The following is a 57,671-nucleotide window of genomic DNA, read 5'->3' as shown; positions in this document are numbered from 1 at the left end:
TTTATAAAAAACCACGGAAGTTTCCGTGGTTTTTCTATTTTGCAGTGATGTTATATTTGTTAACATCTTTCACTTTTAAAAGTCATAAATAATTGTAATTTTACGTCTTTGTAAATACATAACTTAAAGTATGGGTAAAATCATTGCGATTGCAAATCAAAAAGGAGGAGTAGGTAAAACTACCACATCGGTAAACTTAGCCGCTGCTCTTGGTGTTCTTGAAAAGAAGGTTTTATTAATTGATGCCGATCCCCAGGCAAATGCAACTTCTGGTTTAGGAATTGATGTAGAAAGTGTTGAATTAGGTACTTACCAAGTATTAGAGCATACTGTAAATACCAGAGACACTATAGTCAAAACTGAATCACCAAATGTTGATTTGATTCCTGCTCATATAGATTTGGTAGCTATTGAAATAGAATTGGTAGACAAGAAAGAAAGAGAATATATGCTTAAAAAAGCATTAAAAGATATTAAAGATGATTATGATTATATTTTAATTGATTGTGCTCCATCTTTAGGATTGATTACTTTAAACTCTCTTGTTGCAGCTGATTCAGTAATCATCCCTATTCAATGTGAATATTTCGCCTTAGAAGGTTTAGGTAAGCTATTAAATACCGTTAAAAGTGTACAAAAAATTCATAATCAAAGCTTAGACATTGAAGGATTGTTACTAACCATGTACGATGCTCGTTTACGTTTGTCTAACCAAGTAGTAGAGGAAGTACGCAAGCATTTTAGCTCTATGGTTTTTGATACTATTGTGCATAGAAACATTCGTTTAAGTGAAGCTCCAAGTTACGGAGAAAGTATCATTTCTTATGATGCAACTAGTAAAGGAGCAGAAAATTACATTCATTTAGCTACAGAGATTATAAACAAAAAATAAAAATGGCAAAAGCAACAAAGAAGCAAGCATTAGGAAGAGGATTATCGGCTTTGTTAAAAGAAACTGCTGAAGTAACATCTGCATCAGATAAGAATGCAGATAAAGTAGTTGGAAATATTATTGAAATAGATTTAAATTTAATTGAAGTAAATCCATTTCAACCACGTACCTATTTTGATGAAGAGGCCTTACAAGAATTAGCTGGTTCTATTAGAGAACTTGGGGTTATTCAACCAATTACTGTACGTAAATTAGCAGAAGACAAGTTTCAATTAGTATCTGGAGAACGTCGTTTTAGAGCCTCAAAATTAATTGGTAACAAAACAGTTCCTGCATACATTAGAATTGCAAACGACCAAGAAATGCTAGAAATGGCCTTGGTTGAAAATATTCAGCGTAAAAACTTAGATCCTATTGAAGTTGCACTTTCTTATCAGCGTTTAATTGATGAAATTCAATTAACTCAAGAAGAATTAAGTACCCGTGTAGGTAAAAAGCGTTCTACAGTAACAAACTATTTACGTTTATTAAAACTAGACCCTATTATTCAAACAGGAATGCGTGATGGGTTTATATCAATGGGTCATGGTAGAGCTTTAATTAACGTTGAAAGTATTAGTGATCAATTAACTATTTATAAAAAGATCTTAAAAGATAAACTTTCGGTTCGTCAAACTGAAGATTTGGTTAGAAATTTAAAAGAAGGAACACCCGAAAAAGTGAATACCTCTAAAAAACCATTACCTTTTATGATCTCTAATAGCATGAGTGGGCTAAATGAGTTTTTTGGTGCTAAAATTGATGTTTCGGTTAACAATAAAGGAAAAGGTAAAATTTCTATTCCTTTTGATTCTATTGAAGATTTTAATCGAATTAAAAAATTATTAAAGTAATTGAAATCAATATACTACATACTTTTTACCTTTTTTTTTAGCATTCATACCTATGCTCAAAAAGACAGTACAGAGGTAAAAGAAGTTAACCAATTACAAATTAAAAAAATAGAATACAACCCATTATCTCCTTCAAAAGCAGCTTTTTATTCTGCTATTTTTCCAGGAGCGGGTCAAATATATAATAACCGATATTGGTGGCAATTGCCTCTAATTTATGGTGGTTTAGGAGTGAGTATTTATTATTATATTGATAATAGCAACGAATACGATAGATATAGAACAGCTTACAAAAGGAGATTAGCCGGTTTACCAGATGAGTTTACAGTTAATGGAGTTCAGCTAATATCTAGTACCGGATTGGAAAGTGCACAAAAACAATTGCGCAAGAACAGAGATCTTTCTTTACTTTCTACTGTGCTTATTTATGTTTTACAAATTGTTGAGGCTAGTGTAACAGCTCATTTAATTCAGTTTGACACAAATGACAACTTAACTATTAGTCCTACTACAATTCCTGATTATCATTTATCTGATGCCCCAAAAGTTGGTGTAACTTTAAAATATTCGTTTTAAAAATGAAAATAGCCTTACTTGGTTATGGAAGAATGGGTAAAGAAATTGAAAAGATTGCTTTACAACGAGGTCATGAAATTGTTATTAAAACTTCCGGAAAGGAAACTTATGATATTACATTAGCAGATGTAGCCATTGACTTTAGTATTCCTACCTCTGCATATAATAATATTTCCAATTGTATAACACATAACATTCCTGTAGTTTCAGGTACAACTGGTTGGTTAGATAAATATCAAGACATTGTAAATCTCTGTAAAAAGAACCAGGGTGCTTTTATCTATGCTTCAAATTTTAGTCTTGGTGTAAATATCTTTTTTGAATTAAATAAGCAACTGGCAAAAATGATGAATTCATTAAAACAATATAATGTTTCTATTGAAGAAATTCATCACACAAAAAAATTAGATGCTCCAAGTGGAACTGCTATCACTTTAGCCGAAGGAATTATTGAAAATTCTGATAAAACCCAATGGGAGCTAGACGGAAAATCATCTAAAGAAATCATTCCTATTACTGCTGTTAGAACTCCAGATGTACCGGGCACACATACAATCACTTACACCTCTGAGGTTGATACAATTGATATAAAACACACAGCTCACAATCGTCAAGGTTTTGCTTTAGGCGCAGTTATTGCTGCAGAATGGTTAAAAGATAAAACTGGGGTGTTTACCATGAAAGATGTGTTAAACATAGGTTAAAACACTAGTAAAAAAGTAACAAACACAAAAAACCAATACTAATTATTGTTACAAACAATAAACAGTAATAAAAAATAAAGATCATGTCATTAACAGGTTGGTTAATTTTATTCTTAATAATTCAAGTAATTCATTTTTTAGGAACTTGGAAACTATACGAAAAAGCAGGAAGAAAAGCATGGGAAGCTGCTATACCAGTATACAATGCCATTGCTTTAATGGATATTATAAAACGACCTAAATGGTGGGTAATTCTATTATTTATTCCTATTGTTAACCTTTTAATGTTCCCTATTATTTGGGTAGAAACTTGCAGAAGTTTTGGCTTTAATAGTACAAAAGACACTTGGTTAGCCATTTTAACTTTAGGATTATACCTTTATTACATCAATTATTTTACGGATGCAAAATATAAAGAAGATAGAAGCTTAAAACCTCAATCAGGAATTGGAGAATGGATCAGTTCAATTGCGTTTGCAGTAATTGCCGCAACTTTAGTCCACACTTATTTTATTCAGCCATACACCATACCAACTTCATCTTTAGAAAAAACGTTATTAATTGGTGATTATTTATTTGTAAGTAAATTTCATTATGGTGCACGTGTACCTATGACTACGGTGTCAGCTCCTATGGTTCATGATACTATTCCGGTTTTAGGCATAAAATCTTATTTATCTGACAGTGATGAAGAAACCTATGAAAATTCTTGGTTAAACAAACTTTCATTACCATACATGCGTTTACCAGGTATTCAAAAAATAAAAAGAAATGATATTGTTGTTTTCAGTTGGCCAGCAGATAGCTTAAAATGGATGTGGAATGACAGATCAGGTAAATACACCTACAAACCAATTGACAAAAGAACCAATTATGTAAAACGTTGTGTGGGTATTCCTGGAGATTCTTTATCTGTAAGAGACGGATATGTATTTATTAACGGAAAACGCACCGTTTTACCAGAAAGCGCACAACCACAATGGATGCATGTTGTGGATACCGAAGGAAAAAACTTTGACAGGGAAACCATACTTAAATACAACATGGCTCAAGAAGGTAGGGTTTTTAAAGATGGTAAATTTTTCTTGAACCTAACAGATGCTGAAGCAGCAGAATTGAGAAAAAACCCTATAGTAAAAAGTGTTGAAAAACAGTTAACTCCGGCAGGATATTATGAAAAAACTATTTTTCCACACAACCCAAAATATGCCTGGTCAATGGATAATTTTGGTCCAATTTATATTCCTAAAAAAGGAGATACTGTAGGTTTAAATGCATCAACAATTCCTTTTTATGAGCAAATCATCCGTAGGTATGAAAATAATGATTTGACTATTTTTAATGATGATATTTATATCAACGGAAAAAAAGCAAATACTTACACTTTTAAGCAAGATTATTACTGGATGATGGGTGACAACCGTCAAAACTCATTAGATGCCAGAGCGTGGGGTTATGTACCTTTTGATCATGTGGTTGGAAAACCTATTATGGTTTGGTTTAGTTGGGATGCTCAAACAGGTTCTATACGTTGGGATAGAATGTTTACCACGGTTTCTAACGGTAAGTCAAAATCATATTTTTGGATTGCTATGGTAGTTATTGCTGCTATTTTGTTCAGTATTTTTAAACCAAAAAAGAAAAAAGCATAATATTTGGCACTTTTTATACCAACATACTTCGCTCCTATTGCTCAATATGCAGCAATATTAAAGACTGATAATGTGACTTTTGAAGTTGAAGATAATTTTCAAAAGCAAACCTATAGAAACAGATGTTATATTTACGGTGCAAATGGTAAGTTATCATTAAACATACCTGTTAAGCATACAGCCATTCAGGGAAGAAAAAAAACAAAAGATACTTTAGTAGAAAATGATTTTCCTTGGCAAAGTCAGCATTTTAAATCCTTACAAACTGCTTATAGAGCTTCACCTTTTTTTGAGTTTTTTGAAGATGACTTATCTTCTATTTTTAATAAAAAGTACAAGTATTTATTAGATGTAAATATTGATGCTCACCTATTTGTAGCAGATGCTTTACAAATTTCACAAAGTTTTGTTAAAACTTTATCCTATGAAATTGAAACTAATAATGACTTTAGAGACTTAGCTATTGCTAAAAAAGGTATAGAAATCCAAATGAATCCGTATGTTCAAATGTTTGATGACAAACACGGTTTTATTTCTAATCTTTCTATTTTAGACCTTCTTTTTATGGAAGGAGGAAATACTACAACGGTATTAGAAGCAATTAAATTGAATTTTTAGCTATATTTAATCTTTAAAACTAAACCGAGGAAAAAACTACTATGGGTGAAATAAAAGATATTGCCATGAGATATCTTACAAGTTATAGTAATGATGTTTCAGAAAAATCAATAAATCAATTTAAATCCCTAATTCATAAAGAAAAATATTCAAAAGGTGATATTATAGTAGATTATGGGAAAACAACGAGGAATTTTTATATAATAAAATCTGGTATAGCTGGTTGTTTTATTAAAAATGAAGAAGGAAATGAGTTTATTAGAACCTTGTATAGAACTAATAAAGCCTTGGGGTCCTTAACTTCATTAATAAAAAAAGAAGTATCTAACGCATCTTATGTTTGTTTAACAGATTGTGAAGTTTATAAAGGCGACTTTTATGAATTTATTAATTTAACCGAACAAAATAGCGAGCTTTTAGGAGTATATTCCAAAATATTAGAACAAGTTTACATTAGATCTGAAAAAAGAATTGATGAACTGTGTTTATTTGATGCTACTAAAAGATATTTATTATTAAAACAAGAAATTCAAGAGATTGAAAACTTACTACCCCAATACCAAATAGCTAATTATTTAAACATAACACCAGTTCAACTTAGTCGTATCAGAAAAAAAATATTTTCTTAAATAAATGTTAAAACAACTAAAACTAAACATATGTTAACTTGTTTTAGTTAAAAAAACTGTTTATTTGACTAAGTGAAATAATCCCCCCCTATATTTCATAAACTTCAAAAAAAGGCTCAACAACTTTGTTGAGCCTTTTTTATTTAATAATTTTTTTAAGCAGCATGTTAACCTGAAAAGATATTTTTAATTTGAAAACTAAAAATAAATATACCAATACTATTATTACACTTTTTAAAATAATATTAAGCAGTGGGTGAAGAGGAAAGCCATTAAAACTAAACTTTGGTAAAGAAAAATTCCAAAAATAAAACCCAACAAATAAAACTATTATTACCGCTATCATTTGCCAACTTTTATCCGTAAAAGGAGTCATGCCAAATTTCTTTTTAACAAACCAAATTTTATAGGTATTAAATATAAAAATGGTAACTAAAGTTGATAAGGCTAAACCATCTGTACTCATTTCTAAATTGAAATAAAATAATCTATTGAGTAAATACACTGATAAAGCCATTCCTACGCCAATTGGTAATGTAATTCTATAAAATTGTGAATTTCCAATTATGGACGTATTATTACCTAAAAACATGGTATAAAGCTTCATGCTAGAAATCATAAGTACAACTAACTCACCACCTGCATAACCCTTTTCAGGCATTATTCTAAATAGTTCACTTATATTACAATTTACCAACAAAAAGAACAAGCCTCCAATTAATAATAAATTTATAGAACTTTTCTTATATAAATTCTCAACCTCAACACTGTTGTTTTCATTAAGTGATTGTGAGGTTAAGGGTTGTAAAATTTGTGCCATTGCTCTACCTGGTGCTTCTATAAAAGATCCTATAAAAACAGCAACGGTGTAATATGCCGCTTTTTCAAACGTTTCTTTATCAGGAATCATAACTTTATCAATATCTAAAATTATAGCACTAGCACTACCTGCTAAAATGATGTATCCTGAATATTTTATTATCTCTTTAAAATTTTTGGGGAGTTTAAAACTAAATTTTGGTAGATATAAATAAAAGGCATATCCCATCATTAATAACGTTCTTAAAATATATGTAGCGGTAAGTATGCAAATAAACTCTGGTTTAGTAATCCAATTCATAAATACTGCTCCAAGTAACATCATTACCATGGCTCTATTCCAAAATTCCTTTAAAATATTACCAAATACTGTATGTAATTGTACTTTTGCCCAAGAATAAAACACTTCAAAATAAGCACAACAAACAGCTACTATATAAATAACAATAGTATAATCTTCCACAATAGCATTTTCTTTATTTAAACTATTGACTATAAAAGTGTGAATATTACTCCATAAAAGACCAATAGGAAGCGCTATTAATAATGGTAAGAAAACAGATGCTGTTAAAAACCTATCCTTTTCCTCTTTATTAATATAGGATGAAAAAAACTTGACAATTGTATACTGAATACCAAATGCTGTAAGTGGCATTATTAGGTTTGAATAAGCTAATAAATATGATGTTAATCCGTAGTAATCAGATTCTAAAATTCTTGGGTATAAAAAAATGGTATTTATACCTCCTACTATAAATCCTAAATAAATTATTAAGGTATTTTTGAACGATTGTTTAAAAATTATGCCCAAGTTGTTATTGAATTAATTGTTTAATAGATGTATATATTTTTTCTCCAACATCTGTTCCGTAAAGATCAACATTAAAGTTTTTTGTTGTATGTATAAATTCTTTAAAAACAGTAATTATTTTACTTTTATTGGCTCCTGTTAATTTTGCAAAACCTTCGTTAACTAATTCTATCCACTCAGTTTCTTCTCTAATAATTACACAATGCTTTTTATTAAAAAAAGCTTCTTTTTGCAAACCACCGCTATCTGTTAAGACCATTTTACAGTTCTTTAATAAATTGATCATATCAAAATATCCAACAGGATCAATCAATTTAATATTTGTACGTATATTAAATTGATCTAACATTTTTTTGGTTCGTGGATGTAATGGTAAAACTACAGTTAGTTTTTCATGAATTTCATCTAAAGCTGCAAAGATTTCTTTTAAGTTATTTTCAAAATCTGTATTTTCTTGTCTGTGGATGGTAGCAAGTACAAACTGGTTTTTAGTTAAAGCTAAATCTTGAATTATGTTTGATTTCTCTTCGGATAGTTTTGAATAAAAATCCATGGCATCTTTCATAATATCACCATGTTTTTCAATTTTTATACTAAAATCATTAAATCCTTCATCTTGTAAATTAGAAACTGCTTTATCAGTTGGACAAACTAACAAATCTGAAATTCTATCCGTTAAAATTCTATTGACTTCTTCAGGCATTTTCATATTAAAAGAACGTAAACCTGCTTCAATATGCACCACTTTTATATGAAGCTTTTTTGCTGCCAACGCTCCGGCAATTGTAGAATTGGTATCACCATACACCACAACAGCATCTGGTTTTTCATCCATTAAAATTTTTTCAATCTTCTCAAGCATTTGCCCAGTCATGGCACCATGATTCAATCCGTTGATTGCCAAATTATATTTTGGCTGAGGAATTTGCATTTCATCAAAAAAAACCTGACTCATATTAGCATCGAAATGCTGACCTGTATGAACAATAACTTCTTCAATTTTGTTGTGTTTTTTTATTACTCTGCTTAAAACAGCTCCTTTTATAAATTGAGGTCGCGCTCCTAATATGGTTACTATTTTTTTCAAGAATTTATGGTTTGCTTAAGTATGGTTGATAATTGTTCTGTTAGATTTTTACGATGATATTGTTCTATATTTTTTGATAAAACGTTTAGTTTTTCATTCTTATAATCTTCATAAAAACGTAACAATACTTGTTTTAGTTTTTCTTTGTTGTTGAAATCAACTATAACACCGGAATTAGTTTTTTGAAGAATATCTGCCAAATCACCATTTTCAGGACCAATAGCCAGAATAGGCCGTTTAGCTTGCAAATATTCAAAAATTTTTCCTGTAATTATTCCTTTAGCGCTTGGCACTTTATTTACTGCCAACAACAAAACTTGCGATTTTTTTTGAAACTCTTGTACTTTTTGATGTGAAACGTAGGGTATTTGAGTTATGTTCTTTATAGCTAACTTATTTATTTGTTCCTGAACTTCTTTAGCAATACTTCCTACCAACTTGATTTCTAAATCTTCTGCAAATTCATTATTTTCTTGAGAAATTTCGGTAATGGCTTGCCATAATACAATCGGATTTCTATCAGCATTCATCAAACCAATATGAGTAATAGAAAATTTATCATCTAAAACAACTTCACTCTCATTGTTATTTTTAGTATCATATCCATTAGTAATTACATGAATGTTTTTTGAAAACGGTTGAAAATTATCTTTCATTGTTTTTCCCACTACTAAAACAGCATCTGCATTATATAAAACTTCTTCTTCTAATTTACAATGCTTCTTTTTTGCCTTTTCAGTTAGAGGTAAATGATGAAAGTAATCAATATCTGTCCACGGATCTCTAAAATCAGCTATCCATTTTAAATTTAGTTCTTTTTTAAGTTTTAATCCTATAAGATGTAAACTATGTGGAGGACCTGTGGTAATAATTGCATCTATTGGATTATTTTTTAAATACTCTTTTAAGAATTTTACAGAAGGTTTGATCCAGAATTTTCGTGCATCTGGAATAAAATAATTGGCTCTGATATATTGAAGAACTTTTCCTACAAAAGACGGATTACTTTCTAAAAAACCTGCGCTTGTTTTGGTTTCTTTCTTTTTAAAAATGGTAAAAAAATCATTAGGTTCAAAAATGGGCGTTTTTAAAACTTTAATATTTTTCGGCACATCATTTTCTAACGAATCATCTAAAATTGGATAATTCGGATTTTTAACCGTATAAATAACTGGTTCAATACCAAAACCTTGTAAGTATTTTACAAACTTTAACCAACGTTGTACTCCTGACCCTCCTGCCGGTGGCCAATAATATGTTAGAATTAAAACTTTCAATGTAGTAAGTTGTTATAAAGATCAATTAACTCTTTAGAAGTTTTATCCCATGTAAACTCATTCTTTACAAACTGTTCTCCATTTTTTCCTAATTCATTTCTTAAACTTATGTCTTTATATAATGTTATAACCTTATTTATAAAATCATCTACATTTTTTTCTTCATGAACTAATCCTGAGTTTATTCTTTCAATTAAATTCTTTTGGGCTGTAGCATTGCTAACCAATAAAGGTTTACCAAAACTCATATATTGAAATAGCTTATTTGCATAAGCTACATCATGCTGAATATTTCTGTACAAAGGAGAAATACAAATAGAACTTGTTAAAATGTAAGACTGGAATAAATCAACATTTTTCCATCCTTCAAAATCAACATAATCATTAAGTTTCAATTCATTTACCTTTTCTTTTAAAATATAATCTGTAGTGTTTTTCCCTACTATTACCAGTTTAATATTTGAAATTACATTTTTAAGCTTATTAATTGATTCAATAGCTGTTAAGAGTCCTCTTCTTAAGTTTGTATCACCTAAATATAAAAGCACAAATTTATCTTTATAATTATCAATAATAGTGCTATTAATTGTATAGTTATTGTAAAAAGATTGATTAATTGTATTGGGAACTAACACCACTTTATCATCATTAACTTTAGTTCTTTTAACAATTTCTTCTTTGAACTCACCAGAAACCGTAATTACCTTGTTAGATTTTTTAATGTAATATTCCTCCTTTTTCTTCCATCTTTTGGGTGATATTATATATTTTCCAGGAAATTTTTTCATATGCGGATAAAATTTCATTATTTCAGGAAAATTATCATGCAAATCTAATATTATAGGTAGGTTTGTATTTTTTTGAGTTTTAAAAGTAGCTTCTGCAATTCTTATATCATGAATATGAATAGAGTTAATTTTATTTTCTTTTAAAAATCTTTTAATTTTTCTTTTCATTAAAAAAGAATACAAAGGAAAATCATAAGCTAAGGCAGATAATTTATATTCAATTAAGTTTGATTTATACCTTACAACATTAATTCCATTTATTACTTCTTTTGACTTTTGGTTATGATAATTTAAGCAAAATAAAAAAACCTCATGTCCGGCATTAATTAATTCTATGGCTTCATTCTCAACTCTTGGATCTGGCGGAAATGTTTTATCTAAAATCATTCCTATTCTCAGAGTATGCTTTTTTTGCATTTATACATTAATTAAGTGTAAATCTTATTGTTTTGTAATTTTTACCAAATGTAAAAAAAGAGCATAAAAAAAGGAAGCTTTTTAAAGCTTCCTTTTTGCTGTCATGCATTTTTTTTCTGCCCTTCATAGAAAAAAAACTTCTTCTTTCACATTGAATTATTGGCAATAGTACGGAGATATCTCTCTTAAAAAAAGTCTTATATTCGTTATTTTATAAAATGTATGATTACTTTTGTAAAAAGTTTATCCCTAATCTTTTCATTATAAAAATGTCAAAAAAAGTATTTTTTATACTCCTTTTTTCTTTAGTAGACGTATATAAAACGACAGCTCAAAAACCAGAAAATAATGATTCTCTTTACATAAAAAAAGCTATTTATTATAGTGAAGTAAATAATGATAGTGTTTTTTATTTTATAAATAAGATAAAAAATTCTAAAAATACTTGCATTAAATTCGAAGCTTTAGGTAGAGCAGCTTATGCATATTACAGAAAGAAAAATTACCAAAAAGCAAAAAAAATTTCATTAGAAAACTTAAAAATAATTGATTCATTACTTTTAACAAAAAGTAATGAAGATTGTTTACTTAATAGAAAAATTGCTTTTTTGAATAGATTATTTTGGATAGAAAAAAACAACGAAAATTATAATAAAGCATATAATTATTTAATTGAGGTAGAAAAAGTTGTTAATATATCCCCTATTAAAGATCAAATTCATCTAAGAAATAAATTAGGTACAATTCTTAACAAAGCAACTATTAAAAATTATTTAGATATGCCTGAAGAGGCTAAAAATATTTCACTTAAAGCTCTATCTGAAATTAAATCTGCTCCTTTAAAAAACATTAAAGATGATCAATTTTTATTGCTCTTTAAAGCTAATATTTTAAATTCTTTAGGTAATTCTTTCTTAATATTAGGTAAAGAGAAAAAAAACTTAGCTCTTATAGATTCTGCTTCGTATTACTATGATAAAGCATTTGCTGTTACAGAACATTTTATTCCTACTCATAAAGACTCAAAAATTCTTTATGATTTTTTAAAAACGGATGTATTAATGGCTAAAAATGATTTTGAAAATGCCATCATTAAAATTAATCATTATAAAAAAACCGCAAACGGTTATGATTATAAACATCATGAATTTTTAAATAAGGCCATTTGTTTTCATAATTTAAACAAAAGTGATTCTGCTCTTTATTTTGCATCTAAACTTTTACGTAACAAAAAAGAAAAATGTAAACGAAGTAATTTAATTACTTTATATGATATTTTATCAAAAGAGTATTTTAAACTACATAAATTAGACAGTGCTTATAAATATTCAAAGCTTGAAATAGCTGAATTTGAAAAAGCAAAAAAGAATAAAGAGAAAACTTTTCAGCTACTTTATAATAATGATTTTAATGAAGCCAAAAAGCTCAATGAATTAATTATTGAGCAAGAAGAAAAGAACAACACCAAATCTAATATTTTTATTTTTTCTATTTCAATATTGATTCTTTCGCTGTTTTATTTCTTGTTTAGCAAGAAAAAAGAAAAGGATTTATTACTTGCTGAAATAGAAACTAAAAACGAAACTCAGCCTAAAGTTGAATACAATATCAATCAAGAGTTTGAAAATGAAATAATTTTAACTATTGATAAGATGGAAAAGAATCTTGAGTTTTTAAGTCCTAATTTTTCTATCAACGCTTTGGCTGATAAACTTAACACCAACTCTACCTATATTTCTTTTGTTTTTAATAAAAATAAAGGTGAAACATTTAAGCAGTATTATACCAAGAAAAAAATTGACTATATCATTGAAAAACTAAAAACAGATAAAAAATACAGAAATTATTCTATTCAGAGTTTAGCTGAAGAAGTAGGTTATAGCAATGCTTCTGCTTTTACTCGTGCTTTTAAAAAGCAAATGGATACAACTCCATCTGCTTTTTTAAAAGATTTAGAAAACTAATTTTTTTGTTCGTTTTTGTTATTAAAAAGAAACCATCCTATTGGTAACAATAAAAGTAATATATAAGAAGTAAGTGAAACTGTTTTTCCTGTTTTAATTACTTTAGGTTCAAATTTAAATTCTATAGTATGGTTTCCTGTAGGAATTTCCATTCCTCTTAACACATAATTTACTCTGTAATGTGGAGTTAGCTTTCCATCAACATACGCATTCCAACCATCCTTGTAATAGATTTCAGAAAAAACAGCAAATTGATCTTTCGTAGACGTACTTTTATAAGTTAGCTGATTAACATTATAGTTTTGAAGCTCAATACTAGCCGTTGAGTCTTTTTCAAACTTTAGTCTGTTGGCAATCAAGCCTTTTTTAATTACAGCTGTTTTCTTGGTATTTAAACTATCAAGTGCTTTTATCTCTTCATCAGCAGAATCCACCACTAATAAATTTTCAACAAACCAGGCATTACCATTCGCTTCGGGATTTACTTGCACTTTATCTTCGCCAACAATTAAATACTTGGTGTTTAGCATATTCAACACACCTATGTTGTTTTTAGCTATTTGATAATCAAATAATTCTTGATAACGTTTCATTTTTGCTGCATGATATCCTCCTATGGATTGATGATAGTAAGAAGTCCTTCCATCTTGCATAGGATCTGTAGTAAAATTGGCTACTCTATAATGTGTTTTATCTTGTAATATCTGTTCATCTGCTTTAGTAGGCGTAAAAGGTTTATCAACTCTTCTTGCAGAAACAAAATCTTCTTTATTCACATATTTAATATCTACAGAAATCAAATCGAATAAAATTAATACCCCTAATATGAATATAACCGTTACCTGTTTTAATTTATCTTTTAAATACAACCATAACGCTCCGGCCGATAAAAACACTAAAATCAAAGTTCTAATACTATCTGAAAATAACATTGATTTTCTATCAGCAATCAATGCTTCCATTAACGAAGGTAGTTGACCATATTGTTCATCTCTAATTCCTTCAAACGCAAACAAACTAGAGCCAAAAAGTATAAAGAAAACGGCTATTCCTCCTACCACATAAAAAGCTTTTTTAATAGATTTTTCTTTTTCTTCGGATGAAATTTTTGATGAAAACAATTCTTTTAAGGCCAATATTCCAAGTAACGGAACACATAATTCTGCAATGACTTGTATAGAAGATACCGCTCTAAACTTATTATATAAAGGAATATAATCTATAAAAAAGTTAGTAATAATTGGAAAATTTTTACCCCAACTTAACAGTATAGAAAAAATTGTTGCAGAAACTAACCAATATTTTAATTTACCTCTCACTAAGAAAATTCCTAAGAAAAATAAGAAAAATAAAACCGCTCCAATATAAGCAGGCGCTTCAACTATAGGCTGTTTTCCCCAATAAGTTAATACTTGACTTGAATAATCTCTAGCTACACTCCTACCTGCTTCTTGTTCTAAAACTTGATAGAATTCAGAATCTTCACCCAACTTTTCAACCGTTCCTCCGCCCATAAAACGAGGAATCATTAAATTAAAAGTTTCCCAAATACCATAACTAAATTGTGTTATGTATTCTTTGCTCAATCCATTAGATGATTCTTTTGGCGTTCCATCTGGGTTGATAGTTAATTCAGATTTTCCTCTTGTACTATAATCTGCATATTCTTTCATAGCCATAAGTCGTGGTGCATTCACTCCAACTCCAATCACCACAGCAACAATAATTATAACTACTTGTTTTGCAAACGATGGCAATTCTTTATTCTTAAAAGCTTCAATAAGTTCAACTATTCCTAAAATAAGCAAACAAAAGCCTAAATAATAAGTCATTTGAGGGTGGTTAGAGTAAACCTCTAAAGCCATGGCTAAAGCTGTTACTGAAAAACCAATCAAATATCGTTTTTGGAAAACGTACAATACTCCCGCTACAACCATTGGAATATAACCAATTGCGTGTGCTTTTGCATTATGACCTGCTCCAAAAATGATAATTAAATAGGTAGAAAAACCAAAGGACAAACTTCCTAATACAGCTAACTTCCAATCAACTTTTAAAGCATTAAGCAGCAAAAAAAAGCCTAAAAAATATAAAAATAAGTAGTCTGCAGGTCTTGGTAAGAATCGGAATACTTTGTCAATATATCTTACAAAATCATTAGGGTAATATGTACTGACTTGATAAGAAGGCATTCCGCTAAAAGCGTTACCTAACCAATATGGTTCCTCATTATTTTCTTTTCTAAAATCAGCAATTTCTTTTGACATGCCAGAAAACTGAACAATATCACTCTGCTTTATTTTTTTTCCGCTTAAAACCGGATTAAAATATACTATAGATGCAATTACAAAAATAAATATTGCAATTGCATACGGTAAATACTTTTTAAAATTCATGATTAATCTATTTCTTCAAAATCAACATATTCTCCTACCGAATCGTTACTTTTGTTTGCTTTAGTCGGTTTTTTATCTATTACTGTTTCTCCTACGTTAACCTGATTTTCTTTTTGTTGATTGCCAAATTGCTCTTCTGCTTTTTGTTGCATTTTGTTAACCATTTTTTTCATCAAATAAGGTGCAAATAAACGTACTAAGAATTTAAATGCGTAGTAAATAAACAGGATTATAAGAATTGTTTTAAGAAAATTTAAAGGTCCTGCTTGGTGTATCTCCATCATAAATAGTATTCTTCAAATAAAATCAATCAAAAATAACAATTTGAAGCAAAATGATGCGTTAATAGTTTGGTAAACTTATATTGACTATTAATATTTTTACTGTATGTTTGTATAATCCCTAAAATTGTGAGTTTTTAAATGATTAAGAAGCTTTTAATTCTTTTTGTTCTCTTATTTTCAATTTGTGTTTCTGCGCAATATACTGAAGTTATCAACTCAAATCGTCCTGGTTTTTCTGAGAGTCCATATAGCGTGGGTACAGGTGTTTATCAATTTGAGTCAAGTTTATTTTATAGAAAAGCAGATGCTATACCTACGTTTAGCAATCCGCAAGCCTATGGTTTAAACTTACATTTTAGAACAGGATTAATCAGTCAAAAATTTGAACTAAACTTAACCACTGCTATCCAACAAGATAAAATGGCTTTTAAGAATGTTTTTGAGTCGTCTTACAATCAATTTGGATTCGGACAATTTACCATAGGCGCAAAATACTTAGCATACCATCCTGATTATAGCAAAAGAGAAAAGGAAATAAGAAGTTGGAGAAAGCGACATTCTTTTGATTTTAGAAGATGGATTCCTCATGTTGCTCCTTATATTGGATTAAATTTTGGAAGTTTTTTAAACGATTATCATCAGCGTGGAGGCATAACACCAAAAGTTGGAGTTTTATTACAAAATGAATTTTCAAATAAGCTTAATGTAATTACCAACATCTATTATAATTACATTGGTGGTTACTTACCTGAATGGTCATATGTTTTAACCGGTACATATAACTTTAATGATAAATGGTCTGGTTTTGCAGAACATCAAGCTTTATTTAATAAAGAAGAAAAGCAAAGTAATTTAGGTTTAGGTGCTGCTTATTTATTTAATAAGAATTTACAAATCAATGGTTCTTTACGTGCTACTTTTCAAGAAGAAACAGCTGGTTTTTACACCAGCATTGGAGTTTCTTACCGAATAGACAATCATGTAGATGATTTTATTGAATTAGATGAATTTGGTAATAAAATTGAACCAGAAGAGACACAAACATATAACAAAGGCTTCTTTGGTAAATTGTTTGATAAGATTGGCAGTATATTTAAAAAGAAAGACAAAATTGATCCTCAAATTGATGAAGAAACAGAGATTTCTGAAGACGAAAAAGTGGAAGATCCAAGAAGAAGATCTCGTCAAAAATCTATTATTGATGATTTAACGAAAAAGGACGAAAAAGAAAAGAAAAAAACTACTAAAGCTGAGAAAAAAGCAGCTAAGAAAAAACAAAAAGAGGAAGAAAAAGCTTTAAGAAAGCTTGAAAAGGAGAAGGAAAAAGAAGAAAAGAAAAAAGAAAAAGAGCGTAAAAAACTAGAAAAAGAAATACAAAAACTAGAAAAAGAACTCAAAGAAGAGGAAGAAAAACAAAAAGAAGAAGAGCTTCAGAAGAAATATGAAGAAGAAAAAAAGAAAAAAGAAAACGAAGCTCCTAAAAAAGATGATTAGAAATTTTATTTTTGCTGTATGATTCAGTTAAGAGAAATAAAAACCAAAAAGGAAATGAAACAATTTGTTACGTTTCCTTTTTCATTATATAAAAACAACCAATACTGGGTACCTCCTATCATTAAAGATGAAATTGATAGTTTTGACCAAGATAAAAACCCTGTTTTTGAACATGCTGACGCCCGTTTTTTTATTGCAGAAAAAAATGGAGAAATTGTTGGTAGAATTGTAGCTATTATCAACAATTATGAAGTAGAAAAACAAGGCATTAAAAAAATGCGTTTTGGGTGGTTTGATGTTGTTGATGACCTTGAAGTTTCTAGAGTTTTAATTGATAAAGTTAAAGAAATAGCCAAATCTAAAAACCTTGAATATATTGAAGGTCCTATAGGTTTTAATAACTTAGACAAAACTGGGGTTTTAGTAGAAGGATTTGATCATATTGGTACCATGATTACCTGGTACAATCATCCATATTATAAAGATCATTTAGAAACTTTAGGCTTTAAAAAAGAAAAAGAATACTTAGAAAATAAGTTCTCTTTTAACAACGTTAACATTGATAAATATATTAAAGCCAGTAAATTAATTCAAAAAAGATATAATTTACAACCTTTAAACTTTACTTCCTCAAAGAACATAATGCCGTATGTAGAAGAAATGTTTGACCTGTTTAGTAAATCATATTCAAAGCTTTCATCATTTGTTCCAATTTCTGATGCTCAAATTGATTTTTTTAAGAAAAAATACATCGGTTTTATCAATCCGGAATATATTAAATTTGTCACCGATAAGAATGGTAAATTAGTAGCTTTTGCCATTATTATGCCTTCATTTGCTAAAGCTTTGCAAAAAGCAAACGGAAAACTCTTCCCTTTTGGAATTTTTCATTTATTAAATGCTAGAAAAAATTCAAAAGATGTAACATTCTATTTAATTGGTGTAGATCCAGAATATCAAAACAAAGGAGTTACTGCTATTATTTTTGAAGAGTTTCATAAAACCTTACTAAAAAAGGGAATTGAAAATTGTATTCGTACTCCAGAGCTAGAAGAAAATGAGGCTATCAGAAAAATTTGGTCAGATTTTAATCCGACAACTCATAAAAGAAGAAGAACTTACAGATTAGACCTATAATGCAACTTTTTTATAATCCAAACATATCATCAGAAACTAATCAAATAATTTTCAATAAAGACGAAAGTCGTCATATTGTTAGGGTTTTACGTAAAAAAGAAGGAGACATCTTGCATATTACCAATGGCAAAGGTTGGTTGTTTACTTCAGAAATTAGTGTAGCTAATGATAAAAAATGTGTGGCTACTATTATTCATTCTGAAGAAAAACAAAAAGACTGGAATTATTATTTACACATAGCCATAGCACCCACTAAAAATAACGACAGGTTAGAATGGTTTTTAGAGAAAGCTACTGAAATAGGCATTGATGAAATTACTCCTATAATTTGTCAAAATTCTGAAAGAACAGTAGTAAAAAAAGAGCGTTTGGAAAAGATTATTCAATCTGCCATGAAACAATCTTTAAAATTTACGCTTCCAAGATTAAATGATGCTATAAAATTCTCAGATTTTATAAATAAACCTTTACAAGGTGATGTTTTTATTGCTCACTGTGAAGAATCAGACAAAAAAACACTTAAAGAAGTTGTAAAACTTAACACAAACATAACAATACTTATAGGTCCAGAAGGTGATTTTTCTTCTTCTGAAATTAAAATAAGCTCTGATAAAAAACTCATTCCCATTACCTTAGGAAAAAGTCGTTTACGTACAGAAACAGCCGCTTTAGTGGTTACTCAAAACATTTCATTTTTGCACCAGTAATTCATTTTTTTTAGTATTTTGGGGACAAATCCCCCATTAAATTGAATACTGCAGAAATTTTTAACCTTTTTCTTATAATAAGTGCTATCCATGGTTTTGTGTTTAGTTTTTTAATGTTTTGTTCAAAAAGAGGACGAGATAAAAGTATGTTATATCTAAATCTTATGATTTTATCTATATCTATTAACAACTTACAATCATGGGCGCTTGAAAGAGAATTAATACAACACAAATTTAAATTAGTATATGCTCAATATTCATGGCATTTTTTATCATTACCCTTTTTTTATACTTTTTTGATACATTATTTAGGTATTGAAAAAAAATCTTTTAACCTTTTAAGAATTGCCTTTCCTATTTTTTTTGCGCTATGTATATTTCAAACAGGGTTTGTACTTTACATAAAGGATATGTATGATAGAACAACTATTGATCATTTGTATGAAAAATATTCATCTTTTGAAGAGTTTTTTAGCTTAATTGTTTCTTTGATTGTATTTACTTATTCTTTTTATATAATATATATAAGAAAAGAGCTTTTTAAAAAAATTCTTTCTTATGATAATTTAAAATGGATTTACGCTTTTTTTATCTTATTACCTATAGGTTATTTACTCTGGTTAGGAGCATTAATCATAAAATTCAAATTAAATTTTTCTGGTTTTATATTTTCATATTATCCTCTACGCATTTATACAACAATTGTTATTTATTGGCTAGGATATCAAGGCATAAAACATTTAAGAATATTAAAAGAACGTAAACAAATTAGACAAGATTTTATTCCTTCAACAATTAGCAATAGCAATACATTTTATTTAGAGGAAACTCCTGCTTTATCAAAAAAGGACAAAGAAAAAGATGCTCAATTTATTTCAATAGAAAAATTTATTACACAAGAAAAAAAGTATTTAGAACCAAAATACTCTTTATTAAACCTATCAAATGATGTAAATTTAAGCACTAGTACATTGTCTGCACTGATAAATACTAATGCAAATAAAAGTTTTAGTGATTTTATAAATGAAATGAGAGTTGAGCATGCTAAAAAACTATTAATTGATCCTCGTTTTTCAAATTACACTATTACCTCTATTGGCTTAGAATCCGGATTTAATTCAAAATCAGCTTTTTATGATGTTTTCAAAAAACAAATAGGCACTACTCCATTGGCTTATAAAAATCAAAATCATCAATAATTTAAATTATCTTTTTATAAAAAAGGCTAATAAAAAGCATATCTTTTGATAATTAAATTTTATTAATTCATTTCAACACATATATTTGCCTTAAAATAAGAAAACAGACAGATAAATCATTTTATCTTTTACAAATAAATAATCCCCTTTTTATTCAACGTCCTAAAACAAGTTCTATCAATGAAGTTTTAGGACATTTTTTTTAATCATAAGTTTTCAATACTCCTTTTTTGATAACCATTTATTATAAAATAGATGTAAAAAAGTCCTAAAACAACCAATTTGGTTGTTTTAGGACAGCTTTATTAAATAAAAAAATACCTTTATTAAGAATTTAAATAACACCATTAAAATAATTGAAGGGCTTTAATGATGTTAACACCAATTCAATGATATTTATGGGGACTAAGCTCCTCATTATGAAAAAGGAAAAAGGCAAAACACTATTGATAATCAATAGTGTTTTTTGTTTTTAAACATAAAAAATTACAATATTTCTAAAATTGGATGTTTTGGGACTCAATAATTTAATCATCTTGTTATATTGTGATGAAGTTTAAAATGTAGTTTCGTAGATAATTTTTTAGGGGATTATTGTTATCTATGAATTCTAAGAAAAGCATCGTTTTTTAACGATGCTTTTTATTGCTGCACATTTAGTATCTTGCTGCCTTATGATTTAAAATAATGAAGAAAGTATTTGTGTGTTTTTTCTTATTAATATGTCAATTTGTTTTCTCACAACAAATGGGTGTTTTGCATTATAACGGTGGAGGTGATTGGTATGCTAACCCAACTGCTTTAAAAAATCTTATTGAGTTCACCAATCAGCATTCAAAAACTAATATAGATCGTACTATTGCAACTGTAAAAACAAATGATGAAGATATTTTTAATTATCCTATTGTTTTTATAACCGGTCATGGAAATATTTTTTTTAATCATGATGATATTGAAAATTTGAGAAATTACTTGATTTCTGGAGGTTTTTTACACATTTCTGATAATTACGGAATGGACAAATACATCCGAAGAGAACTCAAAAAGCTTTTTCCTGACCTAGAGTTAAAAGAAATCCCGATTAATCATCCTATTTATAATCAAACTTTTACTTTTCCTAACGGACTTCCAAAAATACACGAACATGATAGAAAGCCTCCTCAAGGTTTAGGACTTTTCTATGGAAATCGATTAATTATTTTTTATGACTATGAAAGTGATTTAAATGATGGTTGGGAAGATGCAGAGGTGCACAATGACCCTAAAGAAGTTAGAGAAAAAGCCTTAAAAATGGGTGCAAACATTATTGAATATGCTTTTAAACACTAACCAAAACATTCAAATAGACGATATAAAAATAAATTTTGATACCGAAGCTCTATGGATGCTCAACGTGGCTTTAGCAATTATTATGTTTGGAGTAGCGCTGGGAATAAAAGTGGATGATTTTAAACGATTAGTTAAAAATCCGAAGATTTTATTGGTTGGAATGCTTTCACAATTCATCTTATTACCTTTTTTAACTTTTTTAGCCATTTTAATTATAAAACCATATCCAAGTATAGCGTTGGGTATGATGATGGTGGCTGCTTGTCCAGGAGGTAATGTTTCTAACTTCTTTAGTAAAATGGCAAACGGAAATGCAGCTCTTTCTGTTAGCTTGACCGCTTTTGCTACTTTAATTTGTATAGTTATGACTCCCTTTAACTTACACTTTTGGGGTAGCTTATATGAACCCACAAATACAATTTTAAAAACGGTAGAATTAAATCCTTTCGAACTCTTTAAATTAGTTTCTCTTATTCTAGGCATTCCACTAATTTGTGGAATGCTCATCAATCATTATCATTCTGAAATGGCCACTAAAATAAACGCTGTATTGCGTCCGTTTTCCGTTTTTTTCTTTTTAGTATTGATTGTTATTGCATTGTATGATAATGTAAATGTTTTTCAAAATCATATCCATTTGGTTTTATTTTTAGTTATTTTTCACAACATTTTCGCCTTTATTATAGGGTACACTACTAGCTACCTTTTCAAACTCGATAAAAAGGAAAGGAAAACCATATCAATGGAAACCGGAATTCAAAATAGTGGATTGGGCTTATTACTTATATTTGATTTTTTTAATGGCTTAGGAGGAATGGCGCTGTTGGCAGCTTTTTGGGGAGTTTGGGACATATTTTCAGGAATTACATTAGCCACCTACTGGGTAAGAAAAAAAGAACATGAATAGGTTATTATACAACTCTTTTAAAATTATTGTTAAAGTAGGATTGTTTTTTTACAACAAAAAAACAAAGGTTTCAGGTGTTGAAAATATACCCAAAAAGGGAGCTATATTGTTTGTTGGCAATCATCCTAATGGACTAATGGATCCTCTGATTATAGCTAGTAGTTTTTCAAGAAATACTCATTTTTTAGTTAGAGCCGCAGTTTTTAAACATCCAATCGTTGCCAAGTTTTTTAACTGGTTAGGTATGTTGCCTATATATAGAATTAGAGATGGAATTCAAGAATTATCAAAAAATAATGAGATTTTTAATAAGTGTGAAAAAATCTTACGTAAAGGCAAAGCAATTTTAATCTTTCCTGAAGGAAGTCATTTACGAAAAAGAACTATAAGACCATTGAGTAAAGGATTTACTCGAATTGTTTTTGGTATTATAGAAAAATATCCGGAGGTAAAAATTCATATCATTCCCGTAGGAATTACCTATCAAAATCCCTCAAAGTACCCAAGCAAAGTAGCTGTAAATTTTGGAAATCCTATTTTAGCAAATGATTATTATAATAGCAATCATATAAACCAGTCTGCAAACTCAATTAAAGAAAAAGTTACTTCTCAATTAAAAGAATTAACTGTTCATATAAACGATGACGAAAATTACACTGAAATAGAACAACAACTTATTAAGGCTAATGTTGATTTTACAGAAGTAAAAAAAGTGAATCAAATGATTGCTTCTGGCAATATTTCACACAAAGAACAATCCACTCAAAAAGAATTAAAATTTATAAAAATTTTAATTATTGCAAATAGCCTTATCCCTTACTTTCTATGGAAAAAGGCATCAAGAAAGGTTAGTGAAATTGAGTTTGAAGATACTTTTAGATTTAGCTTAAATATTGTTTTTTTTGGGCTTTTTTATTACTTTCAAACTTGGCTAGTAGCTTATCTTTTTGATTGGAAAGTAGGTACTTTATACTTTTTAAGTTCTTTATTATTAGTATTTATTTACACTAAATTATCTCCAACTACTGCAGGATAGCTTCTTGAATTACTTTTTGAATCTTAGTTCTAATATTCTTTCTTACCAAGCCCATATTATTCATATTCGGATACACTCTGTTAGATAAAAAAACGTACACAATACCACTCTGTGGATCTGCCCAAGTATAAGTTCCTGTAAATCCACTATGACCAAAACTTTTGTCAGAAACACATCCACAAGTTGGTTTTTCATTAGGGTTTATTTGCGGCTTATCAAAACCTAAACCTCTGCGGTTTCTAACATCTTCATAATAACGAGTATTAAACTTTCTTACTGTTTCTGGTTTAAAATAATGAACACCACCATAAGTGCCTTCTTGCAAATACATTTGCATAATTTTAGCTACATCATTTGCATTGGCAAATAATCCTGCATGTCCTCCTACTCCGCCTAACATAGCAGCACCCATATCATGTACATAACCATGTACTAACTGATGGCGAAAATAATCATCATACTCGGTTGGCACTATTTCATCTTTATCAAACTTCTCTAAAGGTAAATATGTGGTCCTATTCAATCCTAATGACTTATAAAACTCTTCATCTACTAATTTATTCAGAGGTTTTTTATACTTATACTCTAAAATTTCTTTTAAAATGTAATATCCTAGATCACTGTATTTATATCCTATTCTATCTCGTTGTTCAGATTCTCTGACCAATCGTTGAATAGAATCTTTATACGATTGATTTAAGTACAGGTTTTTAGCAACTTTGATATTGTATTTTTTGGTTTTCTTTGAACTGTAATATTCGCTTAAATTTTCTCCTGTAGTGTCATCTTTTGTACGTTTATAAAATGGTATCCAAGACTGTAAGCGAGCATAATGAGAAAGAATTTCTTTAAGTTCCAAAGTGTCTTTATTACTTTCTTTATAAGAAGGTAAAATATCACGTAAACTAGAGTATAATGATATTTTTTTATCTTCTTCAGCCTTCATTACCATGGGTAAAGATGCTAAAATTTTGGTAAGAGATGCCAAATCATATACATCTGAGTTTTTAACCTCAAATTCCTTTTTATTTGTATGATAACCAAAGCTTTTATTGTAAATAACTTTACCAAATCTAGCAACTAAAATTTGTCCACCTGGAGCCATATGTTCATTTAAAATAGTATCAATATAACGATCTATATCTTCTAATTTATTTGAAGACATCCCCACATCTTCCGGAATTGAATATTGAAATCTATCTAAAGAATTAGTTAATAAACCATGACCTGCTGTAAAATTATCCTTAATTGAAACCGGTAATTTTCCTTGGATAGGAAAGGCTCCAAAAATAGCCTGTGCTGTTAGTTCTTGAGCAAGCTTACTGTTTTGATAAGAAACTACCAATCCTTCTATGTTTTTGAAACTTTTGAACTGCAGTAAACTATACGGACTAGTAAAAACGTTAACTAAAACATTATTATTTCTAGCTATTTCTTGCAACCATACTAAATCTTTATCTGAAAACTTATAGGATTTCCATGGGTTAGTATCTGGCTTATGCAAGCCTACTATAACAATGTTATATTTATTCAATTTTTTTTGTAATCCATCTAAATGCTTGTCTGTAACTACATCTATTTTAGTGTAGTTTTTCATCATATTAACAAAATCATTACCTGAACCATCACCTAAAGAAACATAGGCTATTTTTTTAGTTTCCAAATTTCTGATGGGAATAGTACCAATTTCGTTTTTTAAAGCTGTTATTGAATTCTTAATGAGTTTTCTATGTAAAACCTCATCTTTCGGTGAATTTAAATCTGCTGCTAAATTTTCTTCTGAAATAGGCTTATATGTATTTAAACCTACTAAGTATTTTGCTCGTAAAATTTTTCTAACAGACCTATTAATTCGTTCTTCTGTCAACTCTCCCTTTAAAAGAGCTTCTTTAATTAAAACAATTGTTTTAGGAATATCATCTGGAATTAACAAAACATCATTCCCTGCTTTAATTGCTGCTAAATTGATTTCTGCTGGAGAGGAATAATTAGCTGCACCTTTCATGTTTAATCCATCTGTAAAGACCAATCCTAAAAAACCTAATTTTTGTTGTAATAAATTTGTTACTACGTTTTTTGATAGAGATGATGGAAGTTTTTCGTTACTTTCTAATGAAGGAATACTTAAGTGTGCCGTCATAACACTGGCAACCCCAGAATCAAATTGTTTACGGAACGGATACAACTCTAAAGTATCAATTCTTTCTTCATTAAAATTGATGACTGGTAAAGTATGATGTGAATCGGTTTCGGTATCTCCATGACCTGGAAAGTGTTTTGCATTTGCTAAAACACCTGCTTTTTGCATTCCTTTGGTAAAAGCTATAGATTGTTTTGCTACATTTTCTTTCTTTTCACCAAAAGATCTATTACCAATAATCGGATTGTTTGGGTTGGTGTTAATATCTACTACTGGAGCAAAGTTAATATGAATCCCCACTCGTTTACAATGCTCTCCAATACGTTCTCCTAACTCTTCAATAAGTTTTTCATCTTGAATAGCTCCTAAGGTCATATTCCACGGAAAACGATACGTATTTTTTAAACGCATATCTAACCCCCACTCACCATCAAAACCAATCATTAACGGAACTTTTTTTGCTACTGCTTGATATCTGTTAGTAAGTTGAACTTGTTTTTCAGGTGTACCTTGCATAAAAATTAAGTTTCCTACATGATAATCTCTTATCATTTGTACCACATAATTTTCATGCTTCATATCTTTATTTGAATAAGCCTGCATCATAAACAACTGACCTATTTTTTGGTCAATAGTTAAAGAGTCCATAATACTATTTACCCATACCTCTTGTGCATCTGCATTTTTAGCCCGAAGTGGATCTACACTTTGCGCATTAAGCATTAAACTAAAATTAGTTAGTAGTAGTATTACAAAATATTTTTTGTGCATTCTTCTTCTTTTTATTTTTTTAAAGTAAATCAACTATTAAGCCAAAAAACGATTGTGCCAACTTTGTTTTGCAGGCACTTCCCAATTAGTTTCAAATTCTTCTTTGGTATTTACCATGTTATTAAAAACTATGGTTTCTGAAGTTACTTTTTTTTCTTTTGCAAACTCTTGAAAGTCTGAAAGTTTTACAATATTAATATTGTCTCCATCTTTAAAAGTTACATTCATTTTATCCATTAAATCTACTTTCAATTCATTTTCTAATTCTTTTATAAAACGAACTGAAGCATCTATAGAGCAACCCGAAACATTGTTAAAATTCTCATCTACCGCTAATACCAAAAACTGATTATATTTTATGGTAAATGACCCTTTTAAATCATCGCCATGGCGTGTCCATTGATCAATAAACAACAAGGCTTTAGCACTAATATATTCTATTTCCTCTTGTGTAAACTCTCTATCTGCTTGATAGACCCAAACTCTTGAATTGTTTGGTATTTTTTTATATTCTGTAAACATGTATACAATAATTAATCAAATTTAAATGTATTGTAAAGCTGCACTATTCTTTCTAACTTAACTTTTCTAAGTAAGTTAGAATTGGTAGCTCTAAGCCTTAAATACTCTCTTGCTGTTATTTTGAACTTTTCATTTACTTCTTCAAAATCTAGATTATTATTTGAATTTAACTCTTTAAAATCTGAAGAAGAGAGTTTAAAATACAATAACATTGCTTTTAAATAATCTTTATTTAATTCTTTTCCTGCATCAAAAATTTTTTTTGAATTGATCACTTTTACTCCATTTAGATCAATAGTTATCTTTTTTTTAGAGTTTTTATGTAGTTTAAACGTTCTTTTTTCTTTTGCTTTTTCTGTTGATGAACTGGTTTCTACAAAACCATTGCTTAGTAAAATTTGTGCAAAACTTTCATTTGTTTGGGGATTCAGCATATTATTTATCTTAAATTAAATTTTTGTTGCAACGCTTGTAATTTTTCTTCATCTGTCATATCTGTTTCTTTTGAAGCTGACATTCGTTCTTTAATTTGTCGTAATACTTTTTTGGTGTATAAAGGAAAATCTGCATTTTGTATCCACGAATTGTACCCCGGATTTTCTTTTAACACCTCTTCTACTGTACGTCCTTTGTATTTTCCGAAAGAAAATATTTCTTCTTGATTATCATTAAACAAAATAAATCCTGCAAAATCTGCACGCTCTCTATGTGATGAAAACTCACTCAATGCCTCAACCGAGTTTTCTATATCATCATACATTTTTAATTGTGCTTTTAAAATTTCATACGTTGCTTTGGTATCTGCCTCTGCAGAATGAGCATCGTCTAAATCTTTTCCACAATAAAATTTATAACCTGCACTTAACGTACGTTGCTCTTTTTTATGAAAAATTACCTGAACATCAATTGCTTTTTTATCTTCCATATCAAAATCTATTCCTGCACGTAACAATTCTTCTGCTAAAAGTGGAATATCAAATCGGTTAGAGTTAAAACCAGCCAAATCTGCATCGGCTATCATTTCAAATACTTTAGGAGCTAACTCTTTAAAAGTAGGTTCTGTTACTACTTTTTCGTTGGTTATACCGTGTATTGCTGTTGAAGCCTCAGGAATCTCAACTTCTGGATTTACCAACCACGTCTTACTTTCTTTGTTTCCGTTAGGAAATACTTTTAAAATTGATATTTCTACTATTCTATCGGTTGCAATATTCACTCCTGTGGTTTCCAAATCGAAAAACACAAGAGGTTTACTTAAATTTAATTCCATTTTGTTTAGTTAGCAATTGAATACAGTAGGGAATGTATATTCAATTTAGATTTTTTATTCTTTGTTAAGTTGGTTTACAAATTCGTGTAATTTATCTAACACCTCATCATCTAAAGCAGGCTCTTTAAAGTTATATTTTTCCATTTCATTCAACAACGTTTTTGCTACTATATAACGAGCCGTATCTTTATCATCTGCAGGAACTACATACCATGGCGCATGTGTGGTAGATGTTTTGTTGAGCACATCTTCATAACACTCTTGGTATTTGTCCCACAATTTGCGTTCTTTTAAATCTCCCGGTGAAAATTTCCAGTTCTTCTCCGGAATATGCAAACGACGTAACAATCGATTTTTTTGTTCTCCCTTAGATAAATTTAAAAAGAATTTTAGAATTATAACACCATTATCTGACCAATGTTTCTCAAACTGATTGATTCTTTCCATACGAGAGTGGTAAAAATCATCATCTAAATCCTCTATACCCGTAACAGTAGGAATATTTTCAGAAAAAACATAATCCGGATGCACACGTGTTACCAATACATTTTCATAATGTGTACGGTTAAAAACACCTATTTTACCTTTAGGTGGTAACGCCTCATAATGGCGCCACATAAAATCATGTTTTAACTCTAACTCGGTAGGCACTTTAAAACTGTGTACCACTACTCCACGTGCATTTACATCTTTAAAAACCTCACGTATCAAACTATCTTTTCCAGAGGTATCCATACCTTGTAAACAAACCAAAATACTGTATTTGCCTTCGGCATACATAGTATCTTGTAATTTGCTTATTTTTTTCCGAAGTTTTTTTAGCTTTTTATCGGCATCTTCAACAACTTCTTTAGTAACAGTTTGGTGTAGTTGTATAGGTTGAGAAACTTTGTATTTGTCTATATCCATCTTCACTTTTCAAATTATAGCCTAAATGTATAAAAAATATGTTTTTTACCATTGATTTTAACTTGAGAGTTATCAATTTTAACAATGATTTTTTTGAAATACTTGGTACAGTAATACTCAATTTTACCATCAAAACAAACTCATATGAATACGAAAGTAATTATACAAGCAAGCTCACAAAGCAACCGAAACACCCAAAAAGTAGTAAATTATGTAAACCAAAACAATATGTTTGATGTTATTGATTTAGCTACCAAAAAAATAGGTCATTACAGCTATGAATATGTAAATGCTCATGATGATTTTTTACCTTTAATGGAGGATGTTATAACCAAATACGACACTATTATTTTTGCAACACCTGTGTATTGGTATACCATGAGCGGAACTTTAAAAGTGTTTTTTGACAGACTTTCTGATTTAATACGCATTCACAAAGATTTAGGAAGACAATTACGCGGTAAAAAAATGGCGATGATCAGTAATTCTGCGGAGAATGATAGACGTAACGGATTTGATATGCCTTTTGTAGAAAGCGCCAAGTATTTAGGTATGGAATATTTAGGTGATGTTCATACTTTTTTTTGTGGTGATGAAATTCATGAGGAAGCTAAAAAGAAAATTGATGAGTTTAGAGAAAATATTGTACGCTAATATTTATTTTATTTACGTTATTTTAGCTAACGTATTGCATTTTCATGTTATTCAACATAAAATACTAATGTCCAAAAATTAAAATTTTATAAAAAAATACCTTTTTAAAATGAGAATAAAATATTTTTTAATTTTCAATTTAGTTTTTACTTTAAGTTGTAATAACAATAAAGAAATTAGCTCAATAAATTCAGAAAATTGGTTAAAAAGAACTGTAAATGTAATTAAAAATGATTCTCTTGAATATGGTAAATCTTATTTATCTGTTTATTCACAAATATATAGTTTATCTGAAAAAAAGACTCATAATTTGACATCAATGATTAGTGTAAGAAATACAAGCGATCAGGATTCTATATATATTTTGCGTGCTGAATATTATGATACCCGTGGTAAATCTGTCAGAAATTATTTTACGAAACCAATTTATTTAGCTCCTTTAGAAACCGTTGAGATTGTAATAGATGAAATTGATGTATCTGGAGGAACTGGTTCTAATTTTATTTTTGAATGGAAAACACCTATATATTGTCCAGAACCCTTATTTGAAGCTATTATGAGTTCAACGATAGGAAAACAAGGCTTATCTTTTACGACTCAAGCAAAGAGAATAAAATAATATTTTTTTTATTTATAAGATAGTATGTCCAAAAAAGGAAAAGCAAAAAATACGGTTAATAAAGCCAAACATTCAAGATTGATGCAACAAAAAAAGAACAAATTGCGTCAAGAAAAACTTGAGCATAAAGCTCGTTTAAAAGCTATTATTAAAAAAGCAAATGAGCAAAAAGAGGAAGAAAAATAACTTTTTCTTTAAAAAAAGTTTTATCATTTAATTTATTAATCGTAATATTGCAATAAACAAATATGGGAGTTACTAAATCAGAAATATTTACCAATCAGCAAAACGAAATTGCTCAAATAGCCAAAGTGTTAGGGCATCCTGCACGTGTGGCAATTCTTCAACATATATTAAAAATGCAAGCATGTATTTGTGGTGATTTGGTAGAAGTTATTGGTTTAGCGCAACCAACTATTTCGCAACACTTGAAAGAGTTGAAAAACATAGGCATTATTCAAGGAAATATTGAAGGCACTAGCGTTTGTTACTGTATTAATCAACAACGATGGGAGGAAATTCAACAGATTTTAATGAGTTTATTTTCTACTGATTTTTCAACCGAAACCTGTTGCAATTAAAAAAATTTACACTAATCAATCGTAATATTACGATAAATATGAATACACAACTAACCACAACAATTTTAAATATCAATACAGAACAAATTTCTTCAGAAAGGAAAGAAGTTTTGAATTCTTTTACAGATTATTTACAACGCAAATTGGATAAAAAAGAGCACATAAACATTAATTTTATTTGCACTCATAATTCAAGAAGAAGTCATTTAGGCCAAATTTGGATGCAAACCTTAGCTTCTTATTTTAACATGAATACGATAACTTGTTATTCAGGAGGAACTGAAGCCACAGCCATGGCAAAACCCATTGTAAAAACCTTAGAAAAACAAGGTTTTGAAATCAACTCCATTTCCGAAGGAAATAATCCTGTGTATGCAATAAAGTTTGATGATAATTCACATCCTGTTATATGTTTTTCAAAAGAGTTTTCACATTCATTCAATCCGAAATCAAATTTTATTGCGGTGATGACTTGCTCCCAAGCAGATGAAGGTTGTCCGTTTGTTTCAGGTTGTGAAAAAAGATTTTCTATTATGTATGAAGATCCGAAATTGTTTGACAATTCACCCTTACAAGAAGAAAAATACTTAGAAAGAAGCAATCAAATTGCTACTGAAATATATTATGTTTTGAATCAATTAAAATCTTAAATATGAAATTATCAGAAATCAAAAATCATTTAAAAGACTTACAAACTATTGCTTTTGAATTACCTAACGGAAGTTTGGTTCCGGAACATTTTCATGTAACAGAAGTTGGTAAAGTTTCTAAACACTTTATTGATTGTGGCGGAACGATTAGAAAGGAAGAAGTAATTAATTTTCAACTTTGGGATGCAGATGATTACAATCATCGTTTACATCCTGAAAAATTAATTCATATTATTGAATTATCAGAAAAGACCTTGGACTTAGAAGATTCAGAAATTGAAGTGGAATACCAGGGACAAACTATTGGTAAATATGGTTTAGGTTTTAATGGGAAAAACTTTTTACTAACCACTACTCTAACCGATTGTTTAGCAAAAGATAAATGTGGAATTGAACCTAAACAAAAACCAAAAGTTAAACTTTCAGAATTTCAAAATCAGACTTCTTGCTGTGATCCTGCTAGCGGTTGCTGTTAAAAAACAAACCCAAGCCAATGGCTTGGGTTTGTTTTATTCTACATTAGTATCAAAAGAATATTCGTTTTTGTTTTTATAGGGTCTAATAATTAAACGTGTTTCTCTATCAAAACGGATGTAATTATATACCCAGTTTAAAAATACTACTGCTTTATTTCTAAAACCTATCAAGGAAAAAAGATGCACAAACATCCATACAAACCAAGCAAAAACACCTTGAAATCTCCATTTTGGTAAATCTACAACTGCTTTATTACGTCCAATGGTTGCCATAGAACCTTTGTCGTTATATTTAAATGGTTTTTGTTTTTTTCCTTTTAGTTCAGCTAAAATGTTTTTAGCTAACAATTTCCCTTGTTGAATAGCAGGTTGTGCCATCATTGGGTGACCATGAGGAAATTTTTCTGACTGCATACATGCAACATCTCCTATAGCATACACATTTTTATAGCCTTCTACCCTATTATATCCATCTACTTTATAACGGTTAGCTCTTTCAATAACACATTCATTAGTTAACCCATCTATTTTTTCTCCTTTTACACCTGCTGCCCAAATAACTGTTGAAGCTCTAAAATGATCTTCTCCATTGGTAGTAACCATATCTCCATTATAATCTAACACTCGTAGATTTTTCCAAACATCAACTCCTAACTTAATTAAAAAGTCTTCAGCTTTTTCTGATGCTTTCTTACTCATTCCTTTCAGTAATTCTCCTGAACTTTGGATAAGGTTTATCTTCATTTGACGTATGTCTAAATCCGGATAATCTTTAGGAAGAATCCCCTTTTTCATTTCCGCCAATGCTCCTGCTAATTCAACACCAGTTGGACCACCACCCACAATTACAAAGTTCATGAGTTTTTTTCTATCTTCTAAATTTGAAGTTAATAAAGCTTCTTCAAAATTTTCTAAGATCAAACTTCTTATGTTCAAAGATTGCGGAACAGATTTCATTTCCATTGCATACTTTTGAACATTTGTATTTCCAAAGAAATTAGTATTTGAACCGGTAGCTATAACCAAATAATCATACTCTAAGTTACCAATAGTGCTACTAATTTGTTTTTTTTCAGCATCAATACCTGTAACCTCTGCAAGCCTAAAATAAAAGTTTTCAACATCATTAAAACGTTTGCGTAATGGAAAAGCAATACTATCTGGTTCTAGGCCTCCTGTGGCTACTTGATAAAGTAAAGGTTGAAAGGTATGATAGTTATGTTTGTCTATTAAAACAACTTGTAATTCTTGTTCTTCAAGTCCTCTTGCAACTGCTAATCCTGCAAATCCACCACCAATAATTACAACTCTAGGAAAACAGGTTTGTGGTATGTTCATTATTATTTCTTTTTAAAGTCAGTCAATTAAAGGCTGAATTTTAGAATGGCAAATTTAGTTAAAAGTTTACCCTTTTTTTTATAGCTTTACACAAAAATGTAATTATAATTTCTTAAACTATTTTTATGTTTAACTTTTTAAAGAAAAAGAAGACAAAACATCTTGTTATTAAATGTGATACAGATAATATTACCATAAATAATAAAGAAATTTCTTTTCCAACTAATTATCAAAATTTAGCTACTGTTTTAGGAAAACCAAGTAGACAAATAACCAAAAGTAACACTTATACTTTTTGGGATAAATATGGTATTTTTTGTGGTTATGCAGATGAAAATAATATTTTGTCAATAAACATATATCAAAATAAACTGGACACGAGTGAATACAATACCAAAAATCAATTTAAAGGGAAGTTATTTTTAAATGATGAGGAGATTACTCATAACGATTTTACGAAAATTGGTTTAGGTAAATTAGCAATTTTAAGGCTTGGGAGTGAAAACGAAAATCGTTTTGGTTTTAGTTTAGGAGTTAATAGAGATTTTAATAACTAATTTCCTATAACAGTAACAGCAATCTTTCTTCTTCCTCCTTAATTTCTATGTTCACCTAAATAAATACCTTGCCAAGTTCCCAAATTTAATCTTCCGTTAGTTATCGGAATTTGAACTTGGCATCCTAACATCGAACTTTTTATATGTGCGGGCATATCATCAGCTCCTTCATAGTCGTGTTTGTAATACGGCATATTTTCAGGAATCATTTTATTAATATGCGTTTCAAAATCCATTCTTACAGTAGGATCCGCATTTTCATTAATGGTTAGACTTGCCGATGTATGTTTAATAAAAGCTTGAAACTGTCCTATTTTTATATTTCGAATTTCCGGAATTTCATTTATAACAAGATCGGTTATTAAATGATAACCTCTTGAAAACTCTGGTAATTGTATTTCTTTTTGATAAAAGCGCATAATGCAAAAACTAAAATACTTCTTTTACAATTTTTAAAAACTCTTGCTTTTTTGTTCTTGAAATTGGAATGGATGTTTGGTTTTGTAACAGCAAAAAATCTCCGTCTTTTTTTACAAATTTTTCTAAATAATGAAGATTGATAATGTACGAACGATGACACCTAAAAAACAAATGATTACTTTGTAATTGGGTTTCAAAATAAGATAAAGGTTTACAGATTAATTCTTGCTTTTGATTAGCCAAATGTACTTTTGTATACATACCGTCTGCCTCTAAAAACAAAATATCATCATGTGCTACAAAAACAATTTCTCCTGGTATTTCTAACGCAATTTTATGTGAAGAAAGCGACTTAATGGCTTTTTTGAGTTCTGTAAATTGAAAAGCTACTTTTTTCTCCTGAATATTATTTTTTGCTTTTTGAATTGCCATTTTCAATTCATCAATAGCAATAGGCTTCACCAAATAATCAATAGCTGATAATTTTAAAGCTTCTAATGCATATTGCTGATAAGCTGTTGTAAAAATTAACTGAAAATTGATGGGTTCTGTAATAAAGTCAAGTATTTCTAAACCTGAATATTCTGGCATTTCAATATCTAAAAAAACAATATCTGGCTTAAAATCATTTATAAACTTAACACCTTCTAAAAGGTTTTCTGCTGTTTTAACATGTGTTATCTCTTTAAAAAATTCTGAAAGCATTGTGTGCATTACACTCCTTGCTTTAGCCTCATCATCTATAATTAATGCTTTCATTGTTTATATCTTTTTAATTGTGATAATTACTTTAGTCCCTAATGCTTGTTGATCTTTTGAATATTTATCTTCAAAAGTAACCTCAACATCAAATAGTTTTTCTTTTTTATAAAGAGCAACTCTTTCTTGTGTAGCACTTACAGCAAACGATTGATGTCCTCTTCTTTTTTTATTAATTTCTGAAGATTTTTTTCTACCTATTCCATCATCTTCAACAATAACTTGAATTGAATTTTCATCAAGTTTATTAATGTAAATCCATAAATTTCCTGATTCTTTTTTATGTACCAGACCGTGTTTTATAGCATTTTCTACAAAAGGCTGAATAAATAAAGGCGGAACTATAACATGTTCTTTATCAACTCGATTATCAACACTTAAGTGCACTTCAAATTTATTTTCAAAACGAAGTTGCTCTAAGGCAATATATATTTCTAAAGAATGTAATTCTTCTTTTAAAAGAATTGTATTTAATCTGCTATGATCTAAATACAAACGAATTAAACGAGAAAACTTAACTAGATAATCACTTGCCAAATATTTTTCATTTTTCATTACATAATCTTGAATTGCTCCTAAAGAATTGAAAATGAAATGAGGATTCATTTGTGATCGTAAATTCTCTAGCTTTAATTTGCTAATTCTACTATCTAAAATTACTTTTTCTAACTCTCTTTGCCCTTCTTCTTCTTTATTTTTAATTTTTATACGATAGTATATCACAATAGCTCCAGTTAGTAAGGCAAAGATCAACGCATAAAACCACCAATTGTCCCAAAACGGTTTTTGTACATATATTCTTATTTTTTCGGTAACATTACCTATTTTTCCATCTAAACTCTTTGTTCTCAATAAAAACTCATAACTTCCTGATGGAATACCTATATACCTGACTATATCATCATTAACCTCTGCTGTATGCCAGTTTGTATCGTAACCAATTAATTTATACTGAAAAACATTTTGTTTACTTGCTAAAAAACCATTAGCTCTTAATTTAAAAGTAATATTGTTAACCTTATATGGTAATTCGTATTTTTCCTTTTTATCCTTAAACTCATCTCCTATAGAAACATTAGCTATATATGCTTTTGGAATTAAACTTTGCTTTATTAACTCTTTATTATTTAAATCTAACTTACATAGAAAATTGTTTCCTGGAATCCACAAAGCATTCTTATGAAACACAGGTTGCTTAAATTTTATAGAATTTTTATCTTTAAGTTTAATGGTTTCTATTTCTTTTGAAAGTGTATTATATTTTTGAATTCCTTTTTCTGTGATTATCCATAAGAACTCATTGTTAGACTGGATTCCTTTTATTTGAGAGGATAACAAACCTTTTGCGGTTGTAAGGCTATCAACTATTTTCGCTTTTTTTATTTGGTAAAGCTTATTATTGGCTTGTGCCCAAATTTGATTTGTACTTGTTTGAACAAATGCATTAAAAATTATATTCTTTTTATTTAAAAAAACACTCGTGGTATCTAAGCTTGAATTATAGTTTAAAGTACCATCAATGTAACTAATATAAATTTGCTTGTTTTTTGAATCGTAATGAGAACTAATCGGCCTTTTATCTTCTAACTCTACAAAAGAGGTTAAATCTTTATTTATATTGGTATAAATTCTAGAGTTTCTATAAGATAAATACAATAAAGAATCTTTTCCTATTTGATTAAATCCTTTAGCCGTTGCTAATTGATTTGAATGTGTATTAATTTTATTGTTTTTTAATGAAAACACATATCCTTCTCTTCCATTCGTACTTATATATAATTTTTGTGAATGTTTATCAAAATGTAATCTATTTACTGCTCGATTAGTAGGTAATGTTCTATTTTTTATTCTTCTATTTTGAGTATTATATTCTATTAATTTTCCATTTTGAGTTCCTAAAAAAAGTGTATTCTCATTTACAGGAGTTATAGAAATTATATCATAATCTTCTATTATTTTCTCTTTAGAAATTCCTAAATTAGGTATAACAACAACTCCATTATGAAGGGTTGTTAACCAGTAATTCTGATCATCATCTTTTACTAAATCTGTAAAATGATAGTGTTTTAAATAGTGTTTTTCTAAAACAAAAAAATCTTCTTCTTGTTCTTTTAAAACTATAACTCCTTTTGAAGTAAGTAACCAATATAAATTATCAATCTTTTTTAGATTATATAAATGTAAGTTTAGTCTTTTTATTTCTACGGGTAGTGTAATTTCTTCTAGTTCTTTTTTATTTTCATTTAATTTATACGCTATTTTAGAACTATTTAAAACAAGCATAAAATTATTTTTATAAGGAAGCATTTGAAAATAACCATTATCAAGGTTTTTGCTATTATTTTTATTTACTTCTGAAAAAACAATGGTATCTCCTTTTTCTTCAACTGATGTTAAAATATTTCCTCCACCATAATCCTGATAATAAAAACCTTTTTGAGTCTCTATAGATTTTGATATTTTATGATTTACAATTTTAGTCGCTTTTCGTGTTTGTTTATCAATTTGAAAACATTGCTTTTGTGATAAAAAATAAACGTGATTTCTTTTTATAATTAAATTCGCATATGCTCCTTTTAATTCATTTGATAAATCTTTAAAAAGTATTAGTTGTTTATTGATTACTTTGTAAATATGACCCGATAATGTAGAACACCATAATTGCCCATCGGTATCTTTTTGTAGATTAAAAATTGATTTTGTGCTAATTTTGGTATTATTTATTTTATTAAATGATTTTCCATCATAATAAAACAGTCCTTCATTACTACCAATCCACATCAAATTATTCTTGTCTTTAACTATATTATAGTTTGACAGAGCAGTTAGACCTTCATCAGAAGTAAATTGTTTATAATATACATCTTGACCAAAAAAGTATTTTGATGTTAAAAATAATAGAACAAATATGTGTAATGCTTTTTTCAATTATTTCTTTTAAAAATAAAAGGTGGTTATGCAATATTACGCAAAACACCACCTTTAATTAAAAATAAACTTATATTATTATTCTACAAAAATTTGATGAATTTTAGAATTTATCAATATCAATAATAATTGTTTTTTGTCCATTAAATGCTTTTACTAATTTCACAGACTCTAACCAATAAAGTTTGCCTCGAAAAATAATTGGTAAGAATAAAAACTTATTAACAATATGAGTGTGTCTTTTTTTAAAACTTCGTTTTTTTCTAAGAGACTTCATATTTAATTTTATTTTTTTGGTCTAGCATCACATTTAACATAAGTGCCATAAGGCGCTCTAATACTTCCTCTATTTATTCCATTAAAGAAAACATTACCGTATGTACCTGCTCCTGTATAATCTCTTCTTACAATAAACTGTTGTAACATACATTGCCCATCAGAGTTTTTCTGAACAACTGCTCCAACTGCCCACTGATATAAAGGAACTCCAGTTATTTTATGCTTTACAGTTGACCATCTATCGGAAGTTAAGTATTGATATACGTTTTTCATGCTTGTTTTTCCATAGTACTTATTCAACCCACTTACAGCAGCATTTTTAATATTTGAGTTTGTATCAAAACTTCCTTTTAATGGCATTGCTACCTTATTTAAAGCCTCTTCATTAGAATCTTTACGCAACTCATCAAATTTTGCAAACGTAACTTTTGAAGTTAGTTCAGGATTTTTATAATACTTTTTAATTAGTTCAGGATTTTTAGCAGCAATAACAAACTGTTGTGGTTGCACATTATTCATCCATTTATGGCCTTCATTATCATTTTTATGATATACTTCAGCCCCTATTAACAACACCCCTGGTTCTAATAAAAGCACATTAGCATTGGTCCACTCTGGTCCACCTCCCATTCCAAACTGAAACTGAATGTTTCCTTTGTCTGCAGATTTTCTATATTGCTCTGTAACTACTCCATAACGTTTTTGTTCTGGAGTGAAATAAGCGTTTAATTGATACGTTGTTGGATCATACTCTATTGAAAAACCTTCATAAATATCACCTGGATTACTATCAAAATGACTTGATGGATTTCTTACAAAGTATTGTGACAAATGATAATAACCTGACAATTCCATTTTGTCAGAAAATCCTCCATCATACGCAGGAAGCTTTTTAAATTTTGTTCTATTTAGCACATAAACTTGATTGTCTGTAAACTTATCTGCGTCGTTACTTTCTATTGGTGATGGAATTTCTGTAACAACTTTTCCTTTACTGTTCTCTTTGGCTAATAGTGCCTCTTTTTCTGCAACCTGTTTTTGCTGATATTCTTTATATTTTTTAAAATAATAGTCTTGTTTTTCTTTATCATTAGGATATTTTTTAGCTAACTCTTGCTTAAATTCTTCATCTGAATAACTTGTATTTTTTGATGTTGATTGATTAACTTTTGAAGTTGTTGAACTTTGTTTTTTTGTTATTTTTTCTTCAGCTTTTTTAACCACGCTTTGTTTAGCTTTCTTTAACATTTTCCCAAATTGTGCATTTACAGAGTGGCTGGTTAAAACACCGAAAAAAATAATACTGGCTATTTTTATAAAATTATGCTTCATAGTAAGTGATGTTTACGAATTAAAAAGCTGCTTGCTTTTCAACAAGCAACTTTTGAATAATGAAAAATTGGGGAAAATAGTTATTTATTAAGGGCAAGCTGTTGTACTCCAACTAGCACCAGTAGGTTTAACCCATTGATTTGCTGCGGTATTTGGTGGATTTAAAGGATCAAACCCAGCATCGTGCTGAATACAAGTTAAGTTAGCATTTCCGTCTGCAACCATGTAAAGAAAATTTACATTATTACCATTTGCTACGTTTAAGTTTGATAGATTGTTATTTCTAACATGTAAAGTCTTAACTTTTGAGTTAGCAGAAATATCTATACTTGTTAAATTGTTGTTGTAAACAACCAAAGTTCTTAAATCTGGATACATAGATACATCTAACGAACTAATTTGATTCTGTTCTAAATATAAAGTTCTTAAACCGTTTGCAACAGTAGGTAACACTAGCGTAGAAATATTGTTGCCTCCACATTGAAAGTTCACTAAGCTAGAATGATTTGTTAAATCTATTGTACTAATACCATTTTGCTGAATTAATATTGTTTGTAAAGCTGTATTAGCTGAAAGATCTAATGAAGTTAAGTTATTGTTTTTTAACGACAAATGTGTTATTGCTGTGTTTTGGCTTAAATCTATACTAGTTAAAGCGTTGTTCATTGCATGAAATTGTGAAATATTTTCAAAAACCTCTAAACCAGTAACATCTGAAATACTAAGACCATCTACACGAATAACACCTGTGTAAGCTTGTGCTTCCGACACTTGAATTTCACCATCTCCATTTGTATTTATCGATGAATCCCCTACCAATGCAGTCTTAAAATTAGCATCTGGTATATTAACCACATTACCTGTTACGGCTTGTAACCCATTTCCTTGAACAATAAGAGCATAATTAGGTTTTGTAGGATCATTACTTTCTACAACTATCGTTGCATATTTTTGTCCTTCTGATTGAGGTGTAAATCTAACAGTAACAGTATATGAGCTATTAGATACAATTGTTTGTGGAGCAGACACATTAATTAAGCTAAAATCACTTGCGTTAGCTCCGCTAATTCTAATATTACTTACCTCTAAATTTCCTTGACCATTATTTTGAATATCAAAAGTTAAATCGGTTCCAGAATTTCCTACGGTAACATCTCCAAAATTCAATCCTGTTTCGCTAAAGGCAATTGCTGGTTGCGCTGGCGCTGTTCCTGTTCCATTCATCCCTAAAAACACATCATTATCATTAGAATTATTAATAAGCCTAATAGACCCTGAAGCAAACCCTTCTGAACTTGGAGTAAATTTAACTTCAAAAGTATAGGTATCTCCAGCAGCAATGGTTCTTATTAATGAACTTGTTCCACCTACAACCGAAAAAGATGATGCGGTACTACCTCCTACTATATTTACATTAGTAATATCTAAATCAGCATTTCCTGTGTTACTAATAGTAATATTTTTAGACAATTCTTGACCTACTTCAACATTTCCAAAAGCAATTGGCGATTCACTAAACACCATAATAGGAGCTGCTGGTGCAATAGCTTTTCCTATTAAACTTATAGAAGCATCTGCTACATTAGAATCTATAACTAATACAGATGATTTTTCTCCCTCAGATGACGGTGTAAATCTAATAGTTACTGACAAATCTGTACCAGAGTCAACGGTTACAGGTGTAGTTATATTTTGTACAGAAAAATCTGACGCATCTGTTCCATTAAACACAAAATCATTTATTACTAAATCAGCATTTCCTGTATTAGAAACAACTAACGTTAAATCTTTATCTTCTCCTTGGGTAACATCTCCAAAATCTAATGATGTATTATCTAATGATATTACCGCTATTGGTTCTGGTATTGCATTTCCTAAAACCGATAATGAAACAACGCCTGCGTTAGTTACAATCTCTAAAGTAGCTGATTTATTTCCTTCTGTCTGTGGAGCAAAGGTAATTTCTACTGTCATAGCGTTATTAGATACCAATGTGGTAGGTGTTGCATTGGTACTAAAATCAGCAGCATCTGTTCCTGAAAAAGAAAAACCTGTAATTTCTAAATCTGTATTTCCAGAACTGGTTATAGTAAAAGACAAATCATTAGTTTGCCCTATTTGTACATCTGTAAAATCTAACGCTGTTGCACTTAATGTAGCTCCTGCAATTAACTCTGGTGTTGCTGTACCTGCTATATTTATGGTCTCTTCACCATTGTTAGTAATAATAACTAAATTTACTGATTTTGCTCCTTCAGACTGCGGCTCAAAACTCACTTCAAACGCATAACTTTCTCCAGCAGATAAAGAGGTTTCAGAGGCGTTTAATGAAAAATCTACAGAAGAACTCCCATTTAATGAAAAAGAACTTAACTCTAAGTCTCTACCTCCCGTATTTGTTATGGTAAAAGTTTTTGATGAAGATCCAGTCACCATAACATTCCCAAAATCAAACATAGTTTCATCAATGGAAAATTCAGCGGGTAAAATTTTTTCATCTTTGTCACACCCTGTAAACACTGCAAGAAATATTAAAAACAAACTTGCATACTTGATAATTTTTTTTCTCATTTTTTGTTAATTTTTTCTAAGTATTTTAAACTATAAAACCTATTATTTTCAAACAGGTCTCCCTTACAGCCTTCAAAACTAACAAGTCATTAACCTTAAAAATGACAAAACTTTCTAAGTAACATTATTGCTTTCTAAACAGTTATATTAAAGTTATAAACTGTTTTTTAAGCATAAAAAAACCACCTAAAATTAGGTGGCTTTATATATTTATTGGTATTGACTAAAGATTATTTTACCTCTTCAAAATCAACATCCTCTACATTATCACTTCCAGCATCAGAAGATCCTGTATCAGCAGTTCCTTGTGTTCCTGCTTCTCCATTTGCTCCTGCTTGTTGTTGTGCAGCATACATTTCTTCAGAAGCTGCTTTCCATGCTTCGTTGATCTTTTCCATTGCTGCATCAATTTGAGCTAAATCTTTACTTTCATGAGCTTTCTTTAACTCTTCTAAAGCTGATTCAATTGGTGCTTTCTTATCTGCTGATAATTTATCACCAAACTCTTTTAATTGCTTTTCTGTTTGGAAAATCATTGAATCTGCCCCGTTAATTTTATCAGCAGTTTCTTTTGCTTTTGCATCAGACTCAGCATTAGCCTCCGCATCTGCTTTCATTTTCTGAATTTCTTCATCAGTTAACCCTGAAGAAGCTTCAATACGAATGTTTTGTGACTTTCCTGTAGCTTTATCAGCTGCAGATACATTAATAATTCCGTTTGCATCAATATCAAAAGTTACTTCAATTTGAGGCACTCCTCTTGGTGCTGGTGGAATTCCGTCTAAATGAAAACGACCAATAGTTTTATTATCTGCCGCCATTGCTCTCTCACCTTGTAACACATGAATTTCAACCGATGGTTGGTTATCTGCTGCTGTTGAGAAAACTTGTGATTTCTTAGTTGGAATTGTAGTGTTAGCATCAATTAACTTGGTCATTACATTACCCATAGTTTCAATACCTAACGATAACGGAGTTACGTCTAATAATAAAACATCTTTTACATCTCCTGTTAATACTCCTCCTTGAATAGCTGCTCCTAACGATACAACTTCATCTGGATTTACGCCTTTACTTGGTGCTTTTCCAAAGAACTTTTCTACAGCTTCTTGAATTGCAGGAATACGCGTTGATCCTCCTACTAATATGATTTCATCAATATCTGAAATTGATAAATCAGCATTTTTTAAAGCTGTTTTACAAGGCTCTATAGTTCTCTTAATTAAATCATCAATTAATTGCTCAAATTTAGCTCTGGTTAAGGTACGAACTAAGTGTTTTGGTCCGCTTGCAGTAGCTGTAATATATGGTAAATTAATTTCTGTTGAAGTAGTACTTGATAATTCTATCTTAGCTTTTTCAGCAGCTTCCTTTAAACGTTGTAAAGCCATAGGATCTTTACGTAAATCCATGTCTTCTTCAGTTTTAAATTCTTCTGCTAACCAGTTAATAATTTTTTCATCAACATCATCACCACCTAAGTGAGTATCTCCATCAGTAGCTAATACTTCAAATACACCGTCTCCTAACTCTAAAATAGAAACATCATGTGTACCTCCTCCAAAGTCAAAAACCACAATTTTTTTGTCAGAATCTGCTTTATCTAAACCATAAGCTAAGGCTGCTGCAGTAGGCTCGTTGATAATACGACGAACTTTTAAACCAGCAATTTCACCTGCTTCTTTTGTTGCCTGACGCTGTGCATCGTTAAAATAAGCTGGTACAGTAATTACCGCTTCAGATACATCTTGTCCTAAATAATCTTCAGCAGTTTTTTTCATCTTTTGTAATATCATTGCTGATATTTCTTGTGGAGTATATAAACGATCATCAACTTTTACACGCGGTGTATCGTTATCTCCTTTAACTACTTCGTAAGGAACTCTACCTGCCTCTTTTTGACTTTCTGAAAACTTATTCCCCATGAATCGTTTAATAGAATAAACGGTTTTAGTTGGGTTTGTAACTGCCTGACGTTTTGCAGGGTCTCCTACTTTACGTTCACCTCCTTCTACAAAGGCAACAACAGATGGTGTGGTTCTTTTTCCTTCTGAATTAGGAATTACTACTGGCTCATTTCCTTCCATAACAGAAACACAAGAGTTGGTAGTACCTAAGTCTATTCCTATAATTTTACTCATAACTATATTATCTATTTAAATTTTTAATTCAATTTTACGAGTAGAAAATAGTCAAAGTGTGTGCCAACGGTTTTTTGACTAAATTTTGGCAGAAATAGTGAAGTATTAAAGAAGTTTTATGACAGACTGTCACAAAACTAAAAGTTTATTTAGTTAAATACGCTTTATACACCATTTGTATGTTTGCATAGGTATTTAAAAAAGCTTTTTGTATTTCTTCTTCATTTTTAAAAACTACTTCTGTAATTCCTTCTTCTTCTTGCGGTACTAATTCACCTTGGTAATCAGACTTCATTAAATACCAATAAGTTTCTTTGAGTCGAGTTTCATTATCCATGTAAAATATATGGTATGTTTTTAGTAAAAATCTATCTAAAACCAAATTTGTTATACCACATTCTTCCTCAACTTCTCTCACAGCGGTTTCTTCTATACTCTCTCCTTTTTCAATACGTCCTTTAGGTAAATCCCATTTATTTCCTCTGTAAATAAATAAAATTTCTTTATCTGTATTAAGTACCAAACCACCAGCAGCTGTGATAACTCTAAAATTTTTGCAGAAAACTTCCCAATCATTAAGTAAATTAGTTGAATAAAGATAAATGCCTTGTAGGTCGTCAGATTTTAACCGGTAAAGGATTTCATTAATAGAAGCGTTTTTAAAAATATAAACTGGAAAATTCTCTTCTTTTTGTAAAGAAGATGTTAAAATAATCGGCTTATCATTCACAAAAACTTTATACATTTGCGCTATGAGTTTAAACAAAGATACGGCAAAAAAAACTGCTGAGCTTCTTTTACAAATAAAAGCTATAAAATTAAACCCAAGTACTCCTTTTACATGGGCTTCCGGATGGAAATCTCCTATATATTGTGATAATAGAATTACTTTATCATACCCTCCGGTACGTAATTTTTTAAAAGAACAAATTGCTAAATTAGTAGAAGAAAAACACGGAAAACCAGATGTAATTGCTGGTGTTGCCACAGGTGCTATTGCAATAGGTGTGCTTGTAGCACAAGAATTAGGAGTACCATTTGTATATGTGCGTCCAGAACCCAAAAAACATGGTAGACAAAACCAAATTGAAGGCCATTTAGAAAGTGGTCAAAATGTAGTAGTTATTGAAGATCTTATCAGTACGGGTAAAAGTAGTTTAAATGCTGTTAAAGCCTTAAAAGATGCTAATACTACTGTAAAAGGTATGATTGCTATTTTTTCATATGGTTTTAATGAAGCTACAGAAAATTTCACTAAAAATAATATTGAGCTTACTACCTTAAGCAATTATGAGTTTTTACTTGAACAAGCTTTAGATAGTAAATACATTAATAGTGAAGAATTAAGAACTTTAGAAGATTGGAGAATGAACCCTAGCCAGTGGAAACAATAATGGCAACATTTTTGATTCGGCATTACTAATACAAATTATATTTAAAATGAATATTGAAGGAAATACTATTACAGTAAAAAAATCAGCTAAAGATTTATATGAGTTTTTAACTAATCTTGAAAATTTTGAGCAGTTAATGCCAGAAGAAAAAGAAAAATTTGAAGTAGATGGAGAGTCTTTTATTTTTGGACTGAAAGGAATGCCGGAAATTAGATTAGTAATGAAAGAAAAAACTGAATATAGTAATGTAACTCTTGGTGCTGCAAGTAGTAAATTACCATTTACTTTAGCTGCAAATATTGATGAAGTTGCTGAAAATGAAAGTAAAGTTCAATTAAAATTTGAAAGTAGCTTTAATCCAATGATGGCAATGATGGTTAAAAAACCATTGACCAAGTTTATTGAAACATTGACAGAAAATTTAGAAAAGTTATAAAATTAGGCAAAAGAAACTTCTTTAAGATCAAATTCTTCAACAGTTTCATTTTCCAATTCAATTTGGAGTTTTCCAATTTTACTAACTCCAATAATTTTACCTAAAAACAAAACGTTTTGAGCAGTTTTAAACATACTCGGAACGTTTTTTTTATACAAAACATTTAAATATCTTTTTTCTAATTCAGAAAAAGAATTTTCTTTAACCAAATTAATATTCATTTTTAACCGATCAACTATTAGATAAAGAACTTCTTCTAAATTATAATTCTTATTCATAATCAATTTTAAAGAAGATGCATTCGGAAGCTCTTTTGGGAAATTAGTTTGATTAACATTCAATCCTACCCCTATTACTGCGTTAGCTATCCTTCCTCCTTTTATTGAGCTCTCTATTAAAATACCACATACCTTTTTGTTTGCTGACATTATGTCGTTAGGCCATTTAATAGCCAATTTTGGCAGTTTTAAGGCTTGTAAAGCTTCAAAAACACTTAAACTAACTGCAAAATTCAAATACTTTTGATGTTCAGGGTCTAGAGCTCCAACCTTACAAAACATGCTAAATGTCAAGTTTTTACCGCTTTCTGAAAACCATTTAGCATGCATCTGCCCTCTACCTTTGTTTTGACTTTCTGCAATTACCACTGTAAAGTCATCAATAGTAGTATTTAATGCTATTTTTTTCAAAAAAGAATTGGTAGAATCAATGGCACTAAGTTTGATTATTTTCATGGTGTAATATTGTATGAACTCATTTCAATATTACGTAAATTACTCACAAAAAAGTAATAACTTTGCTAAAATTTAATTTTTTTTAATGACAAAAAAACAAGCTAGTACAGACGATTTAATTGCAGCAATTATTAAAGGAATAGATGATGTAAAGGGTGAAGATATTCAATTGCTTGATTTAAGAGATATTGACAACACCGTTTGTGATTACTTTGTAATATGCTCAGGAAACTCTAATACGCAGGTTAACGCTATTTCTGGCGCTGTACAAAAAGTAGTAAGTAAAGAACTTAAAGACAAGCCTTGGCACATTGAAGGTACTGGAAATTCTGAATGGGTACTTATGGATTATGTAAATGTTGTAGTTCATATTTTTCAAAAAAGTGTCAGAGAGTTTTATGATATAGAAAGTCTTTGGGGAGATGCTATAATAACCGAAATAAATCCTGCTTAACAACCTAATTAATTCGACACATATTTATGAGCGATAAGAAAAAAAACACGCCAAAATTTACATTTAGTTCCTACTGGATTTATATTCCAATCATTCTATTTTTTATTGTTTTACAAGTTTTTAACTCAGGTGACTTAGCTTCTAGAAGTATTTCTAAAAATGAATTCATTAAAGTTTTAAAAGCTAACGATATTAAAAAAATAGTTGTAGAAAACAACAGTGTAGCCCAAATTTTTATAAAAGAAGATGCTATTAAAAAAGAAGAATACAAAGACTTAGTAAACTCACCTTTTTACAGAAAAAGCTCTCCTTTGTACACCTATAATTTTGGGAATCAAGAAAATTTTGAAAAAGAAATTCAGCAAGAAAAAACACAAAATAATTTAGATTTTGATATTACCAATATTGAAAGAACCAGTTTAATGGATACTATCATTAGCTTTTTGCCTTTCATTTTACTAATTGGTATTTGGTTATTCTTTATGCGCAGAATGTCTGGTGCTGGTAGTGCAGGTGGTGCAGGCGGACAGATTTTTAATATTGGAAAATCTCGTGCTAAACTTTTTGATGAAAACACAAAGGTCAAAACTACTTTTAAAAATGTAGCAGGTTTAGAAGGTGCAAAAGAAGAAGTACAAGAAATTGTAGATTTCTTAAAAAATCCTGATAAATATACCAAGTTAGGAGGTAAAATTCCTAAAGGTGCTTTATTAGTAGGTCCTCCAGGAACGGGTAAAACCTTACTAGCAAAAGCTGTTGCTGGTGAAGCTGGTGTACCATTCTTCTCTTTATCTGGTTCTGATTTTGTAGAAATGTTTGTTGGTGTAGGTGCATCGCGTGTTCGTGATTTGTTTAAACAAGCACAACAAAAATCACCTTCAATCATCTTTATTGATGAAATTGATGCCATTGGTAGAGCTCGCGGTAAAAACAGTATGACAGGAGCTAATGACGAAAGAGAAAACACCTTAAACCAATTATTAACTGAAATGGATGGTTTTGGTACTGACACAAATGTAATTGTATTAGCAGCGACAAACCGTGCAGAAGTTTTAGATAAAGCATTAATGCGTGCGGGTAGATTTGATCGTCAGATTTATGTTGATCTACCAGATTTACACGAACGTAAAGAAATATTTGAAGTTCATATTAAATCTTTAAAATTAGCTGATGATGTTAATTTAGATTTCTTAGCACAACAAACCCCAGGTTTTTCTGGTGCTGATATTGCTAACTTGTGTAACGAAGCTGCTTTAATTGCTGCAAGAAATAATAAAAGTGCAATTCACCATCAAGACTTTTTAGATGCTGTAGATAGAATTGTTGGCGGTTTAGAAAAGAAAAATAAAGTAATTACACCAAAAGAGAAGAAAGTAATTGCATTTCATGAAGCTGGTCACGCTACCGTTAGCTGGATGTTAGAACATGCTGCTCCTTTAGTAAAAGTGACTATTGTTCCAAGAGGTCAGTCATTAGGTGCTGCTTGGTATCTTCCGGAAGAAAGAAAAATTGTTCAAACAGAACAAATGTTAGATGAAATGTGTGCTACTATGGGTGGTAGAGCTGCAGAAAAATTAATGTTTGATAAAATTTCTACTGGTGCTTTGAGCGATTTGGAAAAAGTAACAAAACAGGCTCGTGCTATGGTTACTGTATACGGGTTGAACGATCAAGTAGGTAATGTTACTTATTATGATTCTTCAGGAAACGATTCCTTTGTAAAACCTTATAGTGAAGAAACAGCTAAAAAAATTGATGAAGAAATTTCTAAAATTATTGAAAGTCAATATAAAAGAGCCATTGAAATCTTAGATCAAAATAGAGATAAACTTACTGTTTTAGCAGAAAAATTACTGGAAAAAGAAGTTATATTTAAAGATGATTTAATTGAAATTTTTGGTAAAAGACCTTTTGAAAAAGAAGAAGCCCTAAAGGAAAACAGTACAGAAGAAATAGATAATTCAAAAGAATAGTTTAAGTTCCCTTACTTTAATGAATTTTTTTAAAAAGTTATTTAAAAATTATAAAGATTCACAATTAGATAAAGAGATAAAAGCACAACCTGTGCATTTATCTCTTGATGATTCATTTGTACACAACTTTATTAATAAAGGAGGTAAATTTTTGTATTGTACCAAAATTGATGAAGTTGCCAAACATTTAAATCATATTCTTTTAGAGAATGATTGGAAAAATATTGTATGTTCAGATATAGATTTATTAAAAGTCATAGAAAAAACAAATGCTGTCGCTTTAAAAAAATTCAGTAATTCTATTCCTTTTTTTACTACTTGTGAACATTTAATAGCCAGTAATGGAGATATTTTATTTTCTTCTCATCAATTAGGAAGTCGTAAACTATCAGAGTTTTCACAAAACTTCATTGTATACGCAACTACAAGTCAGTTAGTAAAAAATACAGGTGAAGGACTTACAGGAATAAAAACTCATTTTAGTGGTAACATTCCCACAAATATTAGTGCTATTAAAAACTATTCAGCAAAAAAAGATGAAGATAGTTTTTTAGATTACGGAAACAGTAATTCAAAAAATTTATATTTGTTGCTCTTTGAAGATCTATAACAAATGGAAAATTTTATTACAAGAAGTATTTCAGCAATAGTATATGCCGGCATATTTCTTTTTGCCATTCTTTTTTCAGCAGAAACATACATTGGCTTAATCACTTTATTTGCCGGAATTTGTATTTGGGAATTTTCCAAAATAATCAACTACAAAAGCTATATTCCCTATCTATTACTTGGGTTATGCAGTGCATTTGTTTTTGTTGAAAGACCAACTATTAGTAAAACTTGGATTATACTTTTAGTAACTCTTTTTAGTGCAGTTAAATTATTGATTGATTTATTTTCAGAAAAACTCACATCTAAATCAAAATTAACAACTCTTATAGTACAAATAGAATATTTAGTTTTACCCTTTTTCTTTTTAACCTTATTACCTTTTCTTAATAAAGAATATCATCCTAATTTAATTATTTATATCATTTTAATTATTTGGACTAATGATAGTTTTGCTTACATAGTGGGTAAAAACTTTGGAAAAAGGAAACTTTTTGAAAGAATTTCACCAAAAAAAACCATTGAAGGCTTTATAGGAGGCTTAATCTTTTCTATAATTATAGGATTTATCATAGGAAAGTATTCTGCATTATTTACCATTGGAGATTGGATTATAATCGCTACCATTGTCTCTGTGTTTGGTACTATGGGTGATTTGGTTGAAAGTAAATTTAAAAGACAAGCAAATGTTAAAGATAGTGGTACTATAATGCCAGGTCATGGTGGTTTATTAGATAGACTAGATAGTTTGTTTTTCCTTGCGCCCTTTGTATATTTGTATGTGCATTATTTTATGTAACAAATGACGAGTGATTTAGATAAGCAATTTAAAGAAGCTTTTGAAAAAGCATCTGCAACAGAGCAATCTTCTTTTCCCCCAGATATCTTATTGCGCCTATATGCATATTACAAACAGGCTACAAAAGGAGATAATTTTTCTTTTAATGCAATTGAACAGGATTATAGAAGTGCTTTCAAATTTAATGCATGGATACAACTCAAAGGTATGAGTGAAGAAGAAGCAAAAAAAGAGTATATAAAACTAGTTAATTCAATTTTAAAATAAAATCTTAATGAAAAAATTACTGACCTTAGCTACTGTGTTCTGTCTAACATTACAGGTAACATCATGTAAAACGGAAGCAAAAAAAGAAACCGAAACTACTACAGCAAAAAAAGCAGCTTATTCTTTAAAAGAGGCTGAAACTATAGTTGGTTTCACTGCTTATAAAACTACAGAAAAAGTTCCTGTAAAAGGACAATTCAACAAATTAAACATTACCTCTGGAGGTGAAGCAGAAACTTTAAAAGATGCTATTAATGGAGCAGAATTTTCTATTCCTGTGAGTTCAATTGAAACGAACGATGCGAGCAGAAACTTTAAAATTCAAAAATTCTTTTTTCAAGTGATGGAAAATACGTTGAGTTTAACAGGTAAATTACAGTTAGAAGATGAATCAAAAGGAACTGCTGAATTTACCATGAATGGCATTACTCAAAAATTACCTTTCAATTATACTATTGATGGAAAAAAATTTACGATGAATACCACTATGGATGTAGTGAATTGGAATGCTCAAAATGCAGTAGATTCATTAAACGTTGCTTGTAAAGAATTACATACAGGACCAGATGGTGTTTCAAAAACATGGAGTGAAGTAGCTATCAATGTTTCAACTACTTTTAAATAACATATTTTAGGACGAGACATATAACCCAAAAAGCCTCAGGTATTCTGAGGCTTTTTTATCCTAGTATTTTATTTATCAATTCTTGTTTTGATTTTTCATCATTTCCAAATAACCATTGTAATACATTATCTTCCCACATTTCATCTTTTTCTTGTTCGGTTATAATTTTTCTATCAATAGCTAAATCCAAAATTTTACCCGGATAAGACGATTGTTTTTCACTTTCCATCTCTCCTAATGGATACGGATCATCCAATCCAATCAACACTTGTTTTGCCCCTTGATTTTTAATCAATAAATCCAAAGAACCCGTATCATGTACCAACGTATCAAAGAAAATATTTTTATGTCCTACTGCTTTACGCGGATGTACTTTTCCTTCAAATAAATCTGGACGACCATCAAAACCTTGAATACGACGACCTAAATTCATTTGTGCTAACTGACCTCCATGTGCAAAACAAACGCGCATATTTGGATATTTATCATAATAGCCATTCAACGTTAAAAAATGATATGCGTCTGCACATTGTGCCAGCATCCAAATCAAATGAAAACGCCAACTGGTATTTTCTAACTTGATGAATTTTTCTCCGTCATACGGATGAATTTCAACTGCTAAATTGTATTTATCTGCTAATTCAAAAATAGGTTCATTCTCTTCATCAAAAATACAACGCCATGTACCAATGGTATCCATATAGTGAGTTGGCAAACACAGTAAACGCATACCTAGCACCTCAACACAGCGTTCAATTTCCCAACATGCACCACGAACAAACCCAGGATGCACTACAAATCCGCACGTAAATTTATCAGAATGATTGTGTTGCACACGTGCATTAAAATCGTTTTGAAAACGCAACGCTTGTTTCATTTCTTCCAAGCGTAATCCATTTCCATAGAGTTGAGAAAGGTTTAAAACTACCGCGTGGTCAATTTTAAAATGCTCCATCCACGCTAGTTTCTCGTCTAAAAAGAAACTAGAATCAGTTACAGGACGACTCCAATCTTTTTGAAGCATATATTTTCGATCTTTATCTACCCAAAAAATACCTTTATCTTTCATAAAAGATGGAATCTCCTCTGGATATGGTAGCAGATGTGAATGTCCGTTTATACGTAGTTTGCGTTTTTTCATTTTGTTTGTCATTCCCGAGTACACGGGAATCTTTTTAATGTTTAATTTTTATTTATTATGAGATTCCTGCGAAGGCAGGAATGACAAATTATTTTATTTTTTTAGGAGGCTCCATTACCGTTCCACATTCTGAACACGTGCATTTTTCTTTATCAGAATAATACTTATCAAAAATAATTGGCATATCGGTTTCAATATTATCCAAAGCAAATTCTTCTCTGTATAACTGATTTCCGCAGTTTTCACAATACCATTCTAATGCATCCATCATTCCTTCAGAACGTGGATATTCAATTACCAAACCAACTGTATTTGCTTTTCTTTGAGGTGAATGGGGTACTCCTCCAGGTAATAAATAAATATCTCCTTCATTAATTGCTACATCAACCATTTTTCCTTCATCATCAATGATTTTCAACACCATATCTCCTTCTAATTGATAGAAAAATTCCGGAGTTTCATTATAATGATAATCCTTTCTACTATTCGGTCCACCAACAACCATCACAATATACTCGCCGTTATCCCAAACACATTTGTTTCCTACCGGTGGTTTTAGTAAATGACGGTTATCATCAATCCACTTCTTAAAGTTTAAAGGTTGTACTAATTTGCTCATTTTATATAAATTTTTTGTCATTGCGAAGCAAACTTATGTTTGCTTCGCAATCTGTTTTCGAATTTGAGATTACTTCGTCATTCTTCCTCGTAATGACGAAAACTCTATAAAGTTACAAAGATTTTGTTCTACCTCCATCAACAGGTAAGTTAATTCCGTTGATATAACTTGCGCGTTCACTTGCTAAAAAAGTAACCGCACTAGCAGTTTCTTCTGGTTGCGCAAATCTTTTAGCTGGAATAGCATTTTTCATTGCTTGCTCTACTTCTTCGGCTGGTTTTCCTGTTTTTGTAGCTTTATTATTGATGATTTCATTTAAACGCTCAGTAGCCGTAGCTCCTGGTAACACATTGTTTACCGTGATACCAAATTGACCTAATTCATTGGCTAATGTTTTGCTCCAATTTGCCACCGCACCACGGATAGTATTTGATACTCCTAATCCGTCTAAAGGTTGTTTTACAGAAGTAGAAATAATATTGATAATTCTACCATAGTTTTCTTCTTTCATAAACGGAACAACCGCTTGCACTAACACATGATTACATTTTAAATGCATGGTAAAGGCACGCTCAAACTCATCTAAAGTTGCATTGAGAGCAGGACCTCCTGCTGGACCTCCTGTGTTATTAATTAAAATATGAAACTTTGTTCCATGCTTTTCTAAAACCTCTTTAAGTGCTGTTGGATTGGTAAAATCTGCTACCAAATACCCATGACATTGTTCTCGACTACGCTCGAACTGACAAGCTTCTCTTACTTCTGTTAAAACGGCTTTCAATTTTTCTTCATTACGAGCAACCAACGTTACATTTACACCTTCTTTTGCCAATGCTATTGCTGTTGCCTTACCTATTCCTTGTGTACTTCCGCACACTAATGCGTTTTTATTTTCTAAGTTTAAATTCATTTTTTTAAGATAAAAGAATCAAGAAACAAGAATCAAGACTATTGTCTTTTCTCTTTGTTCTCTCATCTTGGTTCTTATTCATATTTTATACAAACATTTTTTGGTTCGGTAAAGAAACGTAAAGCTTCAAAACCTCCTTCACGCCCTACTCCACTTGCTTTTTGTCCACCAAACGGAGTTCTTAAATCACGTAAGAGCCATGTGTTTACCCAAACAATTCCGGTATGCAAATTTTTACTCATTCGCATAGTTCGTTGTAAGTTGTTTGTCCATAATGTTGAGGACAACCCGTAAGTAACATCATTTGCCATTGCTAATACTTCTTCTTCCGAAGTAAAAGGCATGATGGTTACTACCGGACCAAATATTTCTTCTTGATTTAATTTACACTGATTACTTTTTACCTCTATAACTGTTGGCTGCAAGTAATAACCATTCTCGCAATTCTTGATAGTGACTCTGTCACCTCCATATAAGATTTTTCCTCCTTCTTGTTCTGCAATATCAATGTATGATTTTACTTTCTGTAGATGTTCTTTAGAAACTAAAGCACCTATATTTGTATTAGCTTCAAACGGATTTCCGATTATTAATTCTGATACTTTTTGAACAAAATCTTTTTTGAATTTCTCGTAGATAGATTGCTCAACAAAAATTCGGCTTCCACATAAACAGATCTGACCTTGATTTGCAAACGAGGAACGAACCGTTGTTGTCAACATATCTTCATAATTACAATCGGCAAAAATGATATTCGGATTCTTTCCTCCTAATTCCAACGACAACTTTTTAAACATTGGAGCAGCCACACGTGCAATGTGCGCGCCTGTTTTAGTTCCTCCTGTAAATGAAATTGCTTTGATATTTGGATGCTCTACGATAGCTTGTCCTGTGGTAGTTCCTAATCCATGAACAATGTTTAAAACACCTTTTGGAAGACCCGCTTCGTTACAAATTTCACCCAATAAATACGCTGTCATTGGCGTAACTTCACTAGGTTTTGCTACCACACAATTACCGGCAGCAATTGCTGGTGCGATTTTCCAAGTGAATAAGTATAGAGGTAGATTCCAAGGAGAAATACAACCGACCACTCCAATAGGTTGACGCAACGTAAAATTCATCGCGCCTAATCCAACACTTTCATGAGCCTCTGATGAAAACTGCGTAATGGCATCTGCAAAAAACTGAAAGTTTGACGACGCTCTCGGAATATCAATTGCTTTGGCTAAACTTAAAGGTTTGCCATTATCTTTAGCTTCTGCTTCCGCTAAGACATCTAATTTCTGTTCGATTAAACGAGCTATGTTAGAAAGAATTTTACTTCTTTCTGCCAAGGTAGTATTTGACCAAGCAGGAAAAGCTTCTTTAGCCGATTGATACGCTTTTTCTACGTCTTCTTGGGTTGAATTGGGAATTTGACCATATACCTCGCCAATAGATGGATTGTAATTATCAACCCACAGATTTTGGATTGGATTTACAAATTCTCCGTTTATATAGTTTTGGATTTTCATTAATTTTTTCTCCTTAATAAAGCTAATAAAATATTAATTGAATAAAATATTTGTCCAAATAAAAATATAATTACTCCAAATGTTAATAACATATTTTGATCTGACAAATCATAACTTTCTGGATTATATTGATTTCTTATATCTATTGATATTATAAAAATAAAAAGTAAACTTCCATAAGTAATTATCAAATGAATAATCGTTAACCATCTAAACAACCTTCTTTTAAATACTACAATGACCCAATAACCAAGACTTATTAATAAAAACAAAAAAGAAATAAAAATTGACAAATGAATTCTAGTAATGACAAAATATATATCATGTACATTTATATCAAAAACTTTATCCTTGTTTAATAATCCTATTGAAATTATTATCGGAATTAATGCCAAAAACGCAATATATGGTTTCTCTATTATCTTCTTCATTTTGAAAATAATCTATATACTATTCTTTTTTATAAGCCGTTACTTTTATCTCAACTACCAAATCTGGGTGTGGTAATTGATGTACTGCAACTGTAGTACGTGTGGGTCCGGTTTCTTTGTCAAAAAACTCTGCATAGGCTTTGTTATAACCTGCAAAATCGTTCATGTTTACCAAAAACGTAGTAACATCTACCACATCTTTTAAACTTGCTCCTACTTTTTGTAGATTTCTATCTATGTTTTTTAAAACTTCTCTCGTTTGTACCTCAGCATCTAGTTTTTTAGTATTCATTTCATCAATCAATTCTACACCAGCAATAGTATTGTCTGGTCTACGAGAACTAGTTCCTGATACAAAAATGAAATCTCCCACCACTTTTACATGTGGATAAGCGCCTCTTGGTGTTACTATTTTTTCCATAATTAAGCCCCTCCTAACCTCCCCAAGGGGAGGAACTCATAATTGGGTTATTAGAGTTTTTATTACTTGATTCCTGCCTTCGCTGGAATGACATATTTTACACTTTAGCCATTTCAAACAACTTTAACGTAGTTTTTAAATTACGTGTGGTTGCACTGACTTTTAATTTATTTTCAAAAAAATTGTTATTTAGTTTTGTGGATCCATATCCTCCTACAGCATTTACATATACTACCTCATCGATCAACTTAAACTCATCCTCTTTGGCATCAACTTCAATGGTTACTTGTGAAGGCTTTTGACTTAAAAACGTAAAATACTGTTGCTTTTCTTCAACGGCTTTAAACGGATTATTATCAATTGCTTTTTGCCATTCTTGAACAGTTTTTACTAAAACCGGAACTTCATATCCGTATGTATTTTTAATAACTTGGTGAATACTTTGGGTTACTTCATCTTTATTCTTTTGAGATGCTACCACAATATTTCCGCTTTGGATATAGGTTTGTACATTTTGAAAACCTTCATCTTTTAAAAGTTGACGTAATTCTGCCATGGGGAGTTTGTTTTTCCCTGAAACATTGATTCCTCTTAATAAAACGATGTATGTTTTCATTATAAGCCCCTCCTAACCTCCCCAAAGGGGAGGAACTCAAATTCGGGAAATAAGAGTTCAATTAATATACTCTTGCTCACCCCTTCCCTTTGGGAGGGTTAGAGTGTGCTTACTTCAATCCTGCTATTTTATCTTCTTCTAGTATTTCGTTGGTTTCTTCTGTTACCTTTTGAAATATTTGGTTTAAATCTT

General features: G+C 30.0%; 58 protein-coding genes (1 of these 58 cut by a window edge). 30 read left to right on the top strand and 28 right to left on the bottom strand.

What is annotated here, in order from left to right:
* The first annotated feature begins 130 nt into the window (after positions 1-130).
* The 7 genes from SLH33_RS10205 (at position 131) to SLH33_RS10175 (ending at position 5,964) form a co-directional block, all read left to right on the top strand.
* The gene (locus tag SLH33_RS10205; RefSeq protein ID WP_320418992.1) at positions 131-892 is read left to right on the top strand and encodes an AAA family ATPase; all 762 of its coding nucleotides are present in this window, start codon (positions 131-133) and stop codon (positions 890-892) included.
* 2 nt (positions 893-894) lie between these two features.
* Entirely contained in the window at positions 895-1,785 is an 891-nt protein-coding gene (locus tag SLH33_RS10200) for a ParB/RepB/Spo0J family partition protein (RefSeq protein WP_320418991.1), read from the top strand.
* Positions 1,786-2,361, top strand: coding sequence for a DUF5683 domain-containing protein (locus SLH33_RS10195; RefSeq protein WP_320418990.1), 576 nt, complete (start codon positions 1,786-1,788; stop codon positions 2,359-2,361).
* Positions 2,362-2,363: 2 nt separating this feature from the next.
* A complete protein-coding gene (dapB, locus tag SLH33_RS10190; protein WP_320418989.1) occupies positions 2,364-3,065 on the top strand; it encodes a 4-hydroxy-tetrahydrodipicolinate reductase in 702 nt (233 codons plus the stop codon).
* An 83-nt stretch (positions 3,066-3,148) separates the two neighbouring features.
* Positions 3,149-4,717, top strand: a complete 1,569-nt coding sequence (gene lepB / locus SLH33_RS10185; protein WP_320418988.1) for a signal peptidase I — start codon at positions 3,149-3,151, stop codon at positions 4,715-4,717.
* A 3-nt stretch (positions 4,718-4,720) separates the two neighbouring features.
* A complete protein-coding gene (locus tag SLH33_RS10180; RefSeq protein ID WP_320418987.1) occupies positions 4,721-5,335 on the top strand; it encodes a WbqC family protein in 615 nt (204 codons plus the stop codon).
* Between the two features lie 41 nt (positions 5,336-5,376).
* Complete coding sequence (locus tag SLH33_RS10175) at positions 5,377-5,964, top strand: Crp/Fnr family transcriptional regulator (RefSeq protein ID WP_320418986.1); 588 nt, start codon at positions 5,377-5,379, stop codon at positions 5,962-5,964.
* Between the two features lie 139 nt (positions 5,965-6,103).
* Here SLH33_RS10175 and SLH33_RS10170 read toward each other — a convergent pair whose 3' ends face one another.
* The 4 genes from SLH33_RS10170 to SLH33_RS10155 are packed head-to-tail and all read right to left on the bottom strand — an operon-like array spanning position 6,104 to position 11,163.
* The gene (locus tag SLH33_RS10170) at positions 6,104-7,594 is read right to left on the bottom strand and encodes a lipopolysaccharide biosynthesis protein (RefSeq protein ID WP_320418985.1); all 1,491 of its coding nucleotides are present in this window, start codon (positions 7,592-7,594) and stop codon (positions 6,104-6,106) included.
* Positions 7,595-7,598: 4 nt separating this feature from the next.
* Positions 7,599-8,681, bottom strand: coding sequence for a non-hydrolyzing UDP-N-acetylglucosamine 2-epimerase (wecB, locus tag SLH33_RS10165; protein ID WP_320418984.1), 1,083 nt, complete (start codon positions 8,679-8,681; stop codon positions 7,599-7,601).
* On the bottom strand, positions 8,678-9,958 hold the full coding sequence (locus SLH33_RS10160; RefSeq protein WP_320418983.1) for a glycosyltransferase family 4 protein: 1,281 nt from the start codon (positions 9,956-9,958) through the stop codon (positions 8,678-8,680). The genes wecB and SLH33_RS10160 overlap by 4 nt, the downstream gene beginning before the upstream one ends.
* Positions 9,955-11,163, bottom strand: coding sequence for a glycosyltransferase family 4 protein (locus SLH33_RS10155; protein WP_320418982.1), 1,209 nt, complete (start codon positions 11,161-11,163; stop codon positions 9,955-9,957). Before SLH33_RS10155 ends, SLH33_RS10160 begins: the two co-directional genes overlap by 4 nt.
* Positions 11,164-11,432: 269 nt before the next feature.
* On the opposite strand from SLH33_RS10155, the gene SLH33_RS10150 reads away from it, so the two are divergent.
* The gene (locus SLH33_RS10150; RefSeq protein WP_320418981.1) at positions 11,433-13,127 is read left to right on the top strand and encodes an AraC family transcriptional regulator; all 1,695 of its coding nucleotides are present in this window, start codon (positions 11,433-11,435) and stop codon (positions 13,125-13,127) included.
* Here SLH33_RS10150 and SLH33_RS10145 read toward each other — a convergent pair.
* Positions 13,124-15,523 carry a YfhO family protein gene (locus SLH33_RS10145; protein WP_320418980.1) on the bottom strand — a complete coding sequence of 800 codons (2,400 nt, stop codon included), beginning with the start codon at positions 15,521-15,523 and terminating at the stop codon, positions 13,124-13,126. The two genes, SLH33_RS10150 and SLH33_RS10145, sit on opposite strands and share 4 nt — an antisense overlap.
* Positions 15,524-15,525: 2 nt before the next feature.
* Positions 15,526-15,804, bottom strand: coding sequence for a DUF4834 family protein (locus SLH33_RS10140; RefSeq protein WP_320419004.1), 279 nt, complete (start codon positions 15,802-15,804; stop codon positions 15,526-15,528).
* Between the two features lie 141 nt (positions 15,805-15,945).
* Here SLH33_RS10140 and SLH33_RS10135 point away from each other — a divergent pair, with 141 nt between their 5' ends.
* The 7 genes from SLH33_RS10135 (at position 15,946) to SLH33_RS10105 (ending at position 23,616) form a co-directional block, all read left to right on the top strand.
* Positions 15,946-17,301, top strand: a complete 1,356-nt coding sequence (locus SLH33_RS10135) for a transporter (protein WP_320418979.1) — start codon at positions 15,946-15,948, stop codon at positions 17,299-17,301.
* Positions 17,302-17,319: 18 nt separating this feature from the next.
* Entirely contained in the window at positions 17,320-18,438 is a 1,119-nt protein-coding gene (locus SLH33_RS10130) for a GTP cyclohydrolase (protein WP_320418978.1), read from the top strand.
* Positions 18,438-19,145, top strand: coding sequence for a 16S rRNA (uracil(1498)-N(3))-methyltransferase (locus SLH33_RS10125; protein ID WP_320418977.1), 708 nt, complete (start codon positions 18,438-18,440; stop codon positions 19,143-19,145). The genes SLH33_RS10130 and SLH33_RS10125 overlap by 1 nt, the downstream gene beginning before the upstream one ends.
* 164 nt (positions 19,146-19,309) lie before the next feature.
* Positions 19,310-20,344 carry a helix-turn-helix domain-containing protein gene (locus SLH33_RS10120; protein ID WP_320418976.1) on the top strand — a complete coding sequence of 345 codons (1,035 nt, stop codon included), beginning with the start codon at positions 19,310-19,312 and terminating at the stop codon, positions 20,342-20,344.
* A gap of 687 nt (positions 20,345-21,031) precedes the next feature.
* Positions 21,032-21,673 (top strand): DUF4159 domain-containing protein, encoded by a 642-nt coding sequence (locus tag SLH33_RS10115; protein WP_320418975.1) that lies wholly within the window; start codon positions 21,032-21,034, stop codon positions 21,671-21,673.
* Positions 21,657-22,580, top strand: a complete 924-nt coding sequence (locus SLH33_RS10110) for a bile acid:sodium symporter family protein (protein ID WP_320418974.1) — start codon at positions 21,657-21,659, stop codon at positions 22,578-22,580. Before SLH33_RS10115 ends, SLH33_RS10110 begins: the two co-directional genes overlap by 17 nt.
* The gene (locus SLH33_RS10105) at positions 22,573-23,616 is read left to right on the top strand and encodes a lysophospholipid acyltransferase family protein (protein WP_320418973.1); all 1,044 of its coding nucleotides are present in this window, start codon (positions 22,573-22,575) and stop codon (positions 23,614-23,616) included. The genes SLH33_RS10110 and SLH33_RS10105 overlap by 8 nt, the downstream gene beginning before the upstream one ends.
* Here SLH33_RS10105 and SLH33_RS10100 read toward each other — a convergent pair.
* From SLH33_RS10100 to SLH33_RS10080, 5 genes are read right to left on the bottom strand one after another with little or no spacing between them, the layout of a single operon-like run.
* Entirely contained in the window at positions 23,603-26,527 is a 2,925-nt protein-coding gene (locus tag SLH33_RS10100; RefSeq protein ID WP_320418972.1) for a glycoside hydrolase family 3 N-terminal domain-containing protein, read from the bottom strand. The genes SLH33_RS10105 and SLH33_RS10100 overlap by 14 nt on opposite strands.
* 36 nt (positions 26,528-26,563) lie before the next feature.
* Entirely contained in the window at positions 26,564-27,049 is a 486-nt protein-coding gene (locus tag SLH33_RS10095) for an ABC transporter ATPase (RefSeq protein WP_320418971.1), read from the bottom strand.
* A gap of 11 nt (positions 27,050-27,060) precedes the next feature.
* Positions 27,061-27,483, bottom strand: a complete 423-nt coding sequence (locus SLH33_RS10090) for a hypothetical protein (RefSeq protein WP_320418970.1) — start codon at positions 27,481-27,483, stop codon at positions 27,061-27,063.
* A gap of 5 nt (positions 27,484-27,488) precedes the next feature.
* The gene (locus SLH33_RS10085) at positions 27,489-28,319 is read right to left on the bottom strand and encodes an exonuclease domain-containing protein (protein WP_320418969.1); all 831 of its coding nucleotides are present in this window, start codon (positions 28,317-28,319) and stop codon (positions 27,489-27,491) included.
* A 54-nt stretch (positions 28,320-28,373) separates the two neighbouring features.
* Positions 28,374-29,228 (bottom strand): PPK2 family polyphosphate kinase, encoded by an 855-nt coding sequence (locus SLH33_RS10080; protein WP_320418968.1) that lies wholly within the window; start codon positions 29,226-29,228, stop codon positions 28,374-28,376.
* Positions 29,229-29,372: 144 nt separating this feature from the next.
* Between SLH33_RS10080 and SLH33_RS10075 the strand changes: the two genes are divergently transcribed.
* From SLH33_RS10075 to SLH33_RS10050, 6 genes are all read left to right on the top strand, one after another.
* On the top strand, positions 29,373-29,882 hold the full coding sequence (locus tag SLH33_RS10075; protein ID WP_320418967.1) for a flavodoxin family protein: 510 nt from the start codon (positions 29,373-29,375) through the stop codon (positions 29,880-29,882).
* A 109-nt stretch (positions 29,883-29,991) separates the two neighbouring features.
* On the top strand, positions 29,992-30,501 hold the full coding sequence (locus SLH33_RS10070; RefSeq protein WP_320418966.1) for a DUF3124 domain-containing protein: 510 nt from the start codon (positions 29,992-29,994) through the stop codon (positions 30,499-30,501).
* Between the two features lie 24 nt (positions 30,502-30,525).
* Entirely contained in the window at positions 30,526-30,687 is a 162-nt protein-coding gene (locus SLH33_RS10065; protein WP_320418965.1) for a hypothetical protein, read from the top strand.
* 62 nt (positions 30,688-30,749) lie between these two features.
* A complete protein-coding gene (locus SLH33_RS10060; RefSeq protein WP_320418964.1) occupies positions 30,750-31,082 on the top strand; it encodes a metalloregulator ArsR/SmtB family transcription factor in 333 nt (110 codons plus the stop codon).
* Positions 31,083-31,120: 38 nt separating this feature from the next.
* On the top strand, positions 31,121-31,732 hold the full coding sequence (locus SLH33_RS10055) for a protein-tyrosine-phosphatase (RefSeq protein ID WP_320418963.1): 612 nt from the start codon (positions 31,121-31,123) through the stop codon (positions 31,730-31,732).
* 2 nt (positions 31,733-31,734) lie between these two features.
* Entirely contained in the window at positions 31,735-32,208 is a 474-nt protein-coding gene (locus SLH33_RS10050) for a DUF6428 family protein (protein ID WP_320418962.1), read from the top strand.
* 33 nt (positions 32,209-32,241) lie between these two features.
* On the opposite strand, the gene SLH33_RS10045 is transcribed toward SLH33_RS10050, so the two are convergent.
* Positions 32,242-33,546: an NAD(P)/FAD-dependent oxidoreductase gene (locus tag SLH33_RS10045; protein WP_320418961.1), complete on the bottom strand. Its 1,305-nt coding sequence runs from the start codon at positions 33,544-33,546 to the stop codon at positions 32,242-32,244.
* A gap of 125 nt (positions 33,547-33,671) precedes the next feature.
* Between SLH33_RS10045 and SLH33_RS10040 the strand changes: the two genes are divergently transcribed.
* Positions 33,672-34,103 (top strand): hypothetical protein, encoded by a 432-nt coding sequence (locus SLH33_RS10040; protein WP_320418960.1) that lies wholly within the window; start codon positions 33,672-33,674, stop codon positions 34,101-34,103.
* Between the two features lie 38 nt (positions 34,104-34,141).
* On the opposite strand, the gene SLH33_RS10035 is transcribed toward SLH33_RS10040, so the two are convergent.
* The 7 genes from SLH33_RS10035 to SLH33_RS10005 all read right to left on the bottom strand — a co-directional run bounded on the left by SLH33_RS10035 (position 34,142) and on the right by SLH33_RS10005 (position 45,278).
* On the bottom strand, positions 34,142-34,522 hold the full coding sequence (locus SLH33_RS10035) for a secondary thiamine-phosphate synthase enzyme YjbQ (protein WP_320418959.1): 381 nt from the start codon (positions 34,520-34,522) through the stop codon (positions 34,142-34,144).
* A 10-nt stretch (positions 34,523-34,532) separates the two neighbouring features.
* Positions 34,533-35,282, bottom strand: a complete 750-nt coding sequence (locus SLH33_RS10030) for a LytTR family DNA-binding domain-containing protein (RefSeq protein ID WP_320418958.1) — start codon at positions 35,280-35,282, stop codon at positions 34,533-34,535.
* A gap of 3 nt (positions 35,283-35,285) precedes the next feature.
* Entirely contained in the window at positions 35,286-38,210 is a 2,925-nt protein-coding gene (locus SLH33_RS10025; RefSeq protein ID WP_320418957.1) for a histidine kinase, read from the bottom strand.
* A 285-nt stretch (positions 38,211-38,495) separates the two neighbouring features.
* Entirely contained in the window at positions 38,496-39,821 is a 1,326-nt protein-coding gene (locus SLH33_RS10020; RefSeq protein WP_320418956.1) for a hypothetical protein, read from the bottom strand.
* Positions 39,822-39,908: 87 nt separating this feature from the next.
* Positions 39,909-42,392 carry a choice-of-anchor D domain-containing protein gene (locus tag SLH33_RS10015; protein ID WP_320418955.1) on the bottom strand — a complete coding sequence of 828 codons (2,484 nt, stop codon included), beginning with the start codon at positions 42,390-42,392 and terminating at the stop codon, positions 39,909-39,911.
* A gap of 230 nt (positions 42,393-42,622) precedes the next feature.
* Positions 42,623-44,533, bottom strand: a complete 1,911-nt coding sequence (gene dnaK, locus SLH33_RS10010; protein ID WP_320418954.1) for a molecular chaperone DnaK — start codon at positions 44,531-44,533, stop codon at positions 42,623-42,625.
* Between the two features lie 145 nt (positions 44,534-44,678).
* Positions 44,679-45,278 (bottom strand): NUDIX hydrolase, encoded by a 600-nt coding sequence (locus tag SLH33_RS10005; RefSeq protein ID WP_320418953.1) that lies wholly within the window; start codon positions 45,276-45,278, stop codon positions 44,679-44,681.
* 7 nt (positions 45,279-45,285) lie between these two features.
* Here SLH33_RS10005 and pyrE point away from each other — a divergent pair, with 7 nt between their 5' ends.
* Together pyrE and SLH33_RS09995 are read left to right on the top strand one after the other, a co-directional pair.
* Positions 45,286-45,927, top strand: a complete 642-nt coding sequence (gene pyrE, locus SLH33_RS10000; protein ID WP_320418952.1) for an orotate phosphoribosyltransferase — start codon at positions 45,286-45,288, stop codon at positions 45,925-45,927.
* A 46-nt stretch (positions 45,928-45,973) separates the two neighbouring features.
* A complete protein-coding gene (locus SLH33_RS09995) occupies positions 45,974-46,363 on the top strand; it encodes an SRPBCC family protein (RefSeq protein WP_320418951.1) in 390 nt (129 codons plus the stop codon).
* Between the two features lie 2 nt (positions 46,364-46,365).
* Here SLH33_RS09995 and SLH33_RS09990 read toward each other — a convergent pair whose 3' ends face one another.
* Positions 46,366-47,097, bottom strand: coding sequence for a biotin--[acetyl-CoA-carboxylase] ligase (locus tag SLH33_RS09990; RefSeq protein ID WP_320418950.1), 732 nt, complete (start codon positions 47,095-47,097; stop codon positions 46,366-46,368).
* A gap of 85 nt (positions 47,098-47,182) precedes the next feature.
* On the opposite strand from SLH33_RS09990, the gene rsfS reads away from it, so the two are divergent.
* From rsfS to SLH33_RS09960, 6 genes are read left to right on the top strand one after another with little or no spacing between them, the layout of a single operon-like run.
* A complete protein-coding gene (rsfS, locus tag SLH33_RS09985; RefSeq protein WP_320418949.1) occupies positions 47,183-47,551 on the top strand; it encodes a ribosome silencing factor in 369 nt (122 codons plus the stop codon).
* Between the two features lie 26 nt (positions 47,552-47,577).
* Complete coding sequence (gene ftsH / locus SLH33_RS09980) at positions 47,578-49,524, top strand: ATP-dependent zinc metalloprotease FtsH (protein ID WP_320418948.1); 1,947 nt, start codon at positions 47,578-47,580, stop codon at positions 49,522-49,524.
* Between the two features lie 19 nt (positions 49,525-49,543).
* Complete coding sequence (locus tag SLH33_RS09975) at positions 49,544-50,134, top strand: hypothetical protein (protein ID WP_320418947.1); 591 nt, start codon at positions 49,544-49,546, stop codon at positions 50,132-50,134.
* Between the two features lie 3 nt (positions 50,135-50,137).
* The gene (locus SLH33_RS09970; RefSeq protein ID WP_320418946.1) at positions 50,138-50,932 is read left to right on the top strand and encodes a phosphatidate cytidylyltransferase; all 795 of its coding nucleotides are present in this window, start codon (positions 50,138-50,140) and stop codon (positions 50,930-50,932) included.
* 3 nt (positions 50,933-50,935) lie between these two features.
* Complete coding sequence (locus SLH33_RS09965; protein WP_320418945.1) at positions 50,936-51,199, top strand: acyl-CoA-binding protein; 264 nt, start codon at positions 50,936-50,938, stop codon at positions 51,197-51,199.
* A gap of 7 nt (positions 51,200-51,206) precedes the next feature.
* On the top strand, positions 51,207-51,824 hold the full coding sequence (locus tag SLH33_RS09960; protein ID WP_320418944.1) for a YceI family protein: 618 nt from the start codon (positions 51,207-51,209) through the stop codon (positions 51,822-51,824).
* A gap of 55 nt (positions 51,825-51,879) precedes the next feature.
* On the opposite strand, the gene SLH33_RS09955 is transcribed toward SLH33_RS09960, so the two are convergent.
* From SLH33_RS09955 to SLH33_RS09920, 8 genes are all read right to left on the bottom strand, one after another.
* Complete coding sequence (locus tag SLH33_RS09955) at positions 51,880-52,965, bottom strand: amidohydrolase family protein (protein ID WP_320418943.1); 1,086 nt, start codon at positions 52,963-52,965, stop codon at positions 51,880-51,882.
* Positions 52,966-53,053: 88 nt separating this feature from the next.
* Positions 53,054-53,584, bottom strand: coding sequence for a 3-hydroxyanthranilate 3,4-dioxygenase (locus tag SLH33_RS09950; protein WP_320418942.1), 531 nt, complete (start codon positions 53,582-53,584; stop codon positions 53,054-53,056).
* Positions 53,585-53,696: 112 nt separating this feature from the next.
* Positions 53,697-54,494, bottom strand: coding sequence for an SDR family oxidoreductase (locus SLH33_RS09945; protein WP_320418941.1), 798 nt, complete (start codon positions 54,492-54,494; stop codon positions 53,697-53,699).
* A 74-nt stretch (positions 54,495-54,568) separates the two neighbouring features.
* The gene (locus SLH33_RS09940; protein WP_320418940.1) at positions 54,569-56,011 is read right to left on the bottom strand and encodes an aldehyde dehydrogenase; all 1,443 of its coding nucleotides are present in this window, start codon (positions 56,009-56,011) and stop codon (positions 54,569-54,571) included.
* Positions 56,011-56,442: a hypothetical protein gene (locus SLH33_RS09935; protein WP_320418939.1), complete on the bottom strand. Its 432-nt coding sequence runs from the start codon at positions 56,440-56,442 to the stop codon at positions 56,011-56,013. Before SLH33_RS09935 ends, SLH33_RS09940 begins: the two co-directional genes overlap by 1 nt.
* Positions 56,443-56,461: 19 nt before the next feature.
* On the bottom strand, positions 56,462-56,863 hold the full coding sequence (locus SLH33_RS09930) for a RidA family protein (protein ID WP_320418938.1): 402 nt from the start codon (positions 56,861-56,863) through the stop codon (positions 56,462-56,464).
* 97 nt (positions 56,864-56,960) lie between these two features.
* Positions 56,961-57,479 (bottom strand): DUF1697 domain-containing protein, encoded by a 519-nt coding sequence (locus tag SLH33_RS09925; protein WP_320418937.1) that lies wholly within the window; start codon positions 57,477-57,479, stop codon positions 56,961-56,963.
* Positions 57,480-57,588: 109 nt separating this feature from the next.
* On the bottom strand, positions 57,589-57,671 hold the 3' end of the coding sequence (locus tag SLH33_RS09920; RefSeq protein WP_320418936.1) for an NAD(P)/FAD-dependent oxidoreductase. Its footprint extends 1,315 nt past the window's final position; the window shows 83 of its 1,398 coding nt (coding positions 1,316-1,398); its start codon lies off the right edge, out of view; the stop codon is at positions 57,589-57,591.

This window comes from Tenacibaculum sp. IB213877, from assembly GCF_034043975.1.
In the GTDB taxonomy this organism is placed as follows: Bacteria; Bacteroidota; Bacteroidia; order Flavobacteriales; family Flavobacteriaceae; genus Polaribacter.
The sequence above is the reverse complement of the archived record's forward strand: the minus strand, read 5'-3'. Positions and strand labels throughout refer to the sequence as shown.

Coding starts and splice junctions, on each gene's coding strand:
- SLH33_RS10205 (WP_320418992.1), top strand. CDS start 131: ATGGGTAAAATCATTGCGATTGCAAATCAAAAAGGAGGAGTAGGTAAA.
- SLH33_RS10200 (WP_320418991.1), top strand. CDS start 895: ATGGCAAAAGCAACAAAGAAGCAAGCATTAGGAAGAGGATTATCGGCT.
- dapB (WP_320418989.1), top strand. CDS start 2,364: ATGAAAATAGCCTTACTTGGTTATGGAAGAATGGGTAAAGAAATTGAA.
- lepB (WP_320418988.1), top strand. CDS start 3,149: ATGTCATTAACAGGTTGGTTAATTTTATTCTTAATAATTCAAGTAATT.
- SLH33_RS10175 (WP_320418986.1), top strand. CDS start 5,377: ATGGGTGAAATAAAAGATATTGCCATGAGATATCTTACAAGTTATAGT.
- SLH33_RS10155 (WP_320418982.1), bottom strand. CDS start 11,163: ATGCAAAAAAAGCATACTCTGAGAATAGGAATGATTTTAGATAAAACA.
- SLH33_RS10150 (WP_320418981.1), top strand. CDS start 11,433: ATGTCAAAAAAAGTATTTTTTATACTCCTTTTTTCTTTAGTAGACGTA.
- SLH33_RS10145 (WP_320418980.1), bottom strand. CDS start 15,523: ATGAATTTTAAAAAGTATTTACCGTATGCAATTGCAATATTTATTTTT.
- SLH33_RS10140 (WP_320419004.1), bottom strand. CDS start 15,804: ATGGAGATACACCAAGCAGGACCTTTAAATTTTCTTAAAACAATTCTT.
- SLH33_RS10135 (WP_320418979.1), top strand. CDS start 15,946: ATGATTAAGAAGCTTTTAATTCTTTTTGTTCTCTTATTTTCAATTTGT.
- SLH33_RS10130 (WP_320418978.1), top strand. CDS start 17,320: ATGATTCAGTTAAGAGAAATAAAAACCAAAAAGGAAATGAAACAATTT.
- SLH33_RS10125 (WP_320418977.1), top strand. CDS start 18,438: ATGCAACTTTTTTATAATCCAAACATATCATCAGAAACTAATCAAATA.
- SLH33_RS10120 (WP_320418976.1), top strand. CDS start 19,310: ATGATTTTATCTATATCTATTAACAACTTACAATCATGGGCGCTTGAA.
- SLH33_RS10115 (WP_320418975.1), top strand. CDS start 21,032: ATGAAGAAAGTATTTGTGTGTTTTTTCTTATTAATATGTCAATTTGTT.
- SLH33_RS10110 (WP_320418974.1), top strand. CDS start 21,657: ATGCTTTTAAACACTAACCAAAACATTCAAATAGACGATATAAAAATA.
- SLH33_RS10105 (WP_320418973.1), top strand. CDS start 22,573: ATGAATAGGTTATTATACAACTCTTTTAAAATTATTGTTAAAGTAGGA.
- SLH33_RS10100 (WP_320418972.1), bottom strand. CDS start 26,527: ATGCACAAAAAATATTTTGTAATACTACTACTAACTAATTTTAGTTTA.
- SLH33_RS10095 (WP_320418971.1), bottom strand. CDS start 27,049: ATGTTTACAGAATATAAAAAAATACCAAACAATTCAAGAGTTTGGGTC.
- SLH33_RS10090 (WP_320418970.1), bottom strand. CDS start 27,483: ATGCTGAATCCCCAAACAAATGAAAGTTTTGCACAAATTTTACTAAGC.
- SLH33_RS10085 (WP_320418969.1), bottom strand. CDS start 28,319: ATGGAATTAAATTTAAGTAAACCTCTTGTGTTTTTCGATTTGGAAACC.
- SLH33_RS10080 (WP_320418968.1), bottom strand. CDS start 29,228: ATGGATATAGACAAATACAAAGTTTCTCAACCTATACAACTACACCAA.
- SLH33_RS10075 (WP_320418967.1), top strand. CDS start 29,373: ATGAATACGAAAGTAATTATACAAGCAAGCTCACAAAGCAACCGAAAC.
- SLH33_RS10070 (WP_320418966.1), top strand. CDS start 29,992: ATGAGAATAAAATATTTTTTAATTTTCAATTTAGTTTTTACTTTAAGT.
- SLH33_RS10065 (WP_320418965.1), top strand. CDS start 30,526: ATGTCCAAAAAAGGAAAAGCAAAAAATACGGTTAATAAAGCCAAACAT.
- SLH33_RS10060 (WP_320418964.1), top strand. CDS start 30,750: ATGGGAGTTACTAAATCAGAAATATTTACCAATCAGCAAAACGAAATT.
- SLH33_RS10055 (WP_320418963.1), top strand. CDS start 31,121: ATGAATACACAACTAACCACAACAATTTTAAATATCAATACAGAACAA.
- SLH33_RS10050 (WP_320418962.1), top strand. CDS start 31,735: ATGAAATTATCAGAAATCAAAAATCATTTAAAAGACTTACAAACTATT.
- SLH33_RS10045 (WP_320418961.1), bottom strand. CDS start 33,546: ATGAACATACCACAAACCTGTTTTCCTAGAGTTGTAATTATTGGTGGT.
- SLH33_RS10040 (WP_320418960.1), top strand. CDS start 33,672: ATGTTTAACTTTTTAAAGAAAAAGAAGACAAAACATCTTGTTATTAAA.
- SLH33_RS10035 (WP_320418959.1), bottom strand. CDS start 34,522: ATGCGCTTTTATCAAAAAGAAATACAATTACCAGAGTTTTCAAGAGGT.
- SLH33_RS10030 (WP_320418958.1), bottom strand. CDS start 35,282: ATGAAAGCATTAATTATAGATGATGAGGCTAAAGCAAGGAGTGTAATG.
- SLH33_RS10020 (WP_320418956.1), bottom strand. CDS start 39,821: ATGAAGCATAATTTTATAAAAATAGCCAGTATTATTTTTTTCGGTGTT.
- SLH33_RS10015 (WP_320418955.1), bottom strand. CDS start 42,392: ATGAGAAAAAAAATTATCAAGTATGCAAGTTTGTTTTTAATATTTCTT.
- dnaK (WP_320418954.1), bottom strand. CDS start 44,533: ATGAGTAAAATTATAGGAATAGACTTAGGTACTACCAACTCTTGTGTT.
- SLH33_RS10005 (WP_320418953.1), bottom strand. CDS start 45,278: ATGTATAAAGTTTTTGTGAATGATAAGCCGATTATTTTAACATCTTCT.
- pyrE (WP_320418952.1), top strand. CDS start 45,286: ATGAGTTTAAACAAAGATACGGCAAAAAAAACTGCTGAGCTTCTTTTA.
- SLH33_RS09995 (WP_320418951.1), top strand. CDS start 45,974: ATGAATATTGAAGGAAATACTATTACAGTAAAAAAATCAGCTAAAGAT.
- SLH33_RS09990 (WP_320418950.1), bottom strand. CDS start 47,097: ATGAAAATAATCAAACTTAGTGCCATTGATTCTACCAATTCTTTTTTG.
- rsfS (WP_320418949.1), top strand. CDS start 47,183: ATGACAAAAAAACAAGCTAGTACAGACGATTTAATTGCAGCAATTATT.
- ftsH (WP_320418948.1), top strand. CDS start 47,578: ATGAGCGATAAGAAAAAAAACACGCCAAAATTTACATTTAGTTCCTAC.
- SLH33_RS09975 (WP_320418947.1), top strand. CDS start 49,544: ATGAATTTTTTTAAAAAGTTATTTAAAAATTATAAAGATTCACAATTA.
- SLH33_RS09970 (WP_320418946.1), top strand. CDS start 50,138: ATGGAAAATTTTATTACAAGAAGTATTTCAGCAATAGTATATGCCGGC.
- SLH33_RS09965 (WP_320418945.1), top strand. CDS start 50,936: ATGACGAGTGATTTAGATAAGCAATTTAAAGAAGCTTTTGAAAAAGCA.
- SLH33_RS09960 (WP_320418944.1), top strand. CDS start 51,207: ATGAAAAAATTACTGACCTTAGCTACTGTGTTCTGTCTAACATTACAG.
- SLH33_RS09955 (WP_320418943.1), bottom strand. CDS start 52,965: ATGAAAAAACGCAAACTACGTATAAACGGACATTCACATCTGCTACCA.
- SLH33_RS09950 (WP_320418942.1), bottom strand. CDS start 53,584: ATGAGCAAATTAGTACAACCTTTAAACTTTAAGAAGTGGATTGATGAT.
- SLH33_RS09945 (WP_320418941.1), bottom strand. CDS start 54,494: ATGAATTTAAACTTAGAAAATAAAAACGCATTAGTGTGCGGAAGTACA.
- SLH33_RS09940 (WP_320418940.1), bottom strand. CDS start 56,011: ATGAAAATCCAAAACTATATAAACGGAGAATTTGTAAATCCAATCCAA.
- SLH33_RS09935 (WP_320418939.1), bottom strand. CDS start 56,442: ATGAAGAAGATAATAGAGAAACCATATATTGCGTTTTTGGCATTAATT.
- SLH33_RS09930 (WP_320418938.1), bottom strand. CDS start 56,863: ATGGAAAAAATAGTAACACCAAGAGGCGCTTATCCACATGTAAAAGTG.
- SLH33_RS09925 (WP_320418937.1), bottom strand. CDS start 57,479: ATGAAAACATACATCGTTTTATTAAGAGGAATCAATGTTTCAGGGAAA.